This window comes from Mesorhizobium sp. 113-3-3 (assembly GCF_016756495.1).
Classification (GTDB): domain Bacteria; phylum Pseudomonadota; class Alphaproteobacteria; order Rhizobiales; family Rhizobiaceae; genus Mesorhizobium.
Map to the genome: position 1 here is coordinate 3,602,861 of NZ_AP023243.1, position 55,967 is coordinate 3,658,827.

Consider the following 55,967-nt stretch of genomic DNA (forward strand, 5'->3'; position numbering starts at 1 on the left):
ATATCGTCTTCATTCTCTTTACGGTCATGACCAATGCCGCCGCGCAGCTCATGCTGAAGCAAGGCATGATGTCGCTTGGGCCGATCTCGTTCGAGGGCGTCAATCCGCTCGTCAAGCTGCTGCAGATCGTCTTCAGCCCCTGGGTGTTCCTCGGCCTCTGCACCTTCGTGATTTCCATGGCCTCGCACCTTTATGTGCTGTCCAAGGTCGAGCTTTCCTTTGCCTATCCCTTCCTCAGCCTCGCCTATGTCGCCGTCGCTATCTTTGCCTATTTCGTCTTTCGCGAGGACCTCAATGGCTGGCGCGTCGCCGGCATTGCTTTCATCTGCGTCGGCACGGTGCTGATCGCGCAAAGCGGGCGAGGGCATGAAGACCAGACCGCTTCCATCGCACCCGACAAGATCCCTGCAAGCGAGACCCTTCGATGAGACATGTGATTTTCGGCGGTGACGGCTTCGTCGGCCGCCACCTTGCGCCCAAGCTCGTGGCCGATGGCGAAGAGGTCGTCGTCGCCGACATCGTCAAGAGCGACCTGCCGCACTATCGCAACGTCCGCTTCATCAAGTGCGACGTCACCGATCCGGCCTCGGTCGCCGCCGTGGGGTTGAAGGCCGACGACATGGTCTACAATCTGTCGGCCAAGATGCTGTCGCCGATCCAGGTACGGGCCAAGCGGCATGACTTCTTCTTTCCGGTGAATTTCCATGGCACCGAGCACATCATGCAGGCCATGGACAAGGCCGGTGCGCCAAGGCTCGTCCACTACACGACCGACATGATCTACGGCCACACGGTCACCCAGCCGATGACCGAGGAGCATCCGGTCGCGCCGCTCGGCGAATATGGCTGGTCGAAGCAGAAGACCGAGGAACTCGCTGTCGAATGGCGTAAGCGCGGCATGTCGATCGCGCTGTTCCGGCCGCGGCTGATCATCGGTCCCGGCCGGCTCGGCATTCTCGAAAAACTGTTCAAGCTGATCGACTGGAACCTTCCGGTGCCGATGATCGGCTCGGGCAGGAACCCCTATCAGTTCATCTCCGTGTTCGATTGCGCGGAAGCTGCCCGCGCGGCCTGGAAGGCCGGCGTGCCCAACGAGGCCTATAATCTGGGTTCCCTCAACCCGCCGCCGGTGAAGAAATTGCTCGGCGACCTGATCCGGCATGCCGGCTCCAAGTCGATCCTGCTGCCGACACCCGGCTGGGCGGTCAAGCGCACGCTCGACCTGCTCGACGTCATGAACATGCCGATCATGGATCCGGAGCAATATCTGATCGCCGACGAGGAATGTGTGCTCGACGTTTCCAAGGCCGAGCGTCAGCTCGGCTGGGTGCCGCAATATCGCGACGAGGACATGCTGATCGCCGCCTACAGCGAATACCGCGCCAAGAAGGCCGGGCCAGCTGTCGTCACCAAACATGTGCCCGCCGAGTAGCAGGTCCGCCAAACAATTTTATGGCGCACGACGCTGGTCGTCGTAGCGCGGACAGGAGATTGAAATGACCGTCATGGCCAAGCCGGAACAGACGAATGCGCGCACCCTAGTGAGCGCGCCGGCGCTGTCGCCCGCCACCATCGCCAAGCCAGATCTGATCAGCGTCGAGCAGGCCAAGGCGATGGATGTCGCCGCGATGACCGACCTGTTCAGGGCGCATCTCAATCCCGGCCAGCTGCATTTCATGAAGCTGCTCGGCTTCCACAAGATCAAGATCGAGCGCGCCGAGGGCATGTTCTATATCGACCAGAACGGCCGCAAGATTCTCGATTTCTTCGGCGGCTTCGGCTCGCTGGCCTTCGGCCACAACCATCCGCGCATCCTCGAAGCGCGCAAGAAGTTCCAGGAGGAGAAGCGCCAGGAAATCGCCATCGCCTTCATGTCGCAATATGCGGCGGCGCTGGCGCACAACCTCGCCAAATGCTCGCCCGGCGATCTCGACATGGTGTTTCTGGGTTCGTCCGGCTCGGAAGCGATGGAAGCGGCGGTGAAGCTCGCCGAACGCGCTGCCGGCCCGAAGCGGCCGAAGATCGTCTATGCCGAGAATTCCTTCCACGGCAAGACCAAGGGCGTGCTCGGCATCACCGACGGCCAGCTCTATCGCGCCGACTTCAAGATGGCCGAGAACACTGTGCGCATTCCCTTCGGCGACATCGAAGCGGTCGAACGCCTGTTCCGCAGCGATCCTGAGGTTGGCGTCATCGTGCTGGAAACCATCCAGGGCGGCGGTGGCATCATCCAGGCACCTGCGGAATACTGGCAGAAGCTGCGCGCGCTGTGCGACCAGTATGGCGTGCTGTGGGTGGCCGACGAAGTGCAGTGCGGCTATGGCCGCTCGGGCCGCTTCTACGCCTTCGAACATTACGGCGTCGTGCCAGACGTGACGGCACTGGCGAAGTCGCTCGGCGGCGGCAAGGCGGCGGTCGGCGCGATGATCGCCAGGCGCGAAATTTATATGAAGGCCTATGGCACGCCGAAGACGGCGATGATCCATGCCATGGCGACCTTCGGCGGCATGGGCGAAGCTTGCATCACGTCGATCGAGGCGCTCAACGTGCTCTATGACGAGGGGCTGATCGACAATGCCGCCGTCACTGGTGATTATCTGCTGCAGCGGCTGCAGGCCCTCAAGGACAAATACCCGAAGATCATCAAGGACGTGCGCGGCAAGGGCCTCATGGTCGGGCTGGAGTTCCACGACTTCTCGCAGACCTTGCCGATGGTGCTGCGCCCGATCGTCAGTGTGCTCGACGACAAGCTGAAAGGCTCGCTGTCCGGTTTCGTCGGCGCGCTGCTGCTGCGCGACTACGATGTGCTGGTCGCCTTCACCGAATACAACCGCAACGTCATCCGGCTCGAGCCGCCGCTGATCTGCCAGCGCGAGCATGTCGACCGCTTTGTCGATGCCTTCGACAGCCTGCTGTCGCGCGGCATCGTTTCGATCGTGAAGGATTTCGTCAAAAGCCAGGTCCGCTAAGAAGAAAGCTCATTGGGCAGAACGATGCTGACCAAGTCACCCGCTTCGCAGAACATGCTCGACCGGCTCGCCGAGACCGGCCTGGCGTGGGGCGAGGGGACCTATTCCAGGCTGGCCGCCCCGATCGGCGCGGCTGCCTTCGCGCTCTACATCTTTCTGACCGCGTTCACGGCATGGGTGATGCCAGACGCCAATTGGGACATGCTGCCCTACCTCGCAATATCGGAGGAGGGCACCTATCCGGATGCGCAGGCATTGCATGATTACGCCTATAGCACCGTCAAGGCGGGCGTTTCGGCGGGCGACTACAAGGCGCTGACGGACGATGGCGGCGGTTTCCGCAGCCACATGACGGACAATGCCGCCGACTTCCATTCGCTGCTCGGCATGTACCGGATCAAATTCCTGTACGCCGAGATCCTGTCGACCTTGAGCGCGGTGATGTCGCCGGTCGAGGCGATGCGTCTGGTGCAGGTGTTTTCGGCGCTGCTGTTCGGCGCGATTACGCTGCTCTGGCTGCGAAGGGAAAAGGCATTGGCCTTGGCGCCGGTGGTTGGCGCCGTGCTGATCATGGCCGATTTCGGCGATGCGGCACGAGCCTCGACGCCGGACCTGCTGACGTCGGCGCTGCTGCTCGGCGGGCTCTACGCCTATGTCAGAGGCCGCGAGGTGGCGACGGCGATCCTGCTCTTCCTCGCCTTCATGGTGCGGCCGGACAATATTGTTTTCCTTGCGATTTTCGCGGTGCTGCTGGTCGCCTTCCGGCAGAAGGCCTGGGGCGCGCTGGCCGGCTTCGCCGCGTCCTTCGTCGCCTATTTCGCCATTTCGCATTGGGCCCAGCATCCCGGCTGGTGGCCGCATCTTTGGTTCTCCAGCATCGAACAGCACTACAATATGGACGGGTTCGAGCCGGCCTTCTCGGTCACCGCCTATCTCAGGGCGTTCGCGACGTCGCTGCTGCGCGCCGTCAATCTGAACAGCTGGGTCGGCATTTCGGTCCTGGCGCTGGCCGGCTGGTTCGCCGCAGCGCGTGCCGGCTTCCGCCTAGATCGCCGCGCCGGCATTTTGTTCGCGGCGCTGGTGCTGGGTGCGCTGGCGAAGTTCACGGTCTTCCCGATCCACGACACGCGTATCTATTTCCCGCATCTGATCCCGCCCTTCCTGCTGCTGGCGACGCCGTTCATGGCGCTGTGGGCAGCCGTGGCCCGCGGCCAGCATCGCGCCGCCTTGCAAATCATTCCCGGAGACAAGCCATGAGTTCGCTATCCAGCCTGGCGCGCATTGCCTTGTCGCTCGGCCTGCCCTCCGGCCTGCTCGATCGCGGGCCGTCGCTGCGCGGCACGAAATTCCTCGCCAAGGCGGCGCTGAAGGCGCGCTTCGGCGGGTCGGGGCAGCCGTTCCAGATGGTCAATGTCGGCGCCTGCGACGGCGCGCTGTTCGACGACGTGACGCCGTGGCTGCACAGGATTGCCGGCGCGCGCGCCATGCTGGTCGAGCCGATCCCGTACAATCAGCAGCGGCTGCGCGCCAACTATCCCGATACGGGCCGCTTCATCATCGAGCCGGTGGCCGTCACAAAGACCAAGGGCACGATCACGGTCCACACGTTCGACGCCGCGGCGCTCGAGGCGGGCACGCTGCCGATCGAATTCATCGGCTGCTCCTCGGTCACCGACACCAATCTGATGTCGGGCAAGAATGCCTGGGGTGCGGCCGACGCCAACTTCAATAAATTCGCGCCGCATCTGAGGGATATCGAGGTGCCGTCGGAAACGCTCCAGACACTGCTCGACCGCAACGGCATCAGCCATATCGATGCCTTCCTCGTCGATTGCGAGGGCGCCGACTGGATCGTCTTCGAACAGCTTGATCTGAACCGCTATCGCCCGGGCATGATCAAGGTCGAGGTCGGCGCGTTGCCGGCCACCGAGATTGGCCAGGTCGTGGTCAAGCTGAAGACGGCGGGCTACCAGGTCGGCTTCCAGGCCGAGGACGTCTGGGCGTTCGCCTGACGGCCAGCGTTTTCCCGATCCGAATTGGGGTCGCGCTGCACCTGCGGCGTGTCGCAAACAGGCGGTAGCGCCGTCCCTGTCGTCTGCATATTGTGCGCCGATCAACGGGCGCCGACGCTGCCCGCAATAGCATCTGGAGTCGCGGGCAATGGCAGAGTTTCCGAAAAAGGCGAAGGTCGTCATCATTGGCCTCGGCGGTATTGTCGGCGCATCGATCGCCCATCATCTGATCGAACGTGGCTGGGACGATATTGTCGGCATCGACAAGTCGGGCATTCCGACCGATATCGGTTCGACCGCGCACGCGTCCGATTTCTGCTACACGACCAGCCACGATTTCCTGTCCTGCTGGACGACGCTCTATTCCATCGATTTCTACGAGAAGATGGGCCACTACGCCCGCATTGGTGGCCTGGAAGTGGCTCGCGTCGGCGACGACAGCCGCATGGACGAAATCAAGCGCAAGATTGCCTCGGCGAAGGCCTTTGGCACGCGTGCGCGTCTGATAGAACCGGCCGAGATCAAGGAAAAGTTTCCGCTGATCGAAGAGGGGATGGTGCAGGGCGGCCTGTGGGATCCGGACGCCGGTTTGGTCATCCCGCGCTCGCAAACGGTCGCCGGCAAGCTGGTCGACCAGGCGGAAGCGTCGGGCAAGCTAAAATCCTTCGCCAACACGCCGGCCAAGTCGCTAGTCGTCAAGGGCGGCCGCATCAGCGCCGTGGTGACCGACCGCGGCACGATCGAGGCTGACTATGTCATCGTCTGCGCCGGCATCTGGGGGCGGCTGATCGCGGAAATGGTCGGCGAGGATTTGCCGGTCATGCCGATCGACCATCCGCTGACTTTCTTCGGCCCCTACAACGAGTTCGCCGGCACCGGCAAGGAGATCGGCTGGCCGCTGCTGCGCGACCAGGGCAACTCGGCCTATATGCGCGACACCGGCGACCCCAAGACCGCCGAGGGCGGCCAGATCGAGTGGGGCTACTACGAGGAAAACAACCCGCGCCTTTGCCATCCGCGCGACCTGCTGGAAAAACATGAGGCGCGGCTGTCGCCTTCGCAGCGCGACCTCGACATGGAGCAGATCCTGGCGCCGCTCGAGCGCGCCATGGAACTGACGCCGATCCTGGGCGAACTCGGCTACAATGAAAGCCATTCCTTCAACGGCCTGCTGCAGGTGACCGCCGATGGCGGCCCATCCATGGGCGAAAGCCAGAAGGTAAGGGGTCTCTGGTATGCCGTCGCCATCTGGGTCAAGGACGGCCCCGGCATGGGCAAGTTGATCGCCGACTGGATGACCGACGGCCGCACCGCGATCGATCACCACGCCATCGACTATGCGCGCTTCTACCCGCACCAGACGAAGGAGCAGTTCATCTGGGATCGCTGCACCGAGACGGCGATGAAGGTCTATAATCCCGCGGTGCATCCGCGCGAGCCATTCTCCAAGGCCCGCAACATCAGGCGCTCGCCGTTCTGGGAGCGCGAGAAGGAACTCGGCGGCTACTTCATGGAACTGGGGGGCTGGGAGCGCGCACACGGCTATGCCGCCAACGAGCACCTGCTTGAGAAGTATGGCAACCGGGTACCCGTACGCGAGAACGAGTGGGACAACCGCCATTTCTGGCGCGTCTCCAATGCCGAGCATCTGGCGATGAGCGAGGATTGCGGCATCGTCAACCTGTCGCACTTCTCGATGTACGACGTCGAAGGGCCTGACCATGTCGCGCTGCTGGAATGGCTGTGCGCGGCCAAGATCGGCGGCGACAACAACATCGGCAAAGGCATCTACACCCACTTCCTCGACGAGGAAGGCATGGTGCGCGCCGACTTCACCGTGATCCGCATGGCCGACCGCTGCCGCGTCATCGACGGCGCCGACGCCGGCCCGCGCGACTTCCGCTACATGCAGCGCACCGCGCAGGACAAGGGCTTTGACGCCACCATCACCGATGTGACGGAGAAATACGTCACCATCGGCATCTGGGGCCCGAATGCCCGCACCACCTTGCAGAAGGTGGTCGAGAATCCCGAGGGCCTGTCGCCGGAGAATTTCCCGTTCGCGGCGATCAAGCCGGTCCGCATCGGCGGCAAGGATGTCACCGCGTTCCGCATCTCCTATGTCGGCGAGCAGGGCTGGGAACTGCATATGCGCTACGAGGATGGTCTCGCCGTCTGGGACGCGCTGCGCTCGACCGGTGTCATGCCGTTCGGTGTCGAGACCTATGCCAATACGCGCCGCATGGAAAAGAGCCTGCGCCTGCAGAATGCCGACCTTCTGACCGAGTACAATCTGCTTGAAGCCGATCTCGCCCGTCCGAAGGTCAAGGAGAACGATTTCTGCGGCAAGGCCAAGCATTTGGAGTATCGCGCCCGCGAGCACCAGCCGGCGACTTTGTGCACGCTGGTGATGACGGAGAATGTCGATTCGAAAGGCGTGGCGCGTTATCCCGTGGGCATAATGCCGGTGCTGGATCCGGCCACCGGCGAGACGCTGGTCGACGAACTCGGCCGCCGCTCCTTCACCACATCGGTCGCCTATGGCCCGACCATCGGCAAGAACATCGCGCTTGCCTATCTTCCGCATTCGTATGCGCAGGAAGGCCGCAAGCTCAAGGTCGAGTATTTCGGCGAGACCTATCCGGTCGAAGTCGCCGGCGTCGGCTACAAGCCGCTCTACGACCCGGAGAACCTCAAGCCGAGGAGCTGAGGTTCGACTGGAGCAACGGACTGATCGCAAAAGCCCGGCTTCGAGCCGGGCTTTTGTCTTTTTAAGCTGGCGGTTTTCGCTTACCCTCGCGGCATGTCTGCTTTATCGCGCGCAAGACATCTCCTTTCCGGCTGTGCCGCGCTGGCGCTGATGCTCTGGCTGGCGCCGGGATCCCGCGCGGACGAGCCGGTCGATGTCGAGTTGGTGCTGGCGGTCGACGTTTCGCTGTCGATGTCGGCGGATGAGCTCGAGATCCAGCGTCATGGCTACGCGGCGGCGCTGACGCATGACAATGTGCTGCAGGCGATCGCCGACGGCGCCCATGGCAAGATCGCCGTCACCTATGTCGAATGGGCCGGCACCACATGGCAGCGCGTCATCGTGCCGTGGACTGTCATCGCCAGCCGTGCCGACGCCGAGCGGGTGGTCGCGCAATTGTCCGCGCAGCCGCCCAACAGCGCGCGGCGCACCTCGATCTCCGGCGCGCTGGAGTTCGGCAGCGACCTTTTCGCCGAAAGCGGCTACCAGGGAACCAAGCGGGTCATCGACATTTCCGGCGATGGCCCCAACAACCAGGGCGCGCCGGTCAACCTCACCCGCGACGGCGTGGTCAGGCAAGGCATCGTGATCAACGGCCTGCCGCTGATGACCCGGGGCGGATTTTCCGGCGCCTACGACGTCAACGATCTCGACCGCTACTACAGCGACTGCGTCATTGGCGGGCCCGGCGCCTTCATGATCCCGGTCAATGACTGGACGCAATTTCCCGAAGCCATCCGCCGCAAGCTGGTGCTGGAGCTCGCTGGTCCGGCCTCACCGCAATGGGCGGCGGAGGAGGCGGATCATCAGCCGGTGGTGCTCGCGCAGGACAGACCCGCCGCCGACTGCCAGATCGGCGAGAAAATGTGGCGCAACCGCAACTGGATGCTAGACAGTCGCTGAGCAGTCCGAGCCACCCGGCGATGATGACTGGCACGACCGCATCTCATCGACCGCGCGCCGTGGCGGCGACGGTTCATGGGGCAGGGCTTCAATCCGCCTAGCGCGGGTGGTGAGGTGAGCCCGCTGGCAGCCGAACACGTTCCTGTTGATTGACAAGCCGATAGGCGTCTGTGAACAATTTCGACCAGAGAAACAAAAGGGGAACTGACATGAACAGGATCGCCGTTTTCGCCGCGACTTTGACGCTTGCCGCCGGTCTGTGCGCGCCAGTGATGGCCGCCACATCGGTCACCATCGGCATTAGCGGCTGGACAGGCTTCGCGCCGCTGACGCTTGCCAAGCAGGCAGGCCTCTTCGAGAAGCACGGCCTCGATGTGACCTTGAAGAAAGTGCCGCAGGCCAGCCGTCCGCTCGCCATCGCCAGCGGCGACCTGCAATGCGCGGCCACCACAGTCGAGACCTGGCTGGTGTGGAACGCCAGCGGGGTGACGACCAAGCAGATCTTCCAGCTCGACAAATCCTATGGCGCCGATGGCATTGTCGTGCGCAACGACATCAAGACGGTCGCCGATCTCAAGGGCAAGAATGTCGCGTCCTCGGCGCCGGGCACGTCGCCCTATTTCCTTCTCGCCTGGGTGCTGAACAAGAACGGCATGTCGACCAAGGATGTGACGGTCGTCAATCTGGAGCCGGACGCTGCCGCACAGGCCTTCCTTGCCGGCCAGAACGATGCCGCCGTCACGTATGAGCCGTTCATCTCGGCGGTTCGCGACAAGGCCGACCAGGGCCACATACTGGCGACCACGCTCGACTATCCGATGGTGCTCGACACGGTCGGCTGCACGCCCGAATTCCTCAAGGCCAATCCCGACGCCGCCAAGGCGCTGGCCGACAGCTATTTCGACGCGCTCGACCTGATCAAGAAGGATCCGCAGAAATCCTACGAGATCATGGGGGCCGATGTGAAACAGTCGGCCAAGGAATTCGAGGATTCGGCGAAGTATCTGAAATGGGCCGACAGGGCCGAGAACAAAGAGTTCTTCACAAAGGAATTCCAGGATTTTTCCAAGACCGCGGGTGATCTGCTGCTGCAGATGGGCCTGATCAAGGAAGCGCCAGACGTCGCCACGCTGGCCGATACCAGCGCGGTGTCCAACTGACCGTCCGGCCTTTGCCCATCCTGCGGCGGCGCCTGGCGCCGCCGCTCTCTCCTGGACACGTAACCATTTGATGGGGACGATGTGAAGATGCGCCCCTTGCATCCAGTCTCGCCGGGCTTGCGAACCGTGCTCGGCATCTCCTTCTTCGTGCTGTTCATTGCCTTCTGGGCCTGGATCACGCTTGGCGGCCACGTCAACCACATCTTCCTCGCCGATCCGCTGTCGATGCTCAAGGACGGTTGGCGGCTGATGGTCGAGGACCGTTTCTGGCTGGACATATTGATCACCATCTGGCGCGTCTTCGGCGGCTTCGTGCTGGCCTCGGTCGTTGCCGTGCCGATCGGCATCGCCATGGGCGCCTGGAAGCCGGTGGAAGCGTTCCTGGAACCCTTCGTCTCCTTCGCCCGCTATCTGCCGGCCTCGGCCTTCATTCCGCTGCTCATCCTGTGGGCCGGCATCGGCGAGTTGGAAAAGCTGCTGGTCATCTTCGTCGGTTCGGTGTTCCAGATCATCCTGATCGTCGCCGTCAAGGTCGGCTCGACACGGCGTGATCTCGTCGAGGCGGCCTATACGCTGGGCTCGACCAACAACGGCATCGTCAAGCGGGTGATCATGCCGGCCAATGCGCCCGAAATCGCCGAGACGCTGCGGCTGGTGCTCGGCTGGGCATGGACCTATGTCATCGTCGCCGAACTGATCGGCTCGTCCTCCGGCATCGGCTACATGATCATCAACAGCCAGTCGCGGCTGGCGACCGGACAGATCATCTTCGGCATCATCGTCATCGGACTGATCGGGCTGTTGTCCGATTTCGCTTTCAAGGCGTTCAACCGCTGGCTCTTTCCATGGAGTCTGGCGTGAGCAAGCTTCTCATCGAGGGCGTCTCGCGCACCTTTGCCGGCGTGCGCGGCGGACCGCCGGTCAAGGCGCTGATGCCGATCGACCTGGCGGTCGCCGCCAAAGACTTCATCACCATTCTGGGGCCGTCCGGCTGCGGAAAGTCGACGCTGCTCAGGATCGTCGCCGGTCTCGAGGCGCCAAGCGAAGGCCGCGTGCTGCTCGACGGCAAGGCGGTGACCCGACCGGGGCCGGATCGCGGCATGGTCTTCCAGTCCTACACGCTGTTCCCGTGGCTGACGGTCGCCGAAAACATCGCCTTCGGCCTGCGCGAGCGCGGCATGGCGCCAAAGGAGCGGGACGGTCTGGTCGCGTCCTATATCGATCTCGTCGGCCTGAAAGGCTTCGAGAACCATTGGCCTAAGCAGCTGTCGGGCGGCATGCAGCAGCGCACCGCGATCGCCCGGGCGCTCGCCAACGATCCCGAGATCCTGTTGCTGGACGAGCCGTTCGGTGCGCTCGACAACCAGACACGCGGGCTGATGCAGGAGCTGCTTCTCGGCATCTGGGAGCGGCGCAAAAAGACCGTGGTGTTCGTCACCCACGATATCGAGGAGGCGATCTTCATGGCCTCGCGCGTCATCGTGATGACCGCACGGCCCGGCAGCATCAAGTCGGACGTCGCCATCGACCTGCCGCATCCGCGCCACTACACGCTGAAGACCAGTCCCGAATTCTCGGCGCTCAAGGCGCGACTGACCGAGGACATCCGCGTCGAGGCGATGCGCACGGCACAGGGGCAGTCAGACACTGCCTCCGGTGCCTCAGAGATTTCGTAAATCCTTTACAAGCACGTAGAGATGTAGGGGGTCGGTCGGAGATTGAATGAATCCATAGCGCTCGTAAAAGGCGCGGGCATTGTGATCCTTGGCATGTACGGTCACTGCACGGATACCCGCAATGTCAGCTGCCTGCAGGCTTCGCAGGATGGCATCGCGAAGCATTCCGCCGCCAAGGCCTTTGCCTTGCCAACTCAAGCTGACTGCGAGACGCGCCAGCAACATTATCGGAACCGGATGGCGTGCAAGCCCCTTCGTCAGTCGCTCTGGTGCGCCATCGTAAAGGACTTCTCCAACGACCAGCGTATAAAAGCCGATTACGTCTTCGCCGGAGAGACCAATATAGGTCTGCGAAGCATTTGCTTGCTGATTTTGAAATGCGTAGCGGGAAAGAAATCGATTGAGCGGTTCCTCTCCACAGTCGAACATATCGACAAGATGCGTGCGAGCCAGTTTCTCGATACGAAACTGGCTCACGCTGGATCGTGACCGGAAAAGATGCTCGGCTCGCTCAGCAAACGCTTCAGGCGCGGCAGATCTCGCGTTGGAGCATCCAGCGCCGCCATGAACGCAGCCCATTTTTCTGCGTTGAGGGGGAAGCTGCGTCGGTCGGCGAGCGTTTCCTCGGCACGTCCAAGTGCACTTTCGAGGACGAAGTCACTCAGCGAACGGCGCTCAACGGCCGCTGCGGTCGCGAGCGTACGCTTTGCCTCGGCGGTAAGACGCAAGTCCAGTTTTTCGGATCGAGTCGTTCTAGTGGTCATGGGACACCTTTCGGCACAACGATATCACGCTTTGCCAGACAATGTCATGACAATTCACAATGTCCTTTGATATGTCGGCTCAGGCCGCCAGCAGCTGCTTGCGGTCGACGCGCTCCTGCTGCGGCGAACGGGCATAGAGTTCGCGGTAGCATTTGGAGAAATGCGAGGCCGAGACGAAGCCGCAGGCGACCGCCACTTCGACGACCGGCATCGACGACTGGATCAGCAGATGCCGGGCGCGGTCGAGGCGGATTTCCAGATAGTAGCGGGCAGGAGAGCGGCCCATTTCGGTGCGGAACAGCCGTTCGATCTGGCGGCGCGACAGGTCGACATGGTCGGCGATCTCGATCAGCGACAGCGGCTCGGAGAGATTGCCTTCCATCAGTTCGATGATGGTCAGCACTTTCGAGTTCTGCACGCCGAGACGGGCGCGCAGCGGCAGACGCTGGCGGTCGGTCGGGCTGCGCACGCGATCGGTCAGCACCTGTTCGCACACCCGGTTGACGAGGCTCTCATCGAAATCGTCGCCGATCAGCTTCAGCATCATGTCGAGCGCGGCGGTGCCGCCGGCGCAAGTATAGATGTTCTGGTCGACCTCGAAGAGGTCGGCAAAGACATTGGCCTTCGGGAACGCCTCGGAAAAGCCCGGCAGGTTTTCCCAATGGATGGCGCAGCGCTTGTTGGACAAGAGGCCGGCGGCGGCCAGGATGTGCGCGCCGGTGCACAGGCCGCCGACGGCGACGCCACGATTATACTCCTCGCGCAGCCAGGCGAAGGCCGATTTGTTCTGGTAACGCTCGACATTGATGCCGCTGCAGACGATGGCCATATTGGGCCGGTCGGGGCCCGCCATTTTCTTGCGCTCTTCCTCCAGCGAGGTGTTGACCGCGCATTCGACGCCGTTCGAGGCGCGCACCGGCTTGCCGTCGATGCTGGCGAGGCGCCAGCGATAGGCTTCGTAGCCGAGCATGCGGTTGGCGGAGCGCAGCGGGTCGAGCGCGGTCGCAAAAGCGATCATGGTGAAATCGGGAATAAGGAAGAAGACAAACGATCGCTTGATCGGATGCTTGATGGCGTTCACGGGAACCTCATCTGGCCATGGCGCGAACAGGATGTCGCGAATAGCATAGCGACATCAGGAAAAACCTTGGCTGTCAATTGGCTACGCTGCATTAGCGAGACAAAATTTGCGACATGGGTCGCAAATGGGCAATTGCTGTTCGGCAATGCAACCGCGATCGGCATCACCCTGTCCACGCGACAGGCAAAATGCGCAAAGGCAAAACAAAAACGCCGCCGTGGCAGAGCCAGGCGGCGTTACAGTCTTGAAGCAGCGGCAGGGACACGCTGCCTGGAAAATGCTTAGGCGACGAAGCCGAGGCGTGCCGCTGCCATCGCACCGGTCTGGCCGGGCATGGTGTTGGCAAGGCGCTGACGCTCGAGAGCGGTGGTCAGGTTCATTTCGCGGCGGGCAAAGAGGCGGGCAAAAAGCTTCATCATCATCTCCTATCGGTTGCTCAGACGGGTCGCCTTCGCTTGATGGAGTGGGGCAGCTCGTTTGCTGGCGCTGATATAGGCTTGTGCTGCGTAAAACTAAATCGCAAAAACGAAGCGCTTGATATGAAATGCGACACCGAATGCGACAAATTTGGGCAATCTGCTCTGAATTTGTGATTGTTTACAAGGCATTAAATCGAAATCAGAGCTGCTATGCGGCTTGCTCATATGCGCCATGCGTTGGCGACATGGCTTCAAAACTCATTTGAATGCAAATAAAATGGAAAGGCCTGCCGGGCTGGGTGCGCGCGGCAGGCCTTCAGCATTTGGTACACACGATCTACTTTGCTCCAGCCCAGGATCCAACGCCGTTGCGAGTGCTGGTCTTGGTGTCGGAAGCCTCAGGCCAGCCGATATCCTTCTGCAGTTCGATCGGCAGCGAGCGGATGGCGCGTTCGGTCTGGTAGCGGGCGCGTGCCGCGCTGAATTCAGTCGCGATGCGACCAAGGGACGACAGGATAGACATTTCATTCTCCTTTGGTGACGGGCCGGAGACATTCCGACCTTCGATGCGTGGGTCTTACACGCGGCGTGTTTCAACCGCATTTCATGTCGATTGCAGGTCTGTGTCGTGGTCGTTTCGTGGCTGCTTGTGGCAGCAACCTCAATCGATGGAGTTGACTATCCTCCTGATCCGGTGTTCAATCAAACGAAATGGAATGATGCTTTGTATCAGAAAAATTGAAGGTCGCTTCCCATGAACGCCCCGCTCAATCATCCACTGCCGTTGCTCGATCTCGACGTTTTGCGCACGTTCGTGGCGATTGCCGAGACCGGCAGCTTCACCACCGCCGCCAATGCCGTCTTCCGCACACCATCGGCGGTCTCCATGCAGATCAAGAAGCTGGAGGACATTCTCGGCCGTTCGGTGTTCGCGCGCGACGCTCGTTCCGTGTCGCTGACCACGGACGGCGAGATGCTGCTCGGCTACGCCCGGCGGCTGCTGTCGATCAACCGCGAGGTGGTGTCGAAGTTCATCATTCCCGAGATCGTCGGGGTGGTGCGGTTGGGTTCGCCGGATGATTATGGCGAGCGCGTGCTGCCGCATGTGCTGAAGCGTTTCGCGCAGTCGCACCCCTCGATCGCCGTCGACGTCACCATCGACCAGAGCAGCAATCTGCGCCGGCGCATGGACGATCGCGCGCTCGACATCACGCTTCTGACCAACTCCTACAAGACCAGCGCGCTCGGCGCCGAGGTGCTTTTGACCGAGCCGATCGTGTGGGCCGGCGCAAAGGGCGGCTGCGCGCATCTGCGCGAACCCTTGCCGGTATCGCTTTGGGAAGAGGGCTGCGCCTGGCGGGCCGGCGCGCTCGAAGCGTTGGGGCGCGAGGGCCGCAACTACCGCGTCGCCTATATGAGCGCGCACACGGCCGGCCAGCGTGCCGCGATCATGGCCGACCTCGCGGTTGCGCCGCTGCCGCGGTCATTCCTCGGCAACGACATGGTCGAGCTCTGCCCGAAGGACGGCATGCCCGATATCGGCACCTACAATCTGGCCATGGTGGTGGCGCCGGACGCCAGCGCGCCGGTCAAGGCTGTTGCCGACCATATCCGCGCGACCTTCGAAGTGTTCCGGGAAACCGGCAAGTTCTGATCCGCCACCGGATCGAAAGTGCTATTCCGCCGCCTCGGCGGAGGGCGCTTGAAACCTCGTTTTCCTGTCTTGCCTGACCGGTGAGCGGCTTTCGTTGAGGAACGTGACGATGTGCTGGCGCGCGCGTCGTGCTTCCGGCATGTCGATCAACGGCCAGGCGTGGAACATGCCTTCCTCGTGGACGACATCAACCTCGACACCGGCGTCCCGCGCCTTTTGCGCGAAGATCAGATTGTCGGGCGTCAAGAGATCGTGCGAGCCGGTCAGAAGCAGCGTTTTCGGCAGCACCGACAGATCGCCATAGATCGGGCTGATGTGCCAGTCGCTGCGATCGATGCCGGCGCTGTACATCCGGATCGCTTCGAGGCCGCCGGGGATGCCGAGCCAGGGGTCGTTTCGCTCGGCCTCGAACAGCGCGGGGTTGGAAAGCGACATGTCGAGGCCGGGCGAGATCAGCACGTGGCGCGAGGGCAGGGACAAGCCTTCTTTCGCGGCCATCATGGTGAGCACCACGGCCATGTTGCCGCCGGCGGAATCGCCCATGAAGACGATGTCCTCCGCCCCCATCTCGTCGAGCATCTGGCGATAGACGTCACCGACCATGCCGAACATGGCGTGGAAATCGTGTTCCGGGGCGATCGGATAGATCGGCACGGTGATGCCGTAGCCCAGCCGGTCGGCCATCTCGGCGATCAGATGCCAGTGATAGGGCGTGATTTCAAAGACATAGGCGCCGCCATGCAGATAGAGGATGCGCTTGCGCTCTCCGGCCTTGGGCGCGATTTCGTAGACCGGGAAGCCGTCGACGGTGCGTGCCTGGATGTCGAGGCGCTGGCGCAGCGAGGCCGGAGGATGGTGATCCTCGGTCTTGCGCGCGGCGGCGATCCAGCGCTGCAGGTTTTCCGGGCTGGAAAACGCCTGCTTGCGGCTGTACCTGAGCACGAAGGACACAAAGTGGCTTTTAAAGCTTGGCATGCGGATACACGAACTTCGGCGGCAGCCGACTAAGAGAATTCCCCTCTCTGGCGAAGATCGTACCTTGGCCGAAAATGTCAAGATTTACGCAGTGTCCACACGGCTCTGTGAGCCACGCCGCCACGGTCAGCGGCGCGGCAGAAGCGCCGCGCGCAGCCGGTTGCTGGTAGCCGCCGGGGATGTGCGAGATCCCCGGCGGCTGCCGAGCAATTTGCATTTGTCGGCGAAGGTCATCAGCGCGCCGTACCCAGAAGCAGCGACGTGAGCGCGGCCTGCGGATCGCTGGGCGGCGATGCCGGCCAGCCAATGTCCTTCTGGACATGCGCCGGCAGGCTGTTCAGCGCGCGGATCGCCTTGTTCCTGGCGTGAGTCTGCCGGATGGTCACACCGAAGCGACCGAGATTCTCGAACATCGACATTTTCATCTCCCTTGAAGAACGGCCACGACCGAGGATTGTCTTCGGCCGCCGTTCGATGCGGGTTAAATGCGCCTGCCATGTATCGGATGGATTTCGCGAAAACAGCGTTTTGGTTTCCGGATCGGTCGATCCGGAAACATTTGCATGCAAATGAGTTTGAGGTTTGAGACGGCCTGCGAAGGTCGCTTCTATTCGCGACCGCGTCGTGCCGCGTGGCCTTCGCGCGAGCGCCGGCGCGGGGTGGCGTCGCCGGCGATGCCGTCCTCGCTCACCGTCTTGCGCGGCGGCAGTTTCACCGCCGCCGACAGTTTCGGGAACGGGTCGACCTTGTTGGGCAGCGCCATGGCGTAGACGAAATGCTCCTGGAATTTCGGTTCCAGCGCGGTCTCGATCTTCTCGATCTGGCTCACCGTCTCCTCGATCTCGCGGCGATAGCCGCGGTTCAGGAGCGCCATGCGCGCACCGGCACCGGCGGCGTTGCCGACGGCCGAGACCTTGTCGAGGTCGCAATCGGGGATCAGGCCCAGCACCATGGCGTATTTCGGATCGATGAAGGAGCCGAAGGCGCCGGCGAAATGGATGCGGTCGACATGCTCGGTATTCTGCTTTTCCATCAAAAGCTTGGTGCCGGCATAGAGGGCTGCCTTGGCGAGCTGGATGGCGCGCACGTCGGTCTGGGTGATGGTGATCTTCGGCTCGCCTTCCTTCAGCACATAGGAGAAGGTGCGGCCATTGGCGATGACCCGCGGCGAGCGCGCAACCAGCGACCCGTCGACGACGCCGTCCTCGGAAATGATGCCGGCAAGATACATTTCCGCCACGATCTCGATGATGCCGGAGCCGCAGATGCCGGTGACGCCGGTCGCCTGCACGCTGTCGAGGAAGCCGGGTTCGTCGGACCACAGTTCCGAGCCGATGACGCGGTATTTGGGTTCCAGCGTGTCGGGGTCGATGCGCACGCGCTCGATGGCGCCGGGCGCGGCACGCTGGCCGCCGGAGATTTCGGCGCCCTCGAAAGCCGGACCGGTCGGCGAGGAGGCAGCGACGACACGCGTGCGATTGCCGAGCACGATCTCGGCATTGGTGCCGACGTCGACGATCAGCATCATCTCGTCCTGGCGATGCGGGCCTTCCGACAGCGTCACCGCCGCCGCGTCGGCACCGACATGGCCGGCGATGCAAGGCAGCATATAGAGGCGCGCGCCCTGGTTGAGCTTGAGGCCGATGTCGGAGGCCTTGATGCGCACCGCGCCCGAGACGGCGAGCGCGAAGGGGGCGCCGCCGAGTTCGGTCGGATCGATGCCGAGGAACAAATGGTGCATGATCGGATTGCCGACAAAGACGGAATCCAGGATGTCGTTGCGCTGGACATTGCCTTCCGCGCAGACCTTGTCGACAAGGCTGGAGATTGCCTCGCGGACGGCCACCGTCATGCCTTCGCGGCCGTCAGGATTCATCATCACATAGGAGACGCGGCTCATCAGATCCTCGCCGAAGCGGATCTGCGGGTTCGAGGTGCCGGACGATGCGGCGACGCGGCCCGACAGCAGCGACACCAGATGCATGGCGATGGTGGTCGAGCCGATATCGCAGGCCAGCCCATAGGCCTCGTTCTTGAGGCCCGGCCACAAGGCGATGACGCGCGCGATGTCGCTGTCGGCATCCTTGTGGATGGCGGCGGTGGCGGTCCAGTTGCCCTTGCGCAATATGCCCTGCACCTGCGGCAGCAGGTAGAAGTCGAATTCGAGGTTCTTGAAACCCCAATCCTTCATCAGCGCGATCTTGAGGCGGTCGAGGTCGCCAAGCGGCTTGTGCATGTCGGGCTCTTCGATTTCGACATAGCACATGCGGATCGCCGCATCGCGGGCGATCACCCTGGTATCGGCATCCTTGCGGATGGTCTGCGCATTGATGACCGTATCCTGCGGCACGTCGATGACGAGATCGCCGAGGATCTGCGCCGAGCAGGAGAGGCGCCGCCGCTCGGGCAGGCCGCGCACGCGCTCGTAGCGCTCTTCCTTGGGTCCCTTGGGCGAAATGTGGTCGTTGGAGGAGACGATCTTGTGCTTGGCGAAATTGCCTTCCTGCACCTCGATCTGGCATCGCCCGCACGTGGCGCGGCCGCCGCAGACGCTCTCGACATAGACGCCGAGCTGGCGCGCGGCATCGAGCACCGGCGTGCCGACAGGAAACCGCCCGCGCTTGCCCGACGGCATGAACAGCACGAGTGGATCGGTGATGTTGGCAGGCGAGTTCATGCGTACACGTGTCTCGGAAGGGATTGTCGATACCGTTTAACGGATCGTTTCATTATTGGGCGGAGTGTCTGATGGTCCAGAGGCCAATCATGTCCGATCTCCTGCTGTCCAGCATATTCACCGCTTTTACCATGGTGCGGGTGGTGAAGGGGCCGTGGCTGCGCAATCCGCAATATCTGGCCACTGGAATTCTCGGCGCGATTGTCGCGGTGCTGCTGCTCAACGGGCTTTGGCCTGCCTATGACGACGATTTCGTCATAGGCGGCGTGACCGGCATATTCGGCTCGTGGGCGGGAATGGCGCTGTTCGACGCCATATTGGGCGTCGCCTGACCGCAAAGCAGACGCGTCCGACCGCATCGGTGATGCGATCGGTCCAGCGTGGTTTGCAGTCCGGTTCACGATTGCGCGCTTATCCCCGGCCCATGCGGGCTTCACGGCCGCCGCGGCGGCGACCGCCATTGCCGCTGCCCTCGCCGGGGGCGTTGACCGCCGTCGGTGCCGCAACCGCATGGCCGCCTTCGGCCGGCTTGTAGTCCTTGTAGGTCCTGATCCAGTTGGTGCAGTTCTCGTCGGTGCCGTTGAGCACATTGGCGCCGCGCACGGCTTCCATTTCCTGCGGCCGCACCGGGTTCATGATCGCCGAGGTCATGCCGGCGCCGATCACCATCGGGATGAAGGCGGCGTTGATGCCATGGCGATGCGGCAGGCCGAAGGAAATGTTGGACAGGCCGCAGGTGGTGTTGACCTTGAGCTCTTCGCGGAGCCGACGCAGCAGCGCGAAGACCTGGCGGCCGGCGTCACCCAGCGCGCCGATCGGCATGACCAGCGGGTCGACGACGACATCATGGGCGGGAATGCCGAAATCGGCGCAGCGCTGCACGATCTTCTTGGCGACGGCGAAGCGCACGTCCGGATCCATCGAAATACCGGTCTCGTCATTGGAGATGGCGACGACGGGAACATTGTATTTCTTGATCAGCGGCAGGATGGCTTCGAGCTTTTCTTCCTCGCCGGTGACGGAATTGACCAGCGGGCGGCCCTTGGCGACCTTGAGTGCTGCCTCGATCGCGGCGGTGACCGAGCTGTCGATCGACAGCGGCAGGTCGACGAGACCCTGGACGATCTCCAGCGTCTGCACCAGCAGCGCCGGCTCGGTGGCGTTGGGGTCGACCGCGGTGACGCCGGCATTGACGTCGAGCATGGTGGCGCCGCAGGCGGCCTGCTCCAGCGCGTCCTTGATGACGGTCTCGAAATTGCCGGCCACCATCTCGGCGGCGAGCTTTTTGCGGCCGGTCGGGTTGATGCGCTCGCCAATCACGCAGAAGGGCTGGTCGAAGCCGATGATGATTTCTCGTGTCGCCGAGGCAACGATGGTCCGGGTCATGAAATCTCTCCGTCGTGATATAAAGAGTTCTTTATATCGTTATCTCTTGTCGATCAAGCGAATGGTGGCCCTCCGCGCGGGTCAATGCGCGGTCTTCACCATGTCCACCTGGGTTTCGGTAATCTCGTCGTGCAGGATGTGGTCGAGCCGGTCGGCAACCATCTGGTCGTCGCGACGGATTTCGCGCTTCCAGGGCTGACGGCCTTTGAGCACACCCGATTCATCGACGATCTCGGCGACATATTCCTCCTGGCGGTAGGCCATCACATGGATGCCCGAGATGCCGGGGATTTCCTTCACCTCGTTGATGATGTCGATGCAGAGCTGCTTGCCTTCCTTCTTCTGATCCTGCGCGCCTTCCAGCCGCTTGATGATGGCGTCCGGGATGTGGATGCCCGGCACGTTGGAGCGGATCCACTTGGCGGTCTTGGCGGAGGCGAGCGGGCCGACGCCGCACAGGATGAAGACCTTTTCGGTGTGGCCGAGATCGCGCGCCTTCTGCATGAAGGTCCTGAACATCGGCACGTCGAAACAATATTGCGTCTGCACGAACTGCGCGCCGGCGGCGATCTTCTTGCCGAGGTGGATCGGGCGGAAGTCGAAGGGCGGCGCGAACGGATTGACCGCGGCGCCAAGGAAAATCTGCGGCGGCGTCGTCAGCTTGCGGCCGGACAGGAACTTGCCGTTGTCGCGCATGATGCGGCAGGTTTCGAGCAGCGACATGGAATCGAGATCGAACACCGGCTTGGCGCCGGGTTGGTCGCCGGCCTGGACGCCGTCGCCCGTCAGGCACAGCATGTTGGCGACACCCATGGCAGCCCCACCCAGCACGTCGCCCTGGATGGCGATGCGATTCTTGTCGCGGCAGGCGATCTGCATGATCGGGGCATAGCCCATGCGGGTCAAAAGCGCGCAGATGCCGACCGAGGACATGTGGCAGTTGGCGCCGGAGGCATCGACGGCGTTGATGGCGTCGACCCAGCCGTCGAAGATCTTGGCCCTGTTGTAGACGTCCTCGGGATCGGCGCTGTCGGGAGGATTGAGTTCGGTCGTCACGGCGAATTCACCGCGCCGCAGCACACGCTCCAGCCGGCCGCGGGACGAATGGCCGGGCAAGGGATCGAGCGGCAGGTGAATGCCGGCCGGGTTCTCGTCACGCTGACGGGCGCTCATGCGGCGGCTCCGGTCTTTGGGGCAGCCGCGGCTTCACGGGCTGCCGCCGCTTGCGCGGTGACCCGCAGCCAGGCCGAAGTTTCGCGCAGCGACTGGTCGACCGGCTTCTGTACGGTCAGGATCTTGTCGGAGTTGACCATGTTCTGCGAACCTTCCCAGGCCTTGACCCAGACGCAGGGCATATCGGGCTCGACCTCGCAATTGCCGTTGGCGCGCACACCGCCGCAAGGGCCGTTGCGCAGCTGCTTGGGGCAATTCATCGGGCATGACATCCCGGTCGAGGACAGGATGCACTGGCCGCACATGCGGCAGTCGAACATGAAACCCTTGACGCGCTTCTCGACGAATTTGATCGGGGTCTCGACGCGGCCGTAGCCGATGCCCTTCCACAGGGGATGGAGGAGCAGGAACATGTCGGCGAAACGGGAATAGAACCATTCGAGCAGGCGCGAATGCCGGATCGACCACAATCTCACCGCGAAGGAGCGCTGCACGCGCCGCTGCGGCGACACGTCGGCGGGTTTGTAGTCCGATTTCGGCGCTGCCTTCTTCATCAGCGTGGCCTGGGTAACCGTCGGCCCATCGTTTTTGACAGGAGTGGTCTCAGACATTTTCTTTGCCGCCCGCCTTGACCAGAGCGACCAGCCGCTCGCGGTCATATTTCGTGTCGAGGTCCTGGAAAGCCTTCTCGACCTCGGCTTCGAGATCGTCGCCGACCGGAACGGGATCGGCCTTGCGCCATTCGGCCAGATAGTCGTCGGTGCCGCCGGCGCCGGTGCGCATGGCGCACATGTCGATGGCCTCGGTGAAGCGCAGCGGCAGTTCGCGCTTGGCATTCTGCCGACCCTTCTTGACGATGACCTGGGCAGGAATGTCGCGCCAGTAGACGACGATAAGATCGGCCATGAATTCTCGCTCCTCGAACTATCGAGCATTGCCGCATGCGCGGTGGGGCCGCTTGTTATGGGACGACGCGCGCGCATTCAAAAGCGACGCATTTCAATGTCGTAAAATGAAAAGCGTGTTTATTCGTTCGCGGCGCGCATAGGCGGCAGGGTCGGCGTGCCGAAAAGCCGTCCGACCTTGTTCTGCTCGGGGCTAGCGAGACCTACCAGATTCCGGTTCTGAGGCCGGTCCAGACGTAGAACCAGATCGTCGGATGATACCACTGTTTCGAAGGCAGGCCCGGATCAAAGGTCGTGAGTTTTCCGGCCAGCGCATCGCTGACGGCCTCGATGCAGATGTCGAGCGAGAATGCCGTCTGGCGCAGCGCGTGAGTTGAGATGGTGTCGCCTTTTTTCGGTCTGCCGCGCGCCTGCTTCAGGATGCCGCCAGTGTCGACGCCAGCGTCGACGAGATGGACAGTCGTGCCGAAATTCTGCGCATCACCTGATACCAGGGCCCAATAGCCGCCATTCATGCCGCGATATTTCGGCGTGATGCCCGCATGGTAGTTGAGCACCGGACAGGGCATTTTGCGCAGCATCTCGGCCGAGATCAGCCGACAACCGTTGAGCAGGACGACGCCTGGCTGGATCTTCTGGATCGCCTGCAGGCACTCAGGCCCATTGGCCGAGGCCACCTGGATGATCTCCTGGCCGGGTCGCGGCTCAACCTCCAGTTTCTCCTCGGCGATCAATCGCGCGCCATGACCTGCCAGGAGCCGCTTGCCCAACCGGCTCAGCACCATCGTGCCAAGCTGGCCCATGGCAGAGACCCAGCCCTGGCGGCGGGCTCGGCCACGCAGCAATTGCTTTTTGGATTCAGGGGTTTCGAGGATGACGCTGACAGGACCAACGCGATCGGCGATTGCGTTGATCATGGCCCAGACATGCTGGCCGCCGCCGGTCACGACGACGATCGGCGCGCTGGTTCCAACCGGTGAAGACATAGCCCGCTTTCCTGCCTCGCACGCGGCGGCTGCCGCATGCTGGCCGGATTTTGTGCCGGAATCGGGTTAAATCTTGATGACCACGCTCAACGCTTGAACTCGATGATGTCGAGTTTCGATTCGTAGTAGGGGGCGGGAAGTTCGATGCGCCATTCGCCGGCACCGGTGCGGAAGGCATAGCCGACCTGGTCGGTCTGCGGACCGCTGCCATAAGGTTTTGCGCGGTCGTTGTTGACGGAGCCGGAGCCGAGATAGATGGCGCGCTTCTCGCCATCGTCGAAAAAACGGCCCTGGGTTCGCTGTGAGCCGCTGATCTTTTCAAGCCGCCAGCCGGAACCATCGTCGGTCACCTTGCACTTGAACCAGCCATAGATGACGAGCGGGCTCAAACCGCCCGCCTTGATGGTGCGGCACTTCCAGTTGCCGGTCAGGTCCTTGTCGGAGAACGACACCAGCGGCTTGGCCAGCAAGGCATCGAGCTGCTTGACCTCGGCCGGGCTGCCCGCTTTCGCCTCGGCGAGTGCCGCCTTGCGCGTCTCGCCATATTTGTCGAGGCGAACCTTGTCGGCAGGCGTGATCAGCTTCTGCACCTGGCCATCGGCGAGGGCAGGCAGGGTGCAGCAGAGCAGGCCGATGGCGGCGAAAAGCGGGCGAAGGATCATCTGGAACTCCCTGAGTCTCTAAAATGGCTGTCTATAGAAATGGCAGTTGATGTCTGGAGCGGCGCCATTGGCTGATCTTATCGGGTCGCCCGCGCCTGTCATCCGTGCTTAACAGCGTCGCCGTCAGAAATCATGGTGTGACGCATGAGAATCTTGCTCACGGGATCGTCGGGTTGGCTGGGCAGCGCGCTGGCGCCGCGCCTGCGCGCGCTCGGCCATGAGGTGATCGGCCTCGACCCGGTTCCTTCTGTGGAAACGCAGGTGATCGGTTCGATCGCCGATCGCGATCTGGTGATGCGGTCGGTCGGGGATGCTGGAATCGAAGCCATCATTCACAGCGGCGCGCTGCACAAGCCGAATATAGAGAACCGCACGAACAGCGATTTCGTCGCCACTAATGTGCAAGGCACGCTGAACCTTCTCGACGCCGCGGTGGCGAGCGGCGTGCAGCGCTTCGTCTTCACCTCGACCACATCGCTGATGATCTCGCAGGCGATACGCGACGGCTTCAAGGGCGGCGCGCGCACGGCCGCCTGGCTGACCGAGGCGATGTCGCCCGAACCGCGCAACATCTATGGCGTGACCAAGCTTTCGGCCGAACATCTCTGCCGCCTCTACCATCTGCAGCATGGCCTGCCGGTGGTCGTGCTGCGCACGGCCCGCTTCTTTCCCGAAGCCGACGACATGGCGCATGCGATCGAGCAGTCCGATGCCAACACCAAGGCGAACGAATTGCTGTTCCGCCGGCTGACCGTGGAAGATGCGGCGGAGGCTCATGTCGCCGCGTTGGAGAAGGCGCCGCAGCTGGGCTTTGACATCTTTATCGTCTGCGCGCCGACGCCGTTTCGGCCCGCCGACTGCGACGCGCTGATCAGGGACGCGCCATCGGTGGTCGCGCACTATTTCCCGGATTTTGCGGCGCTCTACGCGCAAAAAGGCTGGACGATGTTTTCTTCCATCGACCGCGTCTATGACGCATCGCGGGCCAGAGACAGGCTGGGCTTTGTTTGCAAGACGAGCTTTGCCGATGTGCTGGCGGCGATGAGGGCGGAGGAGGCGGCCGCCTAAAGTATTTGTCCTCAGGCGACCTTCGCTGCTCGCGCCATCTCCGCCGTCAGGTCGCCATAGCCGGTCGGGCGGCGCTCATAGGCGAGGCCGAGCAGGGCGGCCGCCTTTTCCGCGACCTTGTCGAGCTCCGGATCGTCGGTCTGGGCGAGATAGACCAGCTTCTCGTAATTGCCGAAATAGTCCTTGATCAGCTCCGGGTGCTTGTCGAGGCCGAGCGGCTTCATGAAGAAGGCATCGAACTGGCGGCATAGGAAATCCGTCATGTAGAAGGACATCATGTCGTCGTCGGCGACCTTCGCATAGGCCTCCATGCCCTGGTAGAAAGCGAAGCAATGCGGGCCGGCCATGCGCTCGACGCCATGCTTCTCCAGGACGCGGTCGAGCAGGCCGCCGGTGCCGCAATCGGCATAGCCAACAAAGATGTGCTCGTATCCCTCCGCCTTGGCCTTCTCGATCGCCTTGTCCATGGCGGGCGCAATGCGGTCGGGATAAAAATGAAACTCCGCCGGCAGGCAGGTGAGTTCCAGATGAGTGAGCCCGAGCTGTTCCTTGACGGCCAATACCTCGCGCGCAATCATCCCGCAGGCGATGACAAGCAGCCTGTCGGTTTGATTCGGTTTCGTTTTTTGCGTCTTGACCAAGTCGAGCCGGCTTTCGCTGCGGGGCTAATTTATCTGTCGAGGGAGACACCATCCATGAAACTGCTACGCGTCGCGCCGATGGCCATCCTTGCCTGCGCACTTGCACTCACGGCCTGCGCCAACACCATTCGGGGTGTCGGCAAGGATGTCAAATCGACGGCGAGGGCGGTCAAAGACACTGTCGCCAACTGATCGGCAGCCTCGTCGTCCATCATCTGGGTACAAAAAAGCCGCGCTGCAAGGCGCGGCTTTTCTTGTCGGTCATCCTGACGCCTTGGGTCAGGCCGAAGCGCGGACATTGTGCTTGCGCTTCATGAAGTCCTTGGCGGTCTCGACCGCCACCGCGGCATCGCGGCAATAGGCGTCGGCGCCTACGGCCTTGCCGAATTCCTCGTTGAGCGGCGCACCGCCGACCAGCACGACATAATCGTCGCGGATGCCCTTTTCCTTCATCGTGTCGATGACGACCTTCATGTAGGGCATGGTCGTGGTCAAAAGCGCCGACATACCGATGATGTCGGGCTGATGCTGCTCGATCGCATCGAGATATTTTTCGACCGCATTGTTGATGCCGAGGTCGATGACGTCGAAGCCGGCACCTTCCATCATCATGCCGACCAGGTTCTTGCCGATGTCGTGGATGTCGCCCTTGACGGTGCCGATGACCATCTTGCCCTGCTTGGGCGCGCCGGTGGCGGCGAGCAGCGGGCGCAGAATGAACATGCCGGCCTTCATGGCGTTGGCGGACAGCAGCACTTCGGGAACGAACAGGATGCCGTCGCGAAAATCCTCGCCGACGATGCGCATGCCCTCGACCAGCGCCTCGGTCAGAACCTTGTAGGGCGCCCAGCCGCGCTCGAGCAGGATGCGCGTGCCTTCCTCGATCTCTTCCTTCAACCCGTCATAGAGATCGTCGTGCATTTGCTGCACCAACTCATCGTCGGAAAGTTCAGAAAGGATGATCTCGTCGTCGGACATTTTTATCCAGCTCCTCACGGCATCGCGACTGTGTCGCAAGGCACAAAATATTGGCGTTCATACCTAACCCGCAACGGGCGGGTATCCATAGCTGATTTGCGACTTCCCGCAAAAGGAAAGCGACTGGAAAATCTATTGGTTTTCTTGTCGATTTTGCGACAGGCGTTGGCGCGGACGGGCCGTTTCGAATAGGGTGCATGGCTACGATCCGGCGAAAGCCGCGCCATGCGGCCGCAACGGTTACGGACCAGCCATCGTCAGGCCAGGCCATATTCAGGGAAGAGCGATCATGAGCGAACACGCGGCAGTCGACCAGGAAGCGTCAAACGCGCGGCGTGGGCGCGGTGCGAGCGGCGGAGCGGCGGCCAGGCGCGCCGCGCGTTCCGGCGGCGGACCAGGCACCCAGCTCACCTACATCAAGCGCAAGATCAACATCTATGAGGTGCTCGACGAGGAAGGGCTCGCCCTGATCGAGAAGAACACCGATACGGTGCTGGAAGAGATCGGCATCATCTTTCGCGATGACGCCGAAGCGCTGCAGCTGTGGAAAGAGGCCGGAGCCGACGTCAAGGGCGAGCGCGTGCATTTCCCCAAGGGGCTTTGCCGTTCGCTGCTGAAGACCGCACCGTCCGTCTATACCCAGCACGCCCGTAATTCCGAGCGCTCGGTGCAGATCGGCGGCAACGCCACCGTCTTCGCGCCGGTCTACGGCCCGCCCTTCGTGCGCGACCTCAACGGCGTCAGGCGCTATGCCACTATCGAGGATTTCCAGAATTTCGTGAAGCTCGCCTATATGGCGCCTTCGATCCACCATTCGGGCGGCACGGTGTGCGAGCCGGTCGACGTGCCGGTCAACAAGCGCCACCTCGACATGATCTACTCGCACATAAAATATTCGGACAAGCCGTTCATGGGCTCGGTGACGGCGCCGGAGCGCGCCGAGGACACGGTGGCGATGGCGAAGCTCGTCTTCGGCGACGACTTCGTCGAGAACAATACGGTGCTGACCAGCCTGATCAACGCCAACTCGCCGATGGTGTTCGACGAGACCATGCTCGGCGCCCTGAAAGTCTATTCGCGCCACAACCAGGCCTGCATCGTCACGCCGTTCATCCTTGCCGGCGCGATGAGCCCGGTGACGGTCGCCGGCACGCTGACCCAGGTTCTGGCCGAGGTGCTGGCCGGCGCATCGTTTACGCAGCTGATCCGCCCGGGCGCGCCGGTGCTGTTCGGCACCTTCGCCTCGTCGATCTCGATGCAGTCGGGCGCGCCGACCTTCGGCACGCCGGAACCGTCGCTGGTGTCCTATGGCGCGGCCCAGCTGGCGCGCCGTCTCGGCCTCCCGTTCCGCACCGGCGGTTCGCTCTGCGCCTCCAAGGTTCCGGATGCGCAGGCCGCCTATGAGAGCGCCAACACGCTGAACTCGACGATCCTTGCCGGCACCAACTTCGTCCTCCACTCGGCCGGCTGGCTCGAGGGCGGGCTGGCGTCCTGCTATGAAAAATTCATGATGGACATCGACCAGCTCGGCATGCAGCAGAAATTCGCCGAAGGCGTCGACCTGTCGGAGAACGGCCAGGCGATGGATGCCATCCGCCAGGTCGGCCCAGGCAGCCACTATCTCGGCTGCGACCACACCCAGGCCAATTTCCAGACCGCGTTCTATCGCTCCAGCATCGCCGACAACAATTCCTACGAGCAGTGGCTGGCCGAAGGCGAGAAGACCGCGCCGCAGCGCGCCAACGAGCTCGCCCGCCGCTGGCTGGAAAGCTACGAAGCGCCGCATCTCGATCCGAGCATCGACGAAGCGCTGAAGGAGTTCATCGCCAAGAAGAAGGGGTCGATGCCCGACGCCTTCACTTGAAAGGAGCCCGAGTCAGGCGGGGCTAAAGTCGCCAACATCATCCACAAGGAAGTCTGGCGGAGCGCTTTCTCCGATCCGGACAAGAAGGGATGATTTTGTGCGCGGCATGATCGAAGCGATCACGGCCGCGCTTGGCGCCAACGGTCTCATCCTGCGTGGCGGCTTTGTTTTTCCTGGCGACGAGGATGCCCCTCATGGCCCCTCGGCTGCGCCGGCAAGGTCCTTGCTGTTGGTGGTTCAGGCGGGTGCGGCACCCTGGCCGCATTTCCTGCGCTGGTGGGAGCAGCAGCCACAGCAAACCGCTAATCCGCTCGACAATTGGTCGCGGCAGGTCATCGGCGATGTGGCCAAGGCATTTGGCGCACGCGCGGTTTCGCCCTCCGACAAACCTTATCTGCCGTTCCAGCAATGGGCTGTCCGGGCTGAGGGGCTAAAGCCGTCGCCGCTCGGCATCCTCATGCATCCGCGATACGGGCTTTGGCATGCCTATCGCGGTGCCTTGTTGTTCGAGGACGAGATCGCGCTTCCGGAACAGGGCGCGGCAGTCCACCTTTGCGACGCCTGCGTCGAGAAACCTTGCCTGAAATCCTGTCCGGTCGATGCCTATTCCACGGAAGGTTTCGCCTACCAGTCCTGCCTGGCGCATGTGCGGGGAGGGAATGGCGAACCGTGCCGGAGTGGCGGCTGCCTCGATCGCAATGCCTGTCCCTATGGCACGGATTATCGCTATCCGCCTGATGTCCAGGCCTTCCATATGGCGGCATTCGCCGGCCTGTAGTTGTCACGCGATGCTGCACGACATGTTGACCACCAGGCTCAGGGAATGCCTTGCCGTGGCAGTTCGTGCGGATATGTATCGCCCATCGAACCAACGGAGCAGCCAATGGCCAAGCAAGACCTCAGGATCAAGACCCGTGACGGCGTGGCGAAGGCGGGCCTGTTCCGCTCGGGCAAGACATCTCCGGCCAAGGCCGGCGTCGTTCTCTACCAGGACGCCTTCGGTCCGCGTCCGGCGCTGGACGGCATGGCCGAGCGGCTGGCGGGCGAGGGCTATGCGGTGCTGGTGCCTGACCTCTTCCATCGCAATGCGCCTTATGGTCCGTTCGATGCCAAGACGGCCTTTGTCGAGGAAAACACCAAGACGGCGCTGATGGCGCTGGTCACCGGTACGACGCAGGACATGACCATCAGCGACAGCGCCGCCTTTCTCGATGCCCTCGCCGGCGAAGGCGTTACGGGTCCCATCGGCACTGTCGGCTATTGCATGGGCGGCGCGCGGGCGCTCAACGCCGCCGCGGCCTACCCGGACAGGATCAGGGCCGCCGCCAGTTTCCACGGCGGCAATCTCGCCAGCGACGCCGCCGACAGCCCGCACCGCAAGGCGGCCTCCATCAAGGCACGCGTCTATGTCGGCATGGCCGGCGTCGACCGGAGTTTCCCGCCGGAACAATCGACGCGGCTGGCGGAAGCCCTGCGCAATGCCGAAGTCGACCACGCGATCGAGAACTATGTCGGCATGGCGCATGGCTGGTGCGTGCCGGACCACAGCGTCTACAACGAAGCCGGCGCCGAGCGGCATTGGCAAAGGCTGATCACGCTGTTTGCGGAAACGCTGGGGTAGCGCTTCAGCAGAAGGAAGAGGGCGCCTGCCAAAAAAATCTTTCCATCATCCCAAGGATTAGCCATTAGCCTTCGTCCAACAGGCAAATGATGGCGATGATGCTGGATGAGAGCGAAGCCTCCGACGCCGAACTGATCGGGCGGGCGAAGGGCGGAGACAGGGGGGCCTTCGGCAAATTGCTGGAGCGCCACTACGACTTCGTCTATCGCGCCGCCTATCGCTGGTGCGGCAAGAAGGCCGATGCCGAAGACATCGCCCAGGAAGTCTGCGTCCGGCTCGGCAAGGCGATCCGCGATTATCGTGGCGGCGCCGCCTTCACGACATGGCTCTATTCCGTGACGATGAACGCCGCGCGCGACATGATGCGCAAGTCTGCTCGCGACATGGTCAAGACCGAAGCCTATGGCGTCCATGCGCTGATTTCGGGCGAGGCCCCCGCCGAACCGGAGGATCCGGCCGAGGCGTTGTGGGCCGCCGTGCGGCAGCTTCCGGACAAGCAGCGCGATGCGGTGCTGCTGGTCTATGGCGAGGGCTTGAGCCACGCGGCAGCCGCCGAGGCCATGGCGATCTCGGAGACGACGGTTTCCTGGCACATCCATGAAGCGAAGAAACGGCTGAAGACGCTGATGCGTTCAGCCGGGGAAGTGTGACCATGGTCGACGACAACGAACTCAACAGGCTGCGCGATATCGCAGCACCGGCGCCGGGCGAGAGCGCGAAGGCGCGCGCCTTCGAAGCCGCCATGCGTGCCTACGACCAGGAAAATATTTCCGCCGTGACCCAAGGATCGGTCGGCGGCCTTCGTCTCACAGAGCGAGCACAAAAGCTCTGGAGCGAGATCATGCAAAAGAAACTCATCGCCACGCCGGCCATTGCCGGGCTCGTCGCCCTGCCGATCGCCGGATACGCCACCTTCCATATGCTGAGGGAACAGCCGTCCAAATTCGGCGGCGACGAAAAGATTACCGAGACGCTGGCCGACAAGCCGGCGACCCTGAAGCCGGCCGAGCCGAAGCAGGCTCCAACCGGGTTGGAGAAGGACAAGAAGGCCGACGCGGATGTGGAAAGCCGCGACGCGACCGACGCGCTTGTGGCGCCGGCCTCGCCACCGAAATCCGAATCGACCGCGGTTGGCGGCGCGGCACGGCAGAATGCACTGGGGCGTGGTGTGCCGGCTGATGCTCCGGCAACAATCAACGAAACCGAGGCGGGCACTTTGAAGGCTTACAAGCCGGCACCTGCACCAACAGGTGAATTCGCGTTGGATGGTAGCACCAGGACCGCGCCCTACGCGTCACGGGTCGCTCGCGTGCCGGGAGCCGACTCCAAATTGATGGCACCTCAGCCGACCATCGCGCCGGCGGATCAGGTCGCACCGCAGGAGGAGAACCGCAACCGCGTCCAGGATTTCAAGACCAATCCGGTGCATGCCGCGCTTGAGGATCCGGTCTCGACCTTCTCGATCGATGTCGACACCGCCTCCTATTCCTTCGTGCGCCGTTCGCTGAAGGAAGGCTCCGTGCCGCAGGCCGACACGGTGCGTGTCGAGGAGATGATCAATTACTTCCCCTATGACTGGAAGGGGCCGGACTCGGCGTCGACACCGTTCAACTCGACCGTCAGCGTCATGCCGACGCCATGGAACGAGCACACCAAGCTGATGCACGTCGCCATCAAGGGCTTCGACATCAAGTCGACCGAGCAGCCGAAGGCCAATCTGGTGTTCCTGATCGACGTCTCGGGCTCGATGGACGAGCCCGACAAGCTGCCGCTGCTCAAGTCGGCATTCCGGCTGCTGGTCAGCAAGCTCAGGGCTGACGACACGATCTCCATCGTCACCTATGCCGGCGAGGCCGGCACCGTGCTGATGCCGACCAGGGCGGCCGAAAAGGACAAGATCCTCAATGCCATCGACAATCTCACGCCCGGCGGCTCGACCGCCGGCGAGGCCGGCATCAAGGAAGCCTACAAACTTGCCCAGCAATCCTTCGTCAAGGACGGCGTCAACCGGGTGATGCTGGCGACCGATGGCGACTTCAATGTCGGCCAGAGCGATGACGACGATCTCAAGCGCCTGATCGAGCAGGAGCGCAAGAGCGGGGTCTTCCTGTCGGTGTTCGGTTTCGGCCACGACAATCTGAACGACCAGATGATGCAGACCATCGCCCAGAACGGCAACGGCACCGCCGCCTATATCGACACGCTGGCCGAGGCGGAAAAGGTGCTGGTCGAGGACGCCTCCTCGACGCTGTTCCCGATCGCCAAGGACGTGAAGATCCAGGTCGAGTTCAACCCGAACAAGGTCTCGGAATATCGCCTGATCGGCTACGAGACCAGGGCGCTCAACCGCGAGGACTTCAACAACGACCGCGTCGATGCCGGCGATATCGGCTCGGGCCATTCGGTCACCGCGATCTACGAGATCACGCCGAAAGGCAGCGGCGGCGAGCAGATCGATCCGCTGCGCTATGGCCAGGCCACGGTCAACAATGGCGGCGTCGCCAACGCGGACGAATATGCCTTCGTCAAGATCCGCTACAAGCTGCCCAACGAGGACGTTTCGAAGCTGATCACCACGCCGGTGACCTCGGCCAACGAGGTGGCGTCCTTCGACCAGGCCAGCACCGACCAGCGCTTCTCCGTCGCGGTCGCGGCGTTCGGCCAGAAGCTGCGCGACGAGGATGCCACCGCGAAGTTCGGCTACGACAAGATCATGGAGATTGCCACTGCCGCCCGAGGAGCCGACCCGTTTGGGTACAGGTCAGAGTTCCTCTCACTCGTGCGCCTTGCCTCGGCGCTGGGCGATAACCGGTAGTGGCGATGACGGCCGGTTTCCTTCAGATGGGATCGTTCTGATACGAGGAAACCGGCCCACGGGCGGGTGAGGCAGGCCGGCGAGGGGTCATTCCCTTGCCGGCCTTTTTTCGGATCCGTCGATATTCAAGTCAGGCCGGCCTGCAAACGATGGTTTCCTGCGCTTCCGGTGCTCACGTACCCAAAAGTACGCTCCGCTCCGGTTCTCGGAACCCATCGTTTTCGACTCGGCCTGACCTGAATCTCAACAGATCCTGGGGCATGGCGCTTTCCGGCATGATCGTTAAACTTCGCGGTATTTCCGGTACCGGATCGCAATGTCCTCTTGTTACACCGGCCATGTTTACAGGGCTTGAGGGAGCCGGAATTGCAGATCAGAACTATCGCCAACTCGCCGCCGCCGGTGCGAGACGCTTCGACGGTTTCTTCAGCCCCGTCGGCCGAATCCAGACGTATCAGTGACGATGTCGCGCAGGCGCGTCACACCGCCATGTCGGCGCTGACCAATGACCGGTTCCGCGCCATGCTGGAACAGATCACCGATCCGGCTGCGTCCGGTGCGCTGATGACGATGCGCGGCGACAATGTGGTCGACTTCAAGTCGGCGCAGTCGAGCTACGCCGACAACAGCGAATAAGCTGAGACTATCGCTTCATGCCCGGCTGCGGCGACGCTCGCGGCGGGCTTCGCTGGTTTCGGCGGTGTTTTCCGTCGCCACCTTGTTGCGCATCGGACCGATGCGCTCGACGATCGTCTCGACCGTCGGACGGCTGGCCTTGGTGTGGGCATCGAGCGCCTTGCGCATGGCGGCGAGGTGCTGGAACGACGTGCCGCAGCAGCCGCCGACGATCTTGGCGCCGGCATCGACAGCGAGGCGCACATAGTCGGCCATCAGTTCCGGCGTGCCGGAATAATGGATCTCGGTGCCGCGGAATTCGGGGATGCCGCAATTGCCCTTGACGATCACCGTCGCCTGCGGCTTCGCCTCGGTCATGTCGAGCAGCGATGCGAGGATATCGGAGGCGCCGACGCCGCAATTGGCGCCAACGCCGAGCGGTGCCTGCGACAGCCCGTCGGCGACGCCATGGATGTCTTTCGGCAGCAGGCCCATCATGGTGCGGCCGGCGGTGTCGAAGGAGCCGGTATAGGTGTAGGGGAGGCCGACGCGGATCGCCGCTTCGGCGGCAGCGCGGATCTCGTCGGGCGCCGACATGGTCTCGATCCAGGCGACTTCGGCGCCGCCTTCCTTCAAACCTTCGATCTGCTCGGCGAAGGCGTCGACCGCCTCGTCATAGGTCATGGCGCCAAGCGGCACCAGCAATTCGCCGGTCGGGCCGACGGAGCCGGCAACGATCACCTTGCGGCCGGCCTTGTCGGCAACGGCCCGAGCAATCTCGGCGGCGCGCTTGTTCAGCGCGTGGACGCGGTCCTGCGCATGGTGGAGCTTCAGCCGGTGACGGGTGCCGCCGAAGGAGTTGGTCAGGATGATATCGGCGCCGGCATCGACGAAATTCTGGTGCAGGCTGGTGATGGTGTCGGGCGCCGTCTCGTTCAGCAGCTCCGGCGCCTCGCCGGCCTCCAGACCCATCGCGAACAGATTGGTGCCGGTGGCGCCATCGGCCAGCAGCACACCCTTTTCAGCCAGCAGGGCATCGATCGGATTGGTCGTCGTCATCGGATTGGCTTTCGTGTTTCGAATTCAAATAAGGATATAAAGAAGTCTTTATGTCTAGTCAATGATTTGCAGCGGCGATCTGCTGATAACCGCGATTGCCGCCGATCAGGCAGAGCCTGACGGGAACGACATGCCGGCCAGATTTCGGGCGAAGGCGGCGGCCTCGTGCGGGTTGACGTCGGCGGCGCGGATCAGATTGTCGAAATGCTGGGTCAGCGCCTGGACCGGCTGGGTGGCATTCAGCACGACATACATGTCGCCGACATAGATGGCGGCGCGGTAGGGGCCGAAGATGGTGAGCGGGATCGAATAGCGCATGCGGCCGTCATAGAGGAACAGCCGGAAGGTCGGATAGAGATCGTCGAGCAGTGTCGCCATATGGGCGAGCTGCTGCTTGCGGTCGGCCTCGGGAAAGCGGTCCCACACGCCAAGGCCGCGCGCAAAGATCTCCAGCGTGTGGCGCGGCATGCAGACTTCCATGTCGGTTTCCGGGCGCCGGTTGTATTCGATGCGGTACTGCGTCTCGCTGGCCTGCGCCAGGCGGCTCCTGTTGGTGATGTTGGCCTCGTAGTCGACCAGCGCGCGGGTCCGCAGCAGGTCGGGAATGCCGGCCGGCACGTAGCGGATCTTGGTGCCTGCTGCCTCCGCGAACCATTTGGCGAGCAGCGTGCGGTCGAAACCGTCGGGTGCTTCCTCGATCTCCAGGCTTTCGCGGATTTCGCCGGTGACGCCTTCGTCCTGGCTGAGGCCGAGCAGCCAGTCCAGCGACACCTTGAATTCGGCGGCGATGTTGAGCAGCGTTTCGGCACGCGGCAGGCGCGTCGAGGCGCCCGACATCAGCTGCGACAGCGCCGAGCGGTCGATGCCGACTGCTGACGCGAATGCCGACTGATTGAGGTCGGAGCGTGTCAGGAGCAGCTTCAGACGCTCCCGGAAGATTGCTGACAGGTCGCGTTTGTCCATCGCCCGGTTCTCCGCATCTTGAGGAAAAATTTGCGCCGAACCGGCCGGGTAGGGCGTCTCGGGCGTAAATGAATCCCTAAGGCTGTTTACAATGTGTAACATGTGCGGTCAGAAATGCGCAATCGCAACATTTTGTATACTTTGTCGCGTTGAGTGGAATCGTTTCTCCTGACACTATGCTGTCAGGAACCACTGGGGGTTCCGGCGACTGAGGGGCAGTGGTCGATAGCATGACAGGCAAGAGCATCAAGCGACGCAACGCAGCACCGGCCATCGAGTGGCCGACCGTGGTTCTCGCTTTCTTCTGCTACGGAACATGGCTCGCCACCGGTTTCCTGCTCTGGCCTTCCTATCCCATCGTGGCTCTCGCTCTCCTCGGCTTTGTCCTGGCCTTGCAGTCGTCGATCATGCACGAAGTGCTGCATGGCCATCCGACGCGCAGCGCGTTGATCAACGAGGCCTTCGTCTTCCTGCCGATTGGTCTCGTCTGGCCGTTCCGCCGCTTCAAGACGCTGCATCTGCGCCACCATGCCGACGAGCGGCTGACCGATCCGCTCGACGATCCGGAAAGCTACTATAAGGCGCTGTGGCATCATGACGATTTGCCGCCGACGATGAAGTTCCTGCTCAAGATCAACAACACCATGGCCGGTCGTTTCTTCCTCGGCCCCTGGCTGTCCTGCGTCGGTTTCTTCATCGACGATTTCAAGCAGATCATGGCCGGCGACAAGGCGATCCGCAAAGCCTGGCTGCTGCATGCGATCGGCCTCGCCATCGTGGCGCCGATCGTGCAGTTCGGCTTCGGCATTCCGCTGTGGCTCTACATTATGGCGCCGGTCTGGCTCGGCCAGTCGCTGATCGCGATCCGCACCTTTGCCGAGCATCAGTGGTCCGAACATCCGGAAGGCCGTACGGTGATCATCGAGCGCTCGCCGCTGTCGTTCCTGTTCCTCAACAACAATCTGCACTTCGTCCATCACAAGACGCCGACCGTGGCCTGGTACAGGCTGCCGAAACTGTTTCGCGAGCGTCGTGACGAATGGCTGCGGATGAACAATGGCTACGCCTATCCGAACTACTTCGCGCTGATCAAAGCCTATGCCTTCAAGGCGAAGGAGCCGATCGTACACCCGGTGCTGCGGCGCGCGCCCGAGCACGGCCGGGCGTTCAAGCCACGGATCCGGGCGCGCAACATCAATGGGCTCGGCACCGCGCCGGTGCCGGCCGAGCCACCCAAGGAATAATTTGGGTATCCCTCGGTTCCGTGTCGGCCAATTCTGATTGGACGCCGCGTTTTTGCGATCCTTTCTCCAGACGTGATGATTTGATATCGGCATGAGTGAACTGATTGCGGCCCTGCCGATGTATGACTGGCCCGAAGTGCGCGGCGAGGTCGACGCGCAATGGGCAGGCTTGCGGGACGCCTTCCGGCAAAAGGGAATCGACGCGCCGCAGACCATCGTGCGCCGCAATGGCGACCTGCCGCCGGTGCCGGGCGGTATTCACGATGCCGAGGGAGCCTTGATCGCTCCGGACCCGGCGACATTGCCGCCGGACGAACTCGACTATCACAAGCTCTGGCTGCATCCGGAGCTGCTGTTCGCGCAGACCTGCTGGGGGCCGATGGAACTCGGCCTGTCCAGCCATGTGCAAGTGGTCGGCCAACCAAGCTATGACGCCTATGAAGGCGGGCAGGGCGAGCTTTATTCAAGCGCGCTGGTGATGCGGACGGGCGAGGGGCCGGAGGTTCGCTCGCCCGCCGACGGCAAGGCCTTGCTGCCGCTCGACCTGATGCGGGGTAAGCGCTTCACCTTCAACAGCCTGGATTCGATGTCGGGCACCATCGGGCTGACGCGCGATCTGCAGGCGGCCGGCGAGAGCCTCGATATCTTTTCCTCGCGCAGCGAAAGCGGTGGCCATCGCGGCTCGATCGTTGCCGTCGCCGAGGGAAGGGCTGACATAGCCGCAATCGATTGCGAGAGCTGGGCGCTGGCGCAGCGTTTCGAGTCGGCGGCGCGCAAGGTGGCGATCGTCGGCTGGACGGCACGGCGCAAGGGCCTGCCGTTCATCACCGCAAGGACGACGCCGGAAAAGAGCGTCCGGGCCATGCGCGAAGCCCTTGCCGGGTTAGCCGAGCAGCCTCGTGTCCAACGGGTAGGTTGAAAGCTGCTGGTTGCCGGTCTCGGTGATCAGGATCTGCTCCTCGATCTTGACGCCCTCGCGCCCGCCAAGCCTGCCGATATAGCTTTCCACGCACGCCACCATCCCTGCTTCGAGCACGCCGTCGGGCGTGTCCGGCGTCCAGTCGCTGGCATGCGGCAGGGTCGGGTATTCGTCGGCCAGCCCGACGCCGTGGTAGAGCACGCCGTAGCGTGTCGGGAAGCAATCTCCCGGCGGCACCACCGAGCGTTCGACGAGCTCACGGAACGAGATGCCTGGCTGCATCAATTGCGTGTTGTGTTCGATCTGGTCGGCGGCGATGCGGAACAGGTCACGCTGCTCATTGGTCGGCTTGGCGTCGCCGCACAGCCAGGTGCGCGACAGGTCGGCGCAGAAGCCGTAGGGGCCGATCAGGTCGGTGTCGAAGGCGACGAGGTCGCCGGCCTCGATCACGCGCGACGAGCATTCCTGGAACCACGGATTGGTGCGCGGGCCTGACGCCAGCAGCCGCGTTTCGATCCATTCGCCGCCGCGCGCAATGTTGCCGCGATGCAGTTCGGCCCAGAGTTCGTTTTCGGAGATGCCCGGCTTCAGCGCCTGTTCCATCTCGCCCATCGCCGCCTCGCAAGCGACGATGGCGCGGCGCATGGCGAGGATCTCGTCCGGCGATTTGATCAGCCGCGCATTCTCCATCACCGCTTCGCCATTGCCGATGGAGATGCCGAGGCGCGCCAGTTCCTCGACGCCTTCCGGATTGAGGTGGTCGACGGCGATACGGCTGTTGCCGCCGCCATGCTCCCTCACCAGATCGGCAATGCCGGCGGCCCAGCGGCGGACCTTTTGGTCCGTGAGTTCGCCGCCATAGAGGTACATCCAGGAGACCGCCGGGCGCACCTCGTCGACGACGCCGGAATGGTCGGACAGGTGCTCGCAGGAGAAATAATCGAACAGCACCACCGGGCCTTCGGTGGCGACGAAGCAATGCCGCGTCGGGTTGTGCGCCACCCACAGCTGCATGTTGGTCGAGTCGGTGGCGTAGCGGATGTTGACGGGGTCGTAGAGCAGGGCGCCGGCATAGCCGCGCCGCTTCAGCTCCGCGCGGATGCGCTCCAGCCGGTATTTGCGCATCGCCGGAAGATCGGGGGCGGCAATGCCTGCCGCCGCCCATTCCGCTTCAGCCTGAACGCCATAGCCCAGCACATGCTGGTTGAGCGACGCCGCCTTCTGGCGGGAGCCTTCGCGCAATTCCTCGATCGAGCCGAGCTCGAAAGGCATGATCTTGCGATGGCGGCCGAAACTGCCCTTTGGCGCCGCGCTGTCCATGGCTAAGCCTCAGGTCCGCATCTTCTCGCCGCTCGGGTCGAAAGGCGCCTCGACATTGATGCGGGCCGGACGCCGGTGGCCGAGGATCTCGATCTCGAACAGGCCGGCGCTTTCGTCCTCGGCCAATGCCGCCGGCACGTAGCCCTGCGCCATCGACTTCTGGACATAGTGGGCATAGCCGCCCGACGTCACCCAACCGACCACGCGCCAGTCGCCATCGACGATGCCGCGCACGGCGGACGCGCCTTCGGCGGCCTTGGAGCCACGCACTTCCGCGCCCTTGTCATCGAAGCGCGGCGCGCCATAGCCATGCGGCTTTTCCACCGTGCCGTAGTCCTTGCTGACCTTGGCCCAGATCGGCTCGTCGCCCATCACGTCGGCATCGGCGGCGTCGACGATGAAGGAGACGCGACGCAGTTTCGGCCCTTCCGCCTGTTCCTTGGCGGCAGCCTCGCGGCCGATGAAGTCGTTCTTCTCGAGCTTGATGAAGCGGTCCATCGAGCCTTCGAAAGGCCCGTAGATCGGCCGCAACTCGCGGAACCAGGTCGGGAAGTTCTTTTCCAGGCGCATCGACAGCAAAGCGCGCATGCCGAAATCGACCAGGCCGAACTCCTCGCCGGCGTCCTTGATCGCCTTGTAGACCAGGCGCTGATAGGCCGGCGCCATCCAGATCTCGTAGCCTAGATCGCCGGTATAGGTGATGCGGTTGACCATGCAGGGCGCGCCGCCGACCGCCATTTCGCGGAAATCCATGAAGCGGAAGGCTTTGGTCGAGATGTCGACATCGACCAGCTTCTGCAAGAGGTCTCGCGATTTCGGTCCGGCGATGGACAGGCCGACCAGCGTCTGGTCGAAGCGGTGGATGCGCACCGAACCGTCCTTCGGCAGATGCTTCTCGAACCAGCGCATATGGTATTTCTGCGCGGCTGAAGAGCCCCAGATCATGAAGCGGTCTTCGCCAGCCTTGGCGATGGTGAAGTCGCCGATCAGCTTGCCGAATTCGTTGATCATCGGGGTCAGCACGATGCGCCCGGTCTTCGGCATGCGGTTGGTCATCAGCCGGTTGAGGAACTCTTCCGCGCCCGGTCCCGACACTTCGTACTTGGCGAAGTTGGCGATCTCGGTGACGCCGACGCGCTCGCGCGTGGCGCGCACTTCCTCGCCGATCGGTCCGAAATCGTTGGAGCGATGGAAGGAGACGATGTCCTTGGGTTCTTTGCCCTTCGGTGCGAACCACAGCGGGGTTTCCAGACCCCAGCTATCGCCCATGACGGCGTTGTTGGCGAGCATCGTGTCGTAGAGTGGCGTCGTCTGCGCCGGGCGCGCGGCCGGCAGTTCCTCATTGGGGAAGCGGATGGAGAAGCGGCGCGAATAATTTTCGCGGACTTTGGCGTTGGTGTAGCGCAGGCCGGCCCATTCGCCGAAGCGGGCGACATCCATGCCCCAGACGTCGAAACCGGGATCGCCATGCACCATCCAGTTGGACAGCGCCAGGCCAACGCCGCCACCCTGGCTGAAGCCGGCCATGACGGCGCAGGCGCACCAGAAATTGGTCAGGCCCTGCACCGGACCGACCAGCGGATTGCCGTCGAGCGCGAAGGTGAAGGGGCCGTTGATGATCTGCTTGATGCCGGCCTTCTCGATGCCGGGGAAATGCTTGAAGCCGATTTCCAGCGACGGCGCGATGCGGTCGAGATCCGGCGGCAGAAGTTCATGGCCGAAATCCCAGGGCGTATTGACCGGCGACCATGGCTTGCAGGCCTTTTCATAGGTGCCGAGCAGGATGCCGTTGCGTTCCTGGCGGGTGTAGATCTCGCCCTTGAAGTCGAGCACGCCGATCATTTCGCGGCCGGTCGACTTGTTGAACTCCTCGACCTCCGGCATCGGCTCGGTGAGGAGATACATGTGCTCCATGGCCAGCACCGGCAGCTCGACGCCGACCATGCGGCCGATCTCGCGCGCCCACAGGCCGCCGCAATTGACGACGTGCTCGGCGTGGACCGTGCCCTGCTCGGTGACGACGTTCCAGGTGCCGTCCGGCTGTTGCGTCAGATCAACGACGCGGTTGCGCAGCACGATCTCGGCGCCGAGCTTCTTGGCCGCCTTGGAGTAGGCGATGGTGGTGCCGGATGGGTCGAGATGGCCTTCGACCGGATCCCACATGGCGCCGACGAAGTTCTTCTCGTCCATCAGCGGGAACATCGCCTTGGCTTCGGACGGCGTGATCAGCTCGGTGTCCATGCCGAGATAGCGGCCCTTGGCGTGGGCAAGGCGCAGGAAGTCCATGCGTTCGGGGGTATCGGCCATCATCACGCCGCCGGTCAGGTGCAGCGAGCAGGACTGGCCCGAGATTTCCTCGATCTCCTTGTAGAGCTGCACGGTGTAGGCCTGCAGCTTGGCAACGTTGGGGTCGCCGTTCAGCGTATGGAAGCCGCCCGCCGCATGCCAGGACGAGCCGGAGGTCAGTTCCGAGCGTTCGATCAGCATGATGTCGGTCCAGCCGGCCTTGGCCAGGTGATAGAGCACCGAGCAGCCGACGACGCCGCCGCCGATGACAACCGCTTTTACATGGGATTTCATGAAGATAGGTCCGTTTTTAGAGAAATTGAATCGGCTGAGTGCGGCGTGAAGACAAAGCGGAGATCGGAGGCGACCGTGTCTTCAGCCAACCTGCCGTCAAGGGCGGCAAGAATGGTTTCACAGACGGCAGTACGATTTTTCAGAACTTCATGGTTCCAAAGACGCAGGATCGAATAGCCTTGAGCGCGCATGAAATCGTCGCGGCGGCGGTCATAGGAACTGTCGGCGTGTTGGTGTCCATCGATTTCGACGATGAGCCATTTTTCGCGGCAGGCGAAGTCAGCAAAAAACGGGCCGATGGAGAACTGACGTGTGAAGCGATAGCCGCCGAGCCTGCGTCCCTTCAGTTCAAGCCAAAGCAATGCCTCTGCTTGATTGCCCGCTTGCCGAAGGTTGCGCGCTCGCTCAGTTGTGCCTGTTTTGCGGCGACTGCGCGTTTCATGAACGCCTTCCCCCACTCCGTCGCCGCTTCGCGGCGCCACCTCTCCCCCCTCCGGAGGGAGAGGAAGGGAGCCAGCCGTTGCACGCTCGCGCCTTTCCTCTCCCCCGTCGATCGGGGGAGAGGTGTCGAGCGCAGCTCGACGGAGTGGGGGTCGACTGTTCATCAAATCCATTCGAAGGATCAGTTCATCAACAATACAAAACGATCAAAAATCGGTCGGCGCGCCGCCTTCGGCCGTGCGCTTCTGGACGAAATCGTTGAGCTCCTCGCGGATCGCCGGGTCCATGTAGGGCTCGTCATAGGACGCCAGCCGTTCCTTCCACACCTTGTTGGCCTTTTCCAGCGCCGTCGGCGAGCCGGCTTCCGCCCAGGTCTCGAAATTGCGCCAGTCGGACAGGATCGGCGAGTAGAAGGCGGTCTTGTAGCGGTCCTGCGTGTGCTGGGTGCCGAAGAAGTGGCCGCCGGGGCCGACCGACTGGATGGCGTCGAAACCGAGCGCCTCTTCGGACAGGTCGAGCGGGGTGAGGAATTCGGCCACCATCTGCAACAGGTCGATGTCGAGAATGGTCTTCTCGTAGGAGCAGCGCAGGCCGCCCTCGAGCCAGCCGGCGCCGTGCATCATCAGATTGCCGCCGCCCTGGATGGCGCCCCACAGCGAGAATACGCTCTCATAGGCCGCCTGCGCATCGACGGTGTTGGCGGCGCAGGTGTTGGAGGTGCGGTAGGGGATGTTGTAGCGGCGGGCAAGCTGGCCGCCGACGAGCTGCGCCTTCATATATTCGGGCGTGCCGAAGGCCGGTGAGCCGGACTTCATGTCGACATTGGAGGTGAAGCCGCCATAGCCGACCGGCGCGCCCTTGCGCACCATCTGGGCGAAGGCGATGCCGGACAGCGCCTCGGCATTCTGCTGCACCAGCGCGCCGGCGATGGTGACCGGCGCCATGGCGCCCGACAAGGTGAAGGGCGTGACGACGACGACCTGGCCCTTGCTCGACATCTGGATGATGCCTTCCATCATCGGCACGTCGAGCTTGAGCGGCGAATTGGTGTTGATGATTGTGAAGACGGACGGCTCCTCGAGCAGTTGCTCGTGGCTGATGCCGCGCGCGATGCGGGCGATCTCGATGCCGTCGACATTGCGCTCCTTGCCGAGCGAATAGATGTGGAACACCTTGTCGGTCAGCGTGGCGAGGTCGCGGATGCATTCGAGGTGGCGGACCGACGGATGGATGTCGGTCGGCTCGACCGGATAGCCACCCGTGCAGTTCAGGATGTTGTGCATCTGCGCCAGGCGCAGGAAGTTGCGGTAGTCAGCCTGGTTGCCGGGTCGGCGGCCGCGATCGATGTCGGAGCAGTTCGGCGCTGACGCCATCATCGACAGGATCACATTGTTGCCGCCGAAGCGGACATTGTGTGCAGGGTTGCGGGCATGCAGCGTGAATTCCGACGGGCAGTTCGAGATCAAATCGAGGATCATGTCGCTGTCGAAGCGCACCCGCTCCGAACCTTCGCGGACATCGGCGCCATGCGCCTTCATGATGCGGCGGGCCTCGTCGTGCAGAACGTCGACGCCGATTTCCCTGAGCACACGCAAGGAAGCGAGGTGGATCGATTCCAGCTCGTCGTCCGACACCAGCCTGGTCGGCGTCAGCGGATTCTTCAACTGGCGGAAAGCTGGCTGCTCGAAAGCCGCCGAGCCTCCGGCGCGTTTTCCGGCGCGGCCGCCACGGCGGGCACGGTCGGGCGCCAAAGCCGGTTCTAGGGGGTGTAAGGCGGCGGTCATGATGGTCCTCGTACGATGCGAACAGCGGGCGGCATAATGGACCGGCGGCCAGCCGGCCATTGCGGAGGCGGCGACCACTAGGGCGAGGGAAGCGACATGCCGGAACGGCAGACGCGTGGCCGCGACATCACCTGATCACCGTGGTGTTGGCGCAAGCGGATTTCGCTTGCCGGCCCTTTCTTTCCCGGGATTGAACCCGTAGCTAGTGACGCTTGCCGGCGGGAAGGTCAGCCGGCACCTCACCTGGAATGACGCAATGGTGGCAACCGGCTCGAGCGAAGGCGAAGCGGGAACGCAGTGGGCAGCGCTCGCCGGCGTCACCGCGGCACTTGCCATGTTCGGCGCCGCGCAAGGGCTGAGCTCGCCGCTGTTCACGCTGCTGATGCAGAAGCAGGGCATGTCGCCCGGGCTGATCGGCCTGTCGGCGGCGATGATGCCGCTCGGGCTGATCCTGTCGGCCTCGTTCGTGCCGGCGGCGGTGCGGCTGGTCGGCGCGCGCAACCTGGCGGTCGGATGCTCGCTGATCGGTGCGCTGTGCTTTCTGGCGATCGGCTATCTGCAGAACTGGGTGGCCTGGTACGTCATCCGCTTCGTCATCGGCGTCGTCATCAACCCGCTCTATATCCTCGGCGAGGTCTGGGCGCTGTCGTTGGCGCCGCCTTCGCGGCGGGGCCGGGTGATGGGCGTGTTTAACACGCTGATGGGTGCCGGCTATGCGGCCGGACCCTTCACCTTAACCTTCGTCGGCACGTCGGGCTGGGCGCCCTTCAGCGTCGGCATCGGCGGCTTCGTGCTTTGCGCGGTCATTCTGCGCCTTGTCTCCTCGAAGCTTGCGGGGTTCGAGGATGACGGCCAGCCCGCCGGCAGTTTTGTCGGCTTTGCCCGGCTGGCGCCGGCGCTGTTGCTGGCCGTGCTGGTCTCGGCCGCCGTCCAGCAAAGCACCTATGCGCTGGTCCCGGTCTTCGGCGCCGGCTATGGCCTGCCGGAAGCCGTGCTCGCCGCACTGGTGATGGCGCTGTCGCTGGGCAACATCCTGCTGCAGATTCCGCTTGGCCTGCTGGCGGAGCGCTTCGGCGGCCGCCCGATGATCGTGGCCTGCGCGGTCGCGACAATGGTTTGCGCGGCGCTGCTGCCGCTGCTGATCACCACGCCGCTGATATGGGGCGTGCTGCTGGTGATGGGCGCGGTCGGCTACGGCGTCTATACGATGGCGCTGGTCGAACTCGGCAGCCGCTTCAAAGGCACGCTGCTCGTCACCGGCAACGCGGCCTTCGCCTTGCTGTGGGGCGTTGGCGGCATTGTCGGCCCGCCAGGCGCCGGCCTATTGATGCAAGGCATCGGCCCGCTGGGCCTGCCCGTGGTGATCGCCGGTCTCGACGCGGTGTTAATCGTCTTCGCTCTGTACCGCTCTTCGCAACGCCGGGCTTCCTGACATGGATATGGCTGGAGCAAGCGCTTTTCGCCGGCGGGGCTTACCGCTGTTTGGCCGAACCGCTAATCCTGCCGGGCACCAACGGTAGGACCATGGCCGCGACGGATTCGGAAACTGGCGAAGCAATGCAATGGGCGGCGATCACCGGCGTGATCGCGACGGTCTCGGTGTTCGCCATCGCACAGGGGCTGTCCTATCCGCTGTTGAGCTTCATCCTGCAACGCCAGGGCGTCTCCCCGGCGATGATAGGCCTGTCGGCGGCTATGACGCCGATCGGCTTTATCGTCTCGTCGCCGCTGATCCCGGGGCTGGCGCGGCGGTTCGGGGCAGGGCGCACCGCGCTCACCTGCGCCGCGCTCTCGGCCATCGTGCTGGCGCTGATCGGCTGGACGCAGAATGTCTATCTCTGGTTTCCACTGCGCTTCCTGATCGGCGTGGTGACCAACCCGCTCTATGTGTTGAGCGAAATCTGGGTGATCGCACTGGCGCCACCGGCCCGGCGCGGCCGCATCATGGGCGTCTACTCGACGATCATCTCGGCCGGATTCGCGGCCGGCCCGCTCTGCCTGCTTGCCGTCGGCACGCAGGGGTGGGCGCCCTTCCTCGTCGGCATCTGCGCCTTCGTGCTGTGCGGCATCTGCCTGGCCTCGGTGCTGCCGCGCCTGCCGAAGGTGGACGAGGCCGGGCATCGGGTTTCCGTTCTGGGCTTCGTGCCGATGGCGTGGCTGCTTCTGTTCGCGGTCATCGTGGCCGCTGGTTTCGAGCAGGGAGCGCTGGCGCTTCTGCCGGTCTACGGCACCCATTATGGCATTGCGGAAGTCCGCATGTCGGCGCTGCTGTCGATGATGATCGCCGGCAACATCGCCATGCAGGTGCCGCTCGGCCTGCTGGCGGAGAGGCTGACCGCACGCCTGGTGCGGCTTGCCTGTGTTTGCCTGACGGTGCTGGGGTGTGTCCTGCTGCCGCTGCTCATCGAAACGCCGCTGATCTGGCCGATGATCTTTGTCTGGGGCGCCGTGTCCTACGGCATCTACACGATGTCGATCATCGAGCTTGGCGAGCGCTTCACCGGCTCGGTACTGGTCGCCGGCAACGCCGCCTTCTCGCTGATGTGGGGCGTCGGCGGCATAGCCGTGCCGCCACTGGCCGGCGGCGCCATGGATATGCTGGGCGCGAGAGGCCTGCCGATCACGCTTGGCCTCATGTGCCTGGCGCTGGCGGTCGCGAGCGTCGCCGGTCGCGGGAAGGCCTGAATCCTCTGCAGAGATGCCGCGGCTATTGAATATCGGACGCGGCATGTCGATGTTGCATGCCGAAGCATGCCTATTGGAGATTCCATGACCAAGCCCATCGCCAAGCCAGAAGCCGGCACCGCGGATCCCTTCCTCTGGCTGGAGGACAGGACCAGCAAACAGTCTCTCGACTGGGTGCATGGCCAGAACGAAATCACGACAGGCCAATTGCAGGGCGATCCGTCCTATGAGGCGTCGTTCCAGACGGCGCTCGACCTGATGACGGCCGAGGACAACATCGCCGTCGGCGCGGCAATCGCCGGCTATGTCTATAATTTCTGGCAGGACAAGACCAATGCGCTCGGCCTGTGGCGCCGCACGACGGTCGCTTCCTACAAGACCCAGAAGCCGGTCTGGGAAACGATCATCGACTTCGACCAGCTTGCGGCGAAGGAGGGGATAAAATGGGTGTTCAGCGGCGCCAGCCGGCTCTATCCGGATTTCAGCCGCTGCCTGCTGTCGATGTCGCCGGATGGCGGCGACGCCAGCGAGATGCGCGAATTCGACATCGAAACCAGATCGTTCATCGAGGGCGGATTCCGCGCGCCGGCGTCGAAATCGGGTTTCGGCTGGCTGGACAAGGATACGGTCATCGTCTCGGCGGCCTTCGAGGACGCTGACAAGACCGAGTCCGGCTATCCGCGCGTGATCAAACTCTGGAAACGCGGCACGGCGCTGGAAGAAGCGACGCCGATCTTCGAGGCGCAAAAAGACGATCTCGCCGCCGGCGCCGGCGTCGAGTTCGACGGCGAGAAGCGCCACGTGTTTCTGGCGCGGGCGATCGATTTCTTCGCATCGCACAGTTTCCTGCACCTCCCGTCCAGAGAGAACAGGCGCATTCCGCTGCCCGACGACGCCACCGACACATCGCTTTTCAAGGACCAGCTGGTGTTCGGGGTGCGCACGCCATGGACGGCGCCGGACGGCACGGTGTGCCAGCCGGACGGGCTCTATTCGCTCGATTTCGCGCACTGGATCGAAACCGGCAGTTTCGGCGCCATCGAAACCTTGCTGGCGCCGGCCTATCGCGTCTCGATCGCCGGCATTGCCCGTACGCAGGACCGGCTGCTCATCAGCCTGATGGACAATGTGCGCGGCAAGGTCCTCGTCTGCGAGCGCAGGGATGGCGCCTGGTCGCTGAAACCCGTCGCGCTGCCTGAGAACGGCACTGTCGGCATCAGCCATGCCGAGCATTTCGGCTCGAGCGTTTCCTTCTCCTTCACCGATTTCCTGACGCCGAGCTCGATCATCTGGTCGGATGATGATGGCGAGACGCTGGAGACGGTGAAGTCGCAGCCGGCGCGCTTCGATGCCGCGCCGCTGATCTCGGAGCAGTTCGAAGCGCGCTCGAAGGACGGCACGATGATCCCGTATTTCGTCGTCAGACGGCGCGACCAGAAGGGGCCGGTGCCGACGCTGCTCTACGGCTATGGCGGGTTCGAAGTGCCGCTCTTGCCCGGCTATGCCGGCGTGCGCGGCAGGCTGTGGCTGGAGAAGGGCAATGCCTATGTGCAGGCCTGCATCCGTGGCGGCGGCGAGTTCGGGCCAGCCTGGCACCAGGCGGCGCTGAAAGGCAATCGCCAGAACGGTTTTGACGATTTCGCCGCGGTGGCCGAGGACGTCGTCAGGCGCGGCATCGCGACGGCCAGCTCGCTCGGCATCCAGGGCGGCTCGAATGGCGGCCTGCTGACTGGCGTTTCGCTGACACAGCGCCCGGAGCTGTTCGGCGCCGTCATCATCGAGGTGCCGCTGCTCGACATGCTGCGCTACACCGAATTGCCGCCCGGCGCCTCGTGGATGGCCGAATATGGCGATCCGTCGCAGCCGGAAGACGCGAAATGGCTGTCCGCCTATTCGCCCTACCAGCACGTCAAGGCGGATAGCGCCTATCCGCCGGTGCTGCTGACGACCTCGACCGCCGATGATCGCGTCCATCCCGGCCATGCGCGCAAGATGGCCGCGCGCCTGCAGGAGGCCGGCCATGCCAGGACATTGTTCTTCGAGGAAACCGAAGGCGGCCATGGCGGACGCGGCGACCGCCGGCCGCAGGCGGCGCAGACGGCGATGAAATATGTCTTCCTGCAGCGGGCGCTAGGCGCCAAGGCCTAGAAGGATTCTGTCATGGGCCAGGCAAAGGGTGGTTCACCTTGGCCAGCCTTTGCTCTAAGGTGCCCTGCATGGCTCCTGCTATGACCTTTGTCTGCACGTTCGGGGTCGCGGTGACACCGTCGCCGCGCACGCTGCGCGCGGAGCTTTTGCGACTGTGCGCCCGCATCGGTTATTCACCGCCTGCCAGCCTCTGATGCATTCGCCCCGGCTCCTGCCGGCTTGAATCCAGAGGAAAGAATCAGACATGACCTATCAGAATTATTCGCTGAAGCAGCTTCAGCAGATCGACGCCGCGCATCATCTCCATCCCTTCACCGACCACAAGGAATTGCGCGAGGCGGGTTCGCGCATCATCACCCACGCCAAGGGCCCGTTCATCTACGATTCCGAAGGGGCGGAGCTGCTCGACGGCATGGCCGGCCTGTGGTGCGTCAACATCGGCTATGGCCGCGACGAACTGGCCGAGGCCGCCTACGCCCAGATGAAGGAACTGCCTTACTACAATTCCTTCTTCAAATGCTCGACGCCGACGCCGGTGCTGTTGTCCAAGAAGCTGGCCGAGATCGCGCCGAAGAACGTCAACCAGGTTTTCTACGGCTCCTCCGGCTCGGAGGCCAACGACACGGCATTGCGTCTTGTTCGCCACTACTGGGTGATCGAGGGCAAGCCGGAGAAGAACCGCATCATCTCGCGCAAGATGGCCTATCACGGCTCGACCATCGCCGGCACGTCGCTCGGCGGCATGGACGCCATGCACAAGCAGCTCAATGGCGCGGTGCCCAACATCGTCCATGTGATGATGCCCTATGCCTATGAGCTGGCGCTGCCCGGCGAGAGCGACCATGATTTCGGCCTGCGCGCGGCCAAGTCGGTCGAGGATGCCATCCTCGAGGCCGGCGCCGACAAGGTCGCGGCCTTCATCGGCGAGCCTGTGATGGGCGCGGGCGGCGTCAAGATCCCGCCGGCGAGCTACTGGCCCGAAGTGCAGCGCATTTGCCGCAAATACGATGTACTTTTGATGCTGGACGAGGTCATCACCGGCTATGGCCGCACCGGCGAATGGTTCGCCGCGCAGACCTTCGGCATCGAGCCCGATACCATCACCACGGCCAAGGCGCTGACCTCGGGCTACCAGCCGCTGTCGGCACTGCTGGTCGGCGACCGCATCACCTCGACGCTGGTCGAGAAGGGTGGCGAGTTCAACCACGGCTACACCTATTCCGGGCATCCGGTGGCTTGTGCCGTCGCCTTGAAGAACCTGGAGATCATCGAGCAGGAAGGCCTGGTCGACCGCGTCAGGAACGACACCGGGCCTTATTTCGCCAAGGCCTTGCAGGAGCGCATCGCCGGGCATGAGCTGGTCGGCGAGGTGCGTTCGATCGGGTTGATGGGCGCGATCGAGATCGTCAAGGACAAGGCGACCAAGGAACGCTTCCTGCCATCGGGAAGTGCGGCGGTGACGGTGCGCGACCATGCCATCGCCAACGGCATGATGCTGCGCGCCACCGGCGACACGATGATCCTGTCGCCGCCGCTGATCTGGACCCGCGATACGATCGACATGGCCTGCGAGCGTATCGGCAAGGCGCTGGATCTGGCGCAGGCCGATCTGCGCAAGCGATAAGGCGAACCTCGGCCGGGTGTGGCCTGGAGGGAACGCCCGGCCTCGACAAACATACTGCCGCGATGGGAACAAACTTCATCCTCCGCGCGTAGTGTGTGGGGCAGCCGCCATCCGGCTGCGACAAGGGGTTCATTTCCATGAGAAAACCCGGCAAGAGCCGACGCGCGCATGAAGCGGCCGGCATCGGCGCTGACCTGATGCTCGCGCCGATGGTGGCGATGATGCGTCTGCCTTTGATGGCGATGGATGCCGGCAGCAGCCAGCCCTGGGGGACCGAAACCGTGCGTGCGGTGAACGAGAAGACCGCGGCAATCGCCGAGGGCGCGTTCGCGGCGCAAATGTCGTTCCTGCAGTCGGCTTCGCGGTTCTGGCCAGAACTCCTTTCCGGCCGCACACCGTCACTGTTCAATGGTGTCGCGGCAGAACGGTCGATCAGCGCCGCGCTAAAGCCGGCCAGCCGCGCGGTGAAGGCGAATTTTCGCCGGCTTTCGTCAAAGGCTTGAAATAGGCCCCGCGGAACTTTGATTTTGCTCAGCGGCGAGATCATGGGCTAGAACCAATCGGTATACGCACCGATGGGGGACATGATGGCCGGACAACCGCTCAACCAGCCGGCAGAAATTCCGGCCGAGCTCGATCGCTGGAACTGGGGCGCGTTTTTCCTCAACTGGATCTGGGGCATCGGCAACAGCACGTTCATCGCGCTGTTGGCGCTGATCCCGGTCGTCAACCTCGTCATGATCTTCGTGCTCGGCGCACGCGGCAGCCGCTGGGCCTGGCAGAACCGGGCCTGGCGTGACGCGGAGCAGTTCCGCAAGACGCAGCGCAACTGGGCAATCGCCGGCCTTGCCGTCTGGGTGCTCAGCATCGGGGGCTGTGCGACAGCAGTCGGCAGCATCCCCTTCATGTTCAAAGGCAGTGATGCCTACCACATGACCATGGACGCCGTGCGTTCCGATACCCGCGTGAAGGCTGCCATTGGAGACGACGTGACCGACAAGTTCTGGGTCGGCGGCCATCTCAACGTCAGCGCCAATGGCACCGGCGACGCCCAGTTCAGCATTCCCGTCCACGGCGCCAAGGGCAAAGCCACCGTGTTTTCCCATCTGGTCCGCAATGCCGGCATTTGGAGCATCCGCCTGCTCGTGGTCAGGGTGGATGGGGTGGACGCGCCGATCGTGCTGACCAACGAAGATCACGTGCCAATCCCGAACGCGGCGATCGGAATATAGACATGGGCCTGGAGCGGGCACGGCAGAAATGCAAAAACCGCGCTCCATCGGGAACGCGGCTTTGCCAGATACGCATGGCGTTTCGCTACTCAAACAATTTGCGAAACTTATGGGCACTTGTCGAAACTTAAGGGCTCCGGTACGCGAGACCTGATCCGGAGCGCCGGGCGGATGCGATATGTCCGCCTCGCTGTCCGTTTTATAGGGACATCGTTACCGCAGAGTTATCGAGAGCTTAAGCAAATCTAAATTTACGGTTCTTCTGCCGGGCAGATCCGGAAAAAACCTATGAAATCCGTGGATTACGCTGGGTTACCCCTGAGAAAATTAATTATGCCGGAGAAATCGGCGCCGCCATGCCCCTGGGCGTTGAACAGGGCATAGAGCTGCGCCGCCTCGGCGCCAAGTGGGGTCACGGCGCCCGCGCCCTGGGCTGCTTCCTGGGACAATTTCAGGTCTTTCAGCATAAGGGCGGCGGCAAAGCCCGGTCTGTAATCCCTGTTGGCGGGCGAGGTCGGCACCGGGCCGGGCACCGGGCAATAGGTGGTCAAGGACCAGCATTGGCCCGAAGAAGTCGAGGCGACGTCGAACAACGCCTGATGCGACAGGCCGAGTTTTTCCGCCAGCACGAAGGCCTCGGCAACGCCGATCATCGAAATGCCGAGGATCATGTTGTTGCAGATCTTTGCCGCCTGGCCGGCGCCGTCGCCGCCGCAATGCACGATGCGCCCGGCCATCGGCTTCAGGACCGGCTCGGCGGCGGCGAAGGCGTCGTTGGCGCCGCCGGCCATGAAGGTCAGGGTGCCGGCCGCGGCACCGCTGGTGCCGCCCGAGACCGGTGCATCGATGGAGAGCAGGCCGTGTTTGGCGGCAATCGCATGCGCCTTGCGCGCCGACTCGACGTCGATCGTCGAGGAATCGATGAACAGCGCGCCTTTTTTGGCCTTGGGCGCGATGTCCTCATAGACTGACAGCACGTGCTTGCCGGCGGGCAGCATGGTGATCACCACGTCCGCGTCCTTCACTGCGGCAGGTGCATTGGCCATGACGACGATGCCGTGGTCGCGTGCAACGGTGAGATTCTCCGGCACGAGGTCGAAACCATGCACCGTATGGCCCGCCTTGACCAGATTGGCAGCCATCGGATTGCCCATATTGCCAAGGCCGATGAAGGCGATCGTCGTCATTGTCTCTCTCCCAAATTCTTGCTGGCTTCAGCGGCCAATCAGCGCCCGCGCGATGATGACGCGCATGATCTCGTTGGTGCCTTCGAGGATCTGGTGCACCCTGAGATCGCGCACCAGTTTCTCGATGCCGTAATCATGCAGGTAGCCATAGCCGCCGAGCAGTTGCAGCGCATTATTGGCGACGTTGAAGCCGGTGTCGGTCACGAAGCGCTTGGCCATGGCAGACCATTTGCCGGCGTCCGGGGCCTTGCGGTCGAGCCTGGAGGCGGCGGCATAGAGGAAGATGCGCGCCGCCTGCAACTCGGTCTCCATGTCGGCCAGTCTGAACTGCAGCGCCTGGAACTGGTTGATCTTCGAGCCGAAGGCCTTGCGCTCGGCGGTGTAGGACAGCGCCTTGTCGAGCGCCGACTGGGCGCCGCCCAGCGAACAGGCAGCGATGTTCAGCCGGCCGCCATCAAGCCCAGCCATGGCGATGCCGAAACCGGCGCCTTCGCCCGACAAGAGGTTTTCCGCCGGCACCTTGCAGTCCTCGAAGATGACCTGGCGCGTCGACTGCATATGCCAGCCCATCTTGTGCTCGTTGGCGCCGAAGGAAAGGCCGGGCGCGTCTTTCGGCACGACGATGGTGGAAATGCCCTTCGGCCCGTCGGCGCCGGTGCGCACCATCACGGCATAGACATCGCTGTCGCCGGCGCCCGAGATGAATTGTTTGGCGCCGTTGAGCACATAATCGCCGCCGCTCTTCACCGCGCGTGTCTTCAGCGCCGCGGCATCCGAGCCGGAGCCCGGCTCGGTCAGGCAGTAGCTGGCCAGCCATTCCATGGAGGTGAGCTTCGGCAGGAAGCGCTGGCGCTGTTCCTCATTGCCGAAGCGGTCGATCATCGAGGCCACCATGTTGTGGATCGAGATGAAAGACGAAAAGCCCGGATCGGCATGCGACAGCGCCTCGAAGATCAGCACGGCGTCGAACCGGCCGAGCGCGGAGCCGCCGACATCGTCCCTGACATAGATGCCGCCGAGGCCGAGTGGCCCGGTCTCGCGGATCACGTCGGCCGGGAAATGCTTCCTGCGGTCCCAGTCGAGCGCGTTCGGCGCGACGCGGTCGGCGGCGAAGGCCTGCGCCATCTCCTGGATGGCGCGCTGTTCCTCGTTGAGTTCGAACTGGCTGGTGCTCGCATCGACCGCGGCGTCCATGGCGTTCTCTCCCTATATGCCAGCTAGCCCGCTGGCCTGTCGTTTTTGGCTTTGCGCGCGCATCAATCTAGACCAATGATGCCGCCGCGCAACCCGACCCGCTGCGGAGCGGCTGTGCGCCAATGCATGTCCGGAGCGAGATGTGACGACAAAATTCGATGAACTGCTGGGGCGATTCCATGCCTATCTCGCTTCCGTGGACGACGCGCTGGTGCGCGACGCCGTGGCCCGCATCGGCTGGGACATGCCGGCACGCCCGTTGGCGCCGTATCCGCTCGGCTGCCTGCGCCATCTCGATCGCGCGGCGGACCTGGCGTCGATAGCTGCGCAACCGCTGGTGCAGTGGCTGGCAGAGCATCGAAATGGATTGCGCTGGGGGCAGACGTACACCGAGGCCGATTTCGGCAAGGCTTTCATCGACAATTATGGCTGGCTGGAAGTGTTCGGCACGCGTGGCCATTTCGCCAATGACGAGGTGGCCGCCGGCCTGCTGATTCTCGGGCCCGGGATCGTCTATCCCGACCACCACCATGTCGCCGAGGAAATCTACATTCCGCTGACCGGCGGCACGGAATGGCGTATGGGCGAGGGTGGGTTTCGCAAGCGCGAGGCCGGCGAGGTCATCCACCACGCTTCCAATGTCAACCACGCCATGCGCACCGGCAACGAGCCGCTATTGGCGCTCTACATCTGGCGCGGCGGGCCGCTGGCGCAGAAATCCACGATCACCGGAACCGCGGCGCAGGGCCAAAGCTGATGGCCAAAGCGATCATGCTGCAAGGCACGGGTTCGGATGTCGGCAAGACGGTGCTGGTCGCCGGCCTTTGCCGCGCCGCGAAGAAGCGTGGCCTCAAGGTGCGGCCGTTCAAACCGCAGAACATGTCGAACAACGCCGCCGTTGCCGACATTCCCGGCGACAGCAACAATGGCGGCGGCGAGATCGGCCGCGCGCAGTGGCTGCAGGCGATCGCTTGCGGGGTGGCGCCGTCGGTTCATATGAACCCGGTGCTGCTCAAGCCGCAGACCGATGTCGGCGCGCAGGTCATCGTCCAGGGCAAGGTGTTTGGTGAGGCGCGTGCGCGCGACTACCAGGCGCTGAAGGGCCGGCTGATGGACGCCGTGCTGGACTCCTGGGGCAAGGTCGGCGAGGGCGCCGATCTGGTGATCGTCGAGGGCGCCGGCTCGCCGGCTGAAATCAACCTCAGAAGCCGCGACATCGCCAATATGGGTTTTGCCACGCGTGCTGATGTGCCGGTGGTGCTGGTCGGCGACATCGATCGTGGCGGCGTCATCGCTTCCGTCGCCGGCACTCATCTGATCCTGCCGGAAGAAGACCGGCGCTTGATCGTCGGTTACCTCATCAACAAGTTCCGCGGCGATGTCTCGCTGTTCGATGACGGTCTGAAGGCGATCGAGAAGTTCACCGGATGGCGCTGCTTCGGTGTGGTGCCGTGGCTGAAGGCGGCGGCGCGGCTGCCTTCGGAAGATTCGGTGGTGCTGGAACGGCTGGCGTCCGGCGCGGCGCGCGCGCTGAGGGTGGCGGTGCCGATGCTTGGCCGCATCGCTAATTTCGACGATCTCGATCCACTCAAGGCCGAACCCCAGGTCGAGGTCGTGTTCGTGCCGCCTGGGAAGCCGCTGCCCGCCGATGCCGGGCTGGTGGTCATTCCAGGTTCGAAGTCGACCATCGGCGATCTCCTGAGATTCCGCGAGAATGGCTGGGACCGGGATATTGCCGCGCATCGCAAGCGCGGCGGCCATGTCGTCGGCATTTGCGGCGGCTATCAGATGCTTGGGCGCAGCGTGCGCGATCCTGACGGCATTGAAGGCAGCG

General features: G+C 63.3%; 54 protein-coding genes (2 of these 54 running past the window's edge). 30 read left to right on the top strand and 24 right to left on the bottom strand.

The genetic code is table 11. The features are described 5' to 3' along the window. From JG746_RS17520 to JG746_RS17565, 10 genes are all read left to right on the top strand, one after another. Positions 1-428, top strand: partial view of an EamA family transporter gene (locus JG746_RS17520; protein ID WP_202353950.1) — the 3' portion only. It extends 7 nt beyond the left edge of the window; 428 of the gene's 435 nt are visible here — the last part of the coding sequence; its start codon lies off the left edge, out of view; it ends in the stop codon at positions 426-428. Next, the gene (locus tag JG746_RS17525; protein ID WP_202353951.1) at positions 425-1,432 is read left to right on the top strand and encodes an NAD-dependent epimerase/dehydratase family protein; all 1,008 of its coding nucleotides are present in this window, start codon (positions 425-427) and stop codon (positions 1,430-1,432) included. Before JG746_RS17520 ends, JG746_RS17525 begins: the two co-directional genes overlap by 4 nt. A 64-nt stretch (positions 1,433-1,496) precedes the next feature. Continuing rightward, complete coding sequence (locus tag JG746_RS17530; RefSeq protein ID WP_446721035.1) at positions 1,497-2,969, top strand: aspartate aminotransferase family protein; 1,473 nt, start codon at positions 1,497-1,499, stop codon at positions 2,967-2,969. A gap of 24 nt (positions 2,970-2,993) precedes the next feature. After that, positions 2,994-4,226, top strand: coding sequence for a glycosyltransferase 87 family protein (locus JG746_RS17535; protein WP_202353952.1), 1,233 nt, complete (start codon positions 2,994-2,996; stop codon positions 4,224-4,226). Continuing rightward, positions 4,223-4,981, top strand: a complete 759-nt coding sequence (locus JG746_RS17540; RefSeq protein WP_202353953.1) for an FkbM family methyltransferase — start codon at positions 4,223-4,225, stop codon at positions 4,979-4,981. The genes JG746_RS17535 and JG746_RS17540 overlap by 4 nt, the downstream gene beginning before the upstream one ends. Positions 4,982-5,129: 148 nt before the next feature. Then, positions 5,130-7,691 carry a GcvT family protein gene (locus tag JG746_RS17545; RefSeq protein ID WP_202353954.1) on the top strand — a complete coding sequence of 854 codons (2,562 nt, stop codon included), beginning with the start codon at positions 5,130-5,132 and terminating at the stop codon, positions 7,689-7,691. 93 nt (positions 7,692-7,784) lie between these two features. Next, positions 7,785-8,633 (top strand): DUF1194 domain-containing protein, encoded by an 849-nt coding sequence (locus JG746_RS17550; RefSeq protein ID WP_202353955.1) that lies wholly within the window; start codon positions 7,785-7,787, stop codon positions 8,631-8,633. A 209-nt stretch (positions 8,634-8,842) separates the two neighbouring features. After that, positions 8,843-9,793 carry an ABC transporter substrate-binding protein gene (locus JG746_RS17555; protein ID WP_202353956.1) on the top strand — a complete coding sequence of 317 codons (951 nt, stop codon included), beginning with the start codon at positions 8,843-8,845 and terminating at the stop codon, positions 9,791-9,793. 87 nt (positions 9,794-9,880) lie between these two features. Next, on the top strand, positions 9,881-10,654 hold the full coding sequence (locus tag JG746_RS17560) for an ABC transporter permease (RefSeq protein ID WP_202359394.1): 774 nt from the start codon (positions 9,881-9,883) through the stop codon (positions 10,652-10,654). Beyond that, a complete protein-coding gene (locus JG746_RS17565) occupies positions 10,651-11,469 on the top strand; it encodes an ABC transporter ATP-binding protein (protein ID WP_202353957.1) in 819 nt (272 codons plus the stop codon). Before JG746_RS17560 ends, JG746_RS17565 begins: the two co-directional genes overlap by 4 nt. On the opposite strand, the gene JG746_RS17570 is transcribed toward JG746_RS17565, so the two are convergent. The 5 genes from JG746_RS17570 to JG746_RS17585 form a co-directional block, all read right to left on the bottom strand. Further along, the gene (locus tag JG746_RS17570) at positions 11,455-11,946 is read right to left on the bottom strand and encodes a GNAT family N-acetyltransferase (protein WP_244730314.1); all 492 of its coding nucleotides are present in this window, start codon (positions 11,944-11,946) and stop codon (positions 11,455-11,457) included. The genes JG746_RS17565 and JG746_RS17570 overlap by 15 nt on opposite strands. Continuing rightward, positions 11,943-12,233 carry a type II toxin-antitoxin system TacA family antitoxin gene (locus JG746_RS17575; protein WP_202353959.1) on the bottom strand — a complete coding sequence of 97 codons (291 nt, stop codon included), beginning with the start codon at positions 12,231-12,233 and terminating at the stop codon, positions 11,943-11,945. Before JG746_RS17575 ends, JG746_RS17570 begins: the two co-directional genes overlap by 4 nt. 79 nt (positions 12,234-12,312) lie before the next feature. After that, positions 12,313-13,251, bottom strand: a complete 939-nt coding sequence (locus JG746_RS17580; protein ID WP_446721212.1) for a GlxA family transcriptional regulator — start codon at positions 13,249-13,251, stop codon at positions 12,313-12,315. A 344-nt stretch (positions 13,252-13,595) separates the two neighbouring features. Then, positions 13,596-13,730, bottom strand: a complete 135-nt coding sequence (locus JG746_RS37670; protein ID WP_013894968.1) for a hypothetical protein — start codon at positions 13,728-13,730, stop codon at positions 13,596-13,598. Positions 13,731-14,070: 340 nt separating this feature from the next. Beyond that, on the bottom strand, positions 14,071-14,256 hold the full coding sequence (locus JG746_RS17585) for a hypothetical protein (RefSeq protein ID WP_202353961.1): 186 nt from the start codon (positions 14,254-14,256) through the stop codon (positions 14,071-14,073). A 231-nt stretch (positions 14,257-14,487) separates the two neighbouring features. Between JG746_RS17585 and JG746_RS17590 the strand changes: the two genes are divergently transcribed. Then, positions 14,488-15,387, top strand: coding sequence for a LysR substrate-binding domain-containing protein (locus JG746_RS17590; RefSeq protein WP_010910020.1), 900 nt, complete (start codon positions 14,488-14,490; stop codon positions 15,385-15,387). Between the two features lie 21 nt (positions 15,388-15,408). Here JG746_RS17590 and JG746_RS17595 read toward each other — a convergent pair whose 3' ends face one another. The 3 genes from JG746_RS17595 to JG746_RS17605 all read right to left on the bottom strand — a co-directional run bounded on the left by JG746_RS17595 (position 15,409) and on the right by JG746_RS17605 (position 19,039). Beyond that, positions 15,409-16,362, bottom strand: a complete 954-nt coding sequence (locus JG746_RS17595) for an alpha/beta hydrolase (RefSeq protein ID WP_202353962.1) — start codon at positions 16,360-16,362, stop codon at positions 15,409-15,411. A 233-nt stretch (positions 16,363-16,595) separates the two neighbouring features. Next, positions 16,596-16,781 carry a hypothetical protein gene (locus JG746_RS17600; RefSeq protein ID WP_172350071.1) on the bottom strand — a complete coding sequence of 62 codons (186 nt, stop codon included), beginning with the start codon at positions 16,779-16,781 and terminating at the stop codon, positions 16,596-16,598. 188 nt (positions 16,782-16,969) lie between these two features. After that, positions 16,970-19,039 carry an ASKHA domain-containing protein gene (locus tag JG746_RS17605; RefSeq protein ID WP_202353963.1) on the bottom strand — a complete coding sequence of 690 codons (2,070 nt, stop codon included), beginning with the start codon at positions 19,037-19,039 and terminating at the stop codon, positions 16,970-16,972. Between the two features lie 71 nt (positions 19,040-19,110). Here JG746_RS17605 and JG746_RS17610 point away from each other — a divergent pair, with 71 nt between their 5' ends. Further along, positions 19,111-19,371: a hypothetical protein gene (locus JG746_RS17610; RefSeq protein WP_202353964.1), complete on the top strand. Its 261-nt coding sequence runs from the start codon at positions 19,111-19,113 to the stop codon at positions 19,369-19,371. 79 nt (positions 19,372-19,450) lie between these two features. Here JG746_RS17610 and JG746_RS17615 read toward each other — a convergent pair whose 3' ends face one another. The 6 genes from JG746_RS17615 to JG746_RS17640 all read right to left on the bottom strand — a co-directional run bounded on the left by JG746_RS17615 (position 19,451) and on the right by JG746_RS17640 (position 24,151). Continuing rightward, positions 19,451-20,425: a methyltetrahydrofolate cobalamin methyltransferase gene (locus JG746_RS17615; protein ID WP_202353965.1), complete on the bottom strand. Its 975-nt coding sequence runs from the start codon at positions 20,423-20,425 to the stop codon at positions 19,451-19,453. Between the two features lie 81 nt (positions 20,426-20,506). After that, on the bottom strand, positions 20,507-21,598 hold the full coding sequence (locus JG746_RS17620; RefSeq protein ID WP_202353966.1) for a methylenetetrahydrofolate reductase: 1,092 nt from the start codon (positions 21,596-21,598) through the stop codon (positions 20,507-20,509). Next, positions 21,595-22,209 carry a methylenetetrahydrofolate reductase C-terminal domain-containing protein gene (locus tag JG746_RS17625; protein WP_202353967.1) on the bottom strand — a complete coding sequence of 205 codons (615 nt, stop codon included), beginning with the start codon at positions 22,207-22,209 and terminating at the stop codon, positions 21,595-21,597. The genes JG746_RS17620 and JG746_RS17625 overlap by 4 nt, the downstream gene beginning before the upstream one ends. Beyond that, positions 22,202-22,504 (bottom strand): virulence factor, encoded by a 303-nt coding sequence (locus JG746_RS17630; protein ID WP_091575482.1) that lies wholly within the window; start codon positions 22,502-22,504, stop codon positions 22,202-22,204. The genes JG746_RS17625 and JG746_RS17630 overlap by 8 nt, the downstream gene beginning before the upstream one ends. 202 nt (positions 22,505-22,706) lie before the next feature. Next, positions 22,707-23,489, bottom strand: coding sequence for a formyl transferase (locus JG746_RS17635; protein ID WP_202353968.1), 783 nt, complete (start codon positions 23,487-23,489; stop codon positions 22,707-22,709). Positions 23,490-23,575: 86 nt separating this feature from the next. Beyond that, positions 23,576-24,151 carry a DUF4893 domain-containing protein gene (locus JG746_RS17640; protein ID WP_202353969.1) on the bottom strand — a complete coding sequence of 192 codons (576 nt, stop codon included), beginning with the start codon at positions 24,149-24,151 and terminating at the stop codon, positions 23,576-23,578. A 144-nt stretch (positions 24,152-24,295) separates the two neighbouring features. Between JG746_RS17640 and JG746_RS17645 the strand changes: the two genes are divergently transcribed. Continuing rightward, entirely contained in the window at positions 24,296-25,219 is a 924-nt protein-coding gene (locus JG746_RS17645) for an NAD-dependent epimerase/dehydratase family protein (protein ID WP_202353970.1), read from the top strand. 11 nt (positions 25,220-25,230) lie between these two features. Here the strand turns inward: JG746_RS17645 and JG746_RS17650 are convergent, their stop codons facing one another. Further along, positions 25,231-25,860, bottom strand: coding sequence for a DUF1638 domain-containing protein (locus JG746_RS17650; RefSeq protein WP_202353971.1), 630 nt, complete (start codon positions 25,858-25,860; stop codon positions 25,231-25,233). Positions 25,861-25,914: 54 nt separating this feature from the next. Between JG746_RS17650 and JG746_RS17655 the strand changes: the two genes are divergently transcribed. After that, a complete protein-coding gene (locus tag JG746_RS17655) occupies positions 25,915-26,052 on the top strand; it encodes an EncA/B family entericidin (RefSeq protein WP_202353972.1) in 138 nt (45 codons plus the stop codon). Positions 26,053-26,139: 87 nt separating this feature from the next. On the opposite strand, the gene JG746_RS17660 is transcribed toward JG746_RS17655, so the two are convergent. Next, positions 26,140-26,838, bottom strand: a complete 699-nt coding sequence (locus JG746_RS17660; protein ID WP_032930649.1) for a corrinoid protein — start codon at positions 26,836-26,838, stop codon at positions 26,140-26,142. 289 nt (positions 26,839-27,127) lie between these two features. Between JG746_RS17660 and JG746_RS17665 the strand changes: the two genes are divergently transcribed. The 6 genes from JG746_RS17665 (at position 27,128) to JG746_RS17690 (ending at position 33,774) form a co-directional block, all read left to right on the top strand. Then, positions 27,128-28,702, top strand: coding sequence for a trimethylamine methyltransferase family protein (locus JG746_RS17665; RefSeq protein WP_202353973.1), 1,575 nt, complete (start codon positions 27,128-27,130; stop codon positions 28,700-28,702). Positions 28,703-28,799: 97 nt separating this feature from the next. Then, positions 28,800-29,480, top strand: a complete 681-nt coding sequence (locus JG746_RS17670) for a 4Fe-4S dicluster domain-containing protein (RefSeq protein WP_202353974.1) — start codon at positions 28,800-28,802, stop codon at positions 29,478-29,480. A 105-nt stretch (positions 29,481-29,585) separates the two neighbouring features. Continuing rightward, the gene (locus JG746_RS17675) at positions 29,586-30,323 is read left to right on the top strand and encodes a dienelactone hydrolase family protein (RefSeq protein WP_202353975.1); all 738 of its coding nucleotides are present in this window, start codon (positions 29,586-29,588) and stop codon (positions 30,321-30,323) included. Between the two features lie 89 nt (positions 30,324-30,412). After that, a complete protein-coding gene (locus JG746_RS17680) occupies positions 30,413-30,973 on the top strand; it encodes an RNA polymerase sigma factor (RefSeq protein WP_202353976.1) in 561 nt (186 codons plus the stop codon). Positions 30,974-30,975: 2 nt separating this feature from the next. Continuing rightward, positions 30,976-33,138 (top strand): YfbK domain-containing protein, encoded by a 2,163-nt coding sequence (locus JG746_RS17685; RefSeq protein WP_202353977.1) that lies wholly within the window; start codon positions 30,976-30,978, stop codon positions 33,136-33,138. Between the two features lie 366 nt (positions 33,139-33,504). Further along, positions 33,505-33,774, top strand: a complete 270-nt coding sequence (locus JG746_RS17690) for a hypothetical protein (protein WP_202353978.1) — start codon at positions 33,505-33,507, stop codon at positions 33,772-33,774. Positions 33,775-33,789: 15 nt separating this feature from the next. Here JG746_RS17690 and bmt read toward each other — a convergent pair whose 3' ends face one another. Further along, on the bottom strand, positions 33,790-34,812 hold the full coding sequence (bmt, locus tag JG746_RS17695) for a betaine--homocysteine S-methyltransferase (protein WP_056573454.1): 1,023 nt from the start codon (positions 34,810-34,812) through the stop codon (positions 33,790-33,792). A gap of 105 nt (positions 34,813-34,917) precedes the next feature. Beyond that, the gene (locus JG746_RS17700; RefSeq protein WP_202353979.1) at positions 34,918-35,775 is read right to left on the bottom strand and encodes a helix-turn-helix domain-containing protein; all 858 of its coding nucleotides are present in this window, start codon (positions 35,773-35,775) and stop codon (positions 34,918-34,920) included. Between the two features lie 230 nt (positions 35,776-36,005). Between JG746_RS17700 and JG746_RS17705 the strand changes: the two genes are divergently transcribed. Together JG746_RS17705 and JG746_RS17710 are read left to right on the top strand one after the other, a co-directional pair. Continuing rightward, positions 36,006-37,019: a fatty acid desaturase gene (locus tag JG746_RS17705; protein ID WP_202353980.1), complete on the top strand. Its 1,014-nt coding sequence runs from the start codon at positions 36,006-36,008 to the stop codon at positions 37,017-37,019. Positions 37,020-37,110: 91 nt separating this feature from the next. Beyond that, a complete protein-coding gene (locus tag JG746_RS17710; RefSeq protein ID WP_202353981.1) occupies positions 37,111-37,938 on the top strand; it encodes a phosphate/phosphite/phosphonate ABC transporter substrate-binding protein in 828 nt (275 codons plus the stop codon). On the opposite strand, the gene JG746_RS17715 is transcribed toward JG746_RS17710, so the two are convergent. From JG746_RS17715 to JG746_RS17730, 4 genes are all read right to left on the bottom strand, one after another. Next, positions 37,903-39,258 carry a M24 family metallopeptidase gene (locus JG746_RS17715; protein WP_202353982.1) on the bottom strand — a complete coding sequence of 452 codons (1,356 nt, stop codon included), beginning with the start codon at positions 39,256-39,258 and terminating at the stop codon, positions 37,903-37,905. The two genes, JG746_RS17710 and JG746_RS17715, sit on opposite strands and share 36 nt — an antisense overlap. A gap of 9 nt (positions 39,259-39,267) precedes the next feature. After that, the gene (locus tag JG746_RS17720) at positions 39,268-41,838 is read right to left on the bottom strand and encodes a GcvT family protein (protein ID WP_202353983.1); all 2,571 of its coding nucleotides are present in this window, start codon (positions 41,836-41,838) and stop codon (positions 39,268-39,270) included. Further along, positions 41,835-42,320, bottom strand: coding sequence for a DUF559 domain-containing protein (locus JG746_RS17725; protein WP_202353984.1), 486 nt, complete (start codon positions 42,318-42,320; stop codon positions 41,835-41,837). Before JG746_RS17725 ends, JG746_RS17720 begins: the two co-directional genes overlap by 4 nt. Positions 42,321-42,485: 165 nt before the next feature. After that, on the bottom strand, positions 42,486-44,063 hold the full coding sequence (locus JG746_RS17730; RefSeq protein WP_202353985.1) for a trimethylamine methyltransferase family protein: 1,578 nt from the start codon (positions 44,061-44,063) through the stop codon (positions 42,486-42,488). Positions 44,064-44,319: 256 nt separating this feature from the next. On the opposite strand from JG746_RS17730, the gene JG746_RS17735 reads away from it, so the two are divergent. The 6 genes from JG746_RS17735 (at position 44,320) to JG746_RS17760 (ending at position 51,752) form a co-directional block, all read left to right on the top strand. Further along, positions 44,320-45,495, top strand: coding sequence for an MFS transporter (locus tag JG746_RS17735; protein ID WP_202353986.1), 1,176 nt, complete (start codon positions 44,320-44,322; stop codon positions 45,493-45,495). 92 nt (positions 45,496-45,587) lie between these two features. Next, positions 45,588-46,748, top strand: coding sequence for an MFS transporter (locus tag JG746_RS17740; protein WP_202353987.1), 1,161 nt, complete (start codon positions 45,588-45,590; stop codon positions 46,746-46,748). Positions 46,749-46,832: 84 nt separating this feature from the next. After that, positions 46,833-48,896 carry a prolyl oligopeptidase family serine peptidase gene (locus JG746_RS17745; protein ID WP_202353988.1) on the top strand — a complete coding sequence of 688 codons (2,064 nt, stop codon included), beginning with the start codon at positions 46,833-46,835 and terminating at the stop codon, positions 48,894-48,896. Positions 48,897-49,140: 244 nt separating this feature from the next. Beyond that, positions 49,141-50,520, top strand: coding sequence for an aspartate aminotransferase family protein (locus tag JG746_RS17750; RefSeq protein WP_202353989.1), 1,380 nt, complete (start codon positions 49,141-49,143; stop codon positions 50,518-50,520). 137 nt (positions 50,521-50,657) lie between these two features. Continuing rightward, positions 50,658-51,023, top strand: coding sequence for a hypothetical protein (locus JG746_RS17755; RefSeq protein ID WP_202353990.1), 366 nt, complete (start codon positions 50,658-50,660; stop codon positions 51,021-51,023). 84 nt (positions 51,024-51,107) lie between these two features. Further along, positions 51,108-51,752, top strand: coding sequence for a cytochrome c oxidase assembly factor Coa1 family protein (locus JG746_RS17760; protein WP_202353991.1), 645 nt, complete (start codon positions 51,108-51,110; stop codon positions 51,750-51,752). 302 nt (positions 51,753-52,054) lie between these two features. Here JG746_RS17760 and mmsB read toward each other — a convergent pair whose 3' ends face one another. Together mmsB and JG746_RS17770 are read right to left on the bottom strand one after the other, a co-directional pair. After that, complete coding sequence (mmsB, locus tag JG746_RS17765) at positions 52,055-52,939, bottom strand: 3-hydroxyisobutyrate dehydrogenase (RefSeq protein ID WP_202353992.1); 885 nt, start codon at positions 52,937-52,939, stop codon at positions 52,055-52,057. A 27-nt stretch (positions 52,940-52,966) separates the two neighbouring features. Further along, positions 52,967-54,133 carry an isobutyryl-CoA dehydrogenase gene (locus JG746_RS17770; RefSeq protein WP_202353993.1) on the bottom strand — a complete coding sequence of 389 codons (1,167 nt, stop codon included), beginning with the start codon at positions 54,131-54,133 and terminating at the stop codon, positions 52,967-52,969. A gap of 142 nt (positions 54,134-54,275) precedes the next feature. Here JG746_RS17770 and JG746_RS17775 point away from each other — a divergent pair, with 142 nt between their 5' ends. Together JG746_RS17775 and JG746_RS17780 are read left to right on the top strand one after the other, a co-directional pair. Beyond that, positions 54,276-54,890, top strand: coding sequence for a dimethylsulfonioproprionate lyase family protein (locus JG746_RS17775; protein ID WP_202353994.1), 615 nt, complete (start codon positions 54,276-54,278; stop codon positions 54,888-54,890). Beyond that, positions 54,890-55,967, top strand: partial view of a cobyric acid synthase gene (locus tag JG746_RS17780; RefSeq protein ID WP_202353995.1) — the 5' portion only. The gene runs 398 nt beyond the window's last position; the window shows 1,078 of its 1,476 coding nt (coding positions 1-1,078); its start codon is at positions 54,890-54,892; its stop codon lies beyond the right edge, outside the window. The genes JG746_RS17775 and JG746_RS17780 overlap by 1 nt, the downstream gene beginning before the upstream one ends.

What these genes read in the sequence shown, in the direction of transcription:
- JG746_RS17525 (WP_202353951.1), top strand. Translation starts at nt 425, where the DNA reads ATGAGACATGTGATTTTCGGCGGTGACGGCTTCGTCGGCCGCCACCTT.
- JG746_RS17530 (WP_446721035.1), top strand. Translation starts at nt 1,497, where the DNA reads ATGACCGTCATGGCCAAGCCGGAACAGACGAATGCGCGCACCCTAGTG.
- JG746_RS17535 (WP_202353952.1), top strand. Translation starts at nt 2,994, where the DNA reads ATGCTGACCAAGTCACCCGCTTCGCAGAACATGCTCGACCGGCTCGCC.
- JG746_RS17540 (WP_202353953.1), top strand. Translation starts at nt 4,223, where the DNA reads ATGAGTTCGCTATCCAGCCTGGCGCGCATTGCCTTGTCGCTCGGCCTG.
- JG746_RS17545 (WP_202353954.1), top strand. Translation starts at nt 5,130, where the DNA reads ATGGCAGAGTTTCCGAAAAAGGCGAAGGTCGTCATCATTGGCCTCGGC.
- JG746_RS17550 (WP_202353955.1), top strand. Translation starts at nt 7,785, where the DNA reads ATGTCTGCTTTATCGCGCGCAAGACATCTCCTTTCCGGCTGTGCCGCG.
- JG746_RS17555 (WP_202353956.1), top strand. Translation starts at nt 8,843, where the DNA reads ATGAACAGGATCGCCGTTTTCGCCGCGACTTTGACGCTTGCCGCCGGT.
- JG746_RS17560 (WP_202359394.1), top strand. Translation starts at nt 9,881, where the DNA reads ATGCGCCCCTTGCATCCAGTCTCGCCGGGCTTGCGAACCGTGCTCGGC.
- JG746_RS17575 (WP_202353959.1), bottom strand. Translation starts at nt 12,233, where the DNA reads ATGACCACTAGAACGACTCGATCCGAAAAACTGGACTTGCGTCTTACC.
- JG746_RS17580 (WP_446721212.1), bottom strand. Translation starts at nt 13,251, where the DNA reads ATGATCGCTTTTGCGACCGCGCTCGACCCGCTGCGCTCCGCCAACCGC.
- JG746_RS37670 (WP_013894968.1), bottom strand. Translation starts at nt 13,730, where the DNA reads ATGAAGCTTTTTGCCCGCCTCTTTGCCCGCCGCGAAATGAACCTGACC.
- JG746_RS17585 (WP_202353961.1), bottom strand. Translation starts at nt 14,256, where the DNA reads ATGTCTATCCTGTCGTCCCTTGGTCGCATCGCGACTGAATTCAGCGCG.
- JG746_RS17590 (WP_010910020.1), top strand. Translation starts at nt 14,488, where the DNA reads ATGAACGCCCCGCTCAATCATCCACTGCCGTTGCTCGATCTCGACGTT.
- JG746_RS17595 (WP_202353962.1), bottom strand. Translation starts at nt 16,362, where the DNA reads ATGCCAAGCTTTAAAAGCCACTTTGTGTCCTTCGTGCTCAGGTACAGC.
- JG746_RS17600 (WP_172350071.1), bottom strand. Translation starts at nt 16,781, where the DNA reads ATGTCGATGTTCGAGAATCTCGGTCGCTTCGGTGTGACCATCCGGCAG.
- JG746_RS17605 (WP_202353963.1), bottom strand. Translation starts at nt 19,039, where the DNA reads ATGAACTCGCCTGCCAACATCACCGATCCACTCGTGCTGTTCATGCCG.
- JG746_RS17610 (WP_202353964.1), top strand. Translation starts at nt 19,111, where the DNA reads ATGGTCCAGAGGCCAATCATGTCCGATCTCCTGCTGTCCAGCATATTC.
- JG746_RS17615 (WP_202353965.1), bottom strand. Translation starts at nt 20,425, where the DNA reads ATGACCCGGACCATCGTTGCCTCGGCGACACGAGAAATCATCATCGGC.
- JG746_RS17620 (WP_202353966.1), bottom strand. Translation starts at nt 21,598, where the DNA reads ATGAGCGCCCGTCAGCGTGACGAGAACCCGGCCGGCATTCACCTGCCG.
- JG746_RS17625 (WP_202353967.1), bottom strand. Translation starts at nt 22,209, where the DNA reads ATGTCTGAGACCACTCCTGTCAAAAACGATGGGCCGACGGTTACCCAG.
- JG746_RS17630 (WP_091575482.1), bottom strand. Translation starts at nt 22,504, where the DNA reads ATGGCCGATCTTATCGTCGTCTACTGGCGCGACATTCCTGCCCAGGTC.
- JG746_RS17635 (WP_202353968.1), bottom strand. Translation starts at nt 23,489, where the DNA reads ATGTCTTCACCGGTTGGAACCAGCGCGCCGATCGTCGTCGTGACCGGC.
- JG746_RS17640 (WP_202353969.1), bottom strand. Translation starts at nt 24,151, where the DNA reads ATGATCCTTCGCCCGCTTTTCGCCGCCATCGGCCTGCTCTGCTGCACC.
- JG746_RS17645 (WP_202353970.1), top strand. Translation starts at nt 24,296, where the DNA reads ATGAGAATCTTGCTCACGGGATCGTCGGGTTGGCTGGGCAGCGCGCTG.
- JG746_RS17655 (WP_202353972.1), top strand. Translation starts at nt 25,915, where the DNA reads ATGAAACTGCTACGCGTCGCGCCGATGGCCATCCTTGCCTGCGCACTT.
- JG746_RS17660 (WP_032930649.1), bottom strand. Translation starts at nt 26,838, where the DNA reads ATGTCCGACGACGAGATCATCCTTTCTGAACTTTCCGACGATGAGTTG.
- JG746_RS17665 (WP_202353973.1), top strand. Translation starts at nt 27,128, where the DNA reads ATGAGCGAACACGCGGCAGTCGACCAGGAAGCGTCAAACGCGCGGCGT.
- JG746_RS17675 (WP_202353975.1), top strand. Translation starts at nt 29,586, where the DNA reads ATGGCCAAGCAAGACCTCAGGATCAAGACCCGTGACGGCGTGGCGAAG.
- JG746_RS17680 (WP_202353976.1), top strand. Translation starts at nt 30,413, where the DNA reads ATGGCGATGATGCTGGATGAGAGCGAAGCCTCCGACGCCGAACTGATC.
- JG746_RS17685 (WP_202353977.1), top strand. Translation starts at nt 30,976, where the DNA reads ATGGTCGACGACAACGAACTCAACAGGCTGCGCGATATCGCAGCACCG.
- bmt (WP_056573454.1), bottom strand. Translation starts at nt 34,812, where the DNA reads ATGACGACGACCAATCCGATCGATGCCCTGCTGGCTGAAAAGGGTGTG.
- JG746_RS17700 (WP_202353979.1), bottom strand. Translation starts at nt 35,775, where the DNA reads ATGGACAAACGCGACCTGTCAGCAATCTTCCGGGAGCGTCTGAAGCTG.
- JG746_RS17705 (WP_202353980.1), top strand. Translation starts at nt 36,006, where the DNA reads ATGACAGGCAAGAGCATCAAGCGACGCAACGCAGCACCGGCCATCGAG.
- JG746_RS17710 (WP_202353981.1), top strand. Translation starts at nt 37,111, where the DNA reads ATGAGTGAACTGATTGCGGCCCTGCCGATGTATGACTGGCCCGAAGTG.
- JG746_RS17715 (WP_202353982.1), bottom strand. Translation starts at nt 39,258, where the DNA reads ATGGACAGCGCGGCGCCAAAGGGCAGTTTCGGCCGCCATCGCAAGATC.
- JG746_RS17720 (WP_202353983.1), bottom strand. Translation starts at nt 41,838, where the DNA reads ATGAAATCCCATGTAAAAGCGGTTGTCATCGGCGGCGGCGTCGTCGGC.
- JG746_RS17730 (WP_202353985.1), bottom strand. Translation starts at nt 44,063, where the DNA reads ATGACCGCCGCCTTACACCCCCTAGAACCGGCTTTGGCGCCCGACCGT.
- JG746_RS17735 (WP_202353986.1), top strand. Translation starts at nt 44,320, where the DNA reads ATGGTGGCAACCGGCTCGAGCGAAGGCGAAGCGGGAACGCAGTGGGCA.
- JG746_RS17740 (WP_202353987.1), top strand. Translation starts at nt 45,588, where the DNA reads ATGGCCGCGACGGATTCGGAAACTGGCGAAGCAATGCAATGGGCGGCG.
- JG746_RS17745 (WP_202353988.1), top strand. Translation starts at nt 46,833, where the DNA reads ATGACCAAGCCCATCGCCAAGCCAGAAGCCGGCACCGCGGATCCCTTC.
- JG746_RS17750 (WP_202353989.1), top strand. Translation starts at nt 49,141, where the DNA reads ATGACCTATCAGAATTATTCGCTGAAGCAGCTTCAGCAGATCGACGCC.
- JG746_RS17755 (WP_202353990.1), top strand. Translation starts at nt 50,658, where the DNA reads ATGAGAAAACCCGGCAAGAGCCGACGCGCGCATGAAGCGGCCGGCATC.
- JG746_RS17760 (WP_202353991.1), top strand. Translation starts at nt 51,108, where the DNA reads ATGGCCGGACAACCGCTCAACCAGCCGGCAGAAATTCCGGCCGAGCTC.
- mmsB (WP_202353992.1), bottom strand. Translation starts at nt 52,939, where the DNA reads ATGACGACGATCGCCTTCATCGGCCTTGGCAATATGGGCAATCCGATG.
- JG746_RS17770 (WP_202353993.1), bottom strand. Translation starts at nt 54,133, where the DNA reads ATGGACGCCGCGGTCGATGCGAGCACCAGCCAGTTCGAACTCAACGAG.